This window comes from Echinicola pacifica DSM 19836, from assembly GCF_000373245.1.
Taxonomy (GTDB): Bacteria; Bacteroidota; Bacteroidia; order Cytophagales; family Cyclobacteriaceae; genus Echinicola; species Echinicola pacifica.
Genome location: NZ_KB890742.1, coordinates 1 through 57,671 on the forward strand (window position 1 = coordinate 1; position 57,671 = coordinate 57,671).

Below are 57,671 nucleotides of genomic sequence, written 5' to 3' on the forward strand. Positions count from 1 at the left end.
GCTAAACTTATCCAGGCCCTCACGCTCAGAAAGCGTATCCAGGCCCATTAGCACTTCCTCCAGCTTGCCTATCCGGTTGGCACTGCCTGCCAGGTGCACATAGTCAGAGGTCACTGCCTGCTCATAGCCCACGGTCTTCTCCCACCAGTCATAGGCGGAAGTATAATTGCCCATACGCTCATAGCTTTCGGCTGCTCCTTTGGCGGAGCGGTAGCGCTCCTTCTTATGGTAGGCCTTTACATAGCCATCCGCTGACTCCTCGTAATTGTACAGACCGTACTGTTTATCTGCGTAACGTAAAAGCGCATTCTGCGCGTTAGTCAGAGCAGGAAAGCCGGCAAAAAGCAAGGCTCCCATTAAAAGTATTCTTACAGTTTTCTTCATAATCAAAACCATCTTGAGTTCTGCATTCGTTGTGATGTGGGTTTGTAACCCAGCGATATCTTCTTAGACCCGTTATTTTAACAGTTCTATACATTCAGTGAATGGTCATACACATATCCAGACGTATCAGCAGGCCTAAGGGCTGCTAATGGCTATTTTGAGTAAGCGGCAGCCTACACACAGGGCCAGTCTTTCGCAATATCAACATTTTGGGCCTACAAGCCATAGTTTATTTTGAAATTAAATAATTTATATTCAATATCATTCTTTGATCACCTGGATCCACCCTTTAAATTCATGACTGAGCCCATCCCTATCGATGGTTTCCAAAATATAGTAATACGTACCTGCATCTAAGCCATAAGCCTCCCAGTCGTTTTGATAATTATCAGACTGATACACATGATCTCCATATCTATTAAAGATGACGATTTCACTGTGATCAAATTTGCTTAGCCCAAGGATTTCGAACTGGTCATTGTCTCCATCTCCATTAGGAGTAATTACATTTGGAATTCGGAATTCGAGAATCGTATTCACATCCGTGGATTCATTGTCTGTACGATCCGCATCTTCAGCACTGCTTATGACTGTGGCGGTATTGACTACCTGTCCAGCGCCAATGGCTTTGACTGTCAGAGTAATTGTGAAGCCCGATTTTGCACCCATCACAGGAATAGTCCACAGCAGCTTTTGACCGTCTACCTGAGGTTCCAGGCTGAGTCCGCCAGCAGTCACCTCGGAGCTAATATATTGCAGATTATCTGGCAAGACATCTGTGATCTGCACTTCCGTGGCTTCGGTATCCGAATCATTGAGTAGGGAAACTTGATAGTTAAACACAGCCCCTTCGTAGATTTCCGCTCCTTCAGAAGATTTAGAAATAATAAGATTCACATTTCTAACGATGAGCACCACCTCTGTAGGATCATCTGGATCACCATCACCATTTATATCCTGATCAAGTGGATTTTGAGGATCATCAGAAATATCGGTAACCTGTGTACCTCGTGGATTTTCCCCTATTGCTAAAGCGCTATGGACGACTATTCCGTTTTGGATATCTGCCTGGGTAAGGATATAATATCCAGTAAAGGTATTCTGGTCAGTGGCTCCCGGAGCAAGGCTCGGAATAGGCCCACCCAGCATCACGATATCCGGTGAGTCGATAGTAATATTATTGATGGTCACATTGCCCGTATTGGTAATTGTGAAAGTGTATTGGATGGTTTCTCCCACCTCGGCAAAGCCATCTCCATCATTATCTATCCATGATCCGGTCATAGTGGTGGAGATACTTCCTAATACTGCTGGAGCAGGAAGTAGCGTTTCGGTGACATCTTCCCCATCCCCATCCCCATCTGGGTCGATGTTTTCTGATATATTAGGATCATCTGAGCGATCCTCGACAGCAGCTCCCTGAGGATCCGTGGCGATGGCCATGGCGGAGTTTAGCACCACCTCTGCCAGTATATCTGCTTCTGTCACGGTATAGCTCGCCATAAATGTAGTCAGGTCTGATTCTCCAGGAGCCAAGAGAGCTATTGGGCCACCGCTAACTAGGACCTTCTCATCGGAGAGCGATATATTGCTCAGCGTGACATTACCATTATTGCGAATGGTGAAGGTATAGTTTATGGTTTCACCAAGATCAGCAGTTCCATTTCCATTGGCATCCACCAGAGTTCCTGATTTACTTAGGTCCATGTTTCCTGCAATTGGTGAGGTATGTGTGAGGGTGATATCTTCCTCATCACCATCACCATCCAGGTCTACACTTTCCGAGCTGGCAGGGTCATCCGAAATATCTGTCACTAGACTGTCCCTTGGGTCTATTCCTTTAGCCAGGGCTGAATTTAGAATTCCACCATTTAGAATATCCTGCTCCGTCACGGTATAGCTTGCGGTGAAGGTAGTATTGTCCGATTCTCCAGGCTGAAGACTTTCAATCTCCCCACCCATCATGGACACTTTTTCATCTTCTACGGTTATCGAATGCAAGGTAATATTGCCATTATTCAATACGGAGAAGCTATATTCTATAATCTCTCCAGCATCCGCCAACCCATTATTATTAAGGTCCTTAAGATGAGAGGACTTGGTCAGATCCATATTGCCAAGGGCAGTGCTAGTCGGGAATAGGGTAATATCTTCACCATCCCCATCCCCATCGGTATCAATATCATCAGGATTGGAAGGATCATCGGAGACATCCGTAATCACCTGACCTGTAGGATCCAGGGCTGAGGCGGTCGCACTGTTGCTGACCTCTCCATTGAGAATATCTGCTTCAGTGACTGTGTAGGAAGCACTAAAAGTTATTTCATCCATTATTCCAGGCAGGAGGCTAGAGATCGGGCCTCCACGCATGATCACCTTAGGATCATCAATGGTGATTTCGCTTAAGGTGACATTTCCATTATTCAATACGGTGAATTTATAATCAATAATTTCACCGGCATCGGCCAGTCCATTTTGATTTATATCATCAAGAACGGCAGATTTTGAAACCGCCATATTGCTGATGACCTCTGGGGTAGCAACCATGGTAATATCTTCACCATCCCCATCACCATCTTCATCGATATTGGCAGGGTTATTTGGATCATCGGAGACATCAGTAATGATTTGACCCACTGGATCTAGGCCTGAGGCTAGAGCACTATTGCTCACTGATCCCGCCAAAATATCCTCTTCCGTCACGGTGTAAGTAGCGGTGAAAGTACTAGAGTTGGTTTCTCCAGGAGCTAAGGACTCCAGCTGTTCACCATTTACGATAACTTTAGGGTCCTCAATGGCTACCCCCATCAGACTCACGTTTCCGGTATTGGTTACAGAGAAGGCATAATCGATGGTTTCACCCACATTGGCCAATCCATCACCATTGGTATCATTTAGCGTAGCGGCTTTGGATAAAGCCATATTACCAATTATCTCCGCAGTACGGCTCTCCGTAATATCCTCGCCATCTCCATCACCATCTCCATCCACATTAGTAGGATTATCAGGATCATCGGAGATATCCACTATCACATTGCCCAGAGGGTCTGTAGCGGTGGCGGTGGCGCTATTGCTCGCATTACCCTCAAGGATATCAGTCTCCTGGACGATATAGGTCGCTGCAAATGTGGTATTATCTATTTCGCCAGGGGCAAGACTAAGGATCGGTCCACCCGAAACATCGACTTTGAGGTCAACTACCGTAATTGAAGTGAGGGTGACATTCCCCGTGTTTCTTACCGTGAAGGTATATTCTATAACTTCGTTAAGATCAGCAAGACCATTACCATTGGTATCTAGCAAGTTAGCCTTCTTGGACAGGTCTATATTTCCATCTACAGGGGAGGTTTCCGTATTGGTAAAATCTTCTCCATCTCCATCGCCGTCTTCATCATTGTCCTCCAAATTATCCGGATCGTCTGATCGGTCAGAAACTTCATTTCCCGAAGGTTCTGTGCCTGTTACCAGCGCTGAATTACTCACTCCTCCATTGAGGATATCCAGCTCAGAGACGGTATAAGTCGCTGTGAAGGTGCTAGTGTCTTCTGCTCCCGGTGCGAGGCTGGCGATAGGGCCTCCCAGCACGGTCACCATAGGATCATTTATGCTAATATCACTTAGACTGATATTTCCAGTATTGCTCACGGTAAAGGTATAGTCAATGACCTCACCAGCATCCGCTAGCCCATTTTCATTGAGGTCATTGAGGCTTGCTTTCTTGGTCAAGGCCATATTCCCTTCGTTACATAGCTCATAGACCGTAGCCTCATCATTGTCCGGAGCTGTTCCGGAGAGGTCGCTGACCATCACATTATTGACATCCAGGGCGGTCCCTGTAGCTTGATTGACGAAGTCACCTCCATCAATATCCTCCTGGGTCAGAATATGCATTCCTATAAAGTTCCACGTTTCGGTCACATCCAGTTCTCCGTCCAAATCCTCATCGCCGCTGATCAGGCTCACTGAGTTTGGCGCTAATAATGGATCAGTGATTTCCACGGTGGACAGGCTCACGTTGCCCGTATTGGTCAAGGTAAAGAAGAAGCTGAGAGACTCCTCCGCCTGATCACAGCCATCCGCATTCTCATCATTGGAAGCGGCAGTTTTTACCAGTGCGATTCCTCCTTGCTGGCAAAGGCTAATCAAGGTGGCCACATCGTCCTCCGGACTGAGTCCTGAGAGATCTGTCACTGGGCTGCCTTGAGGGGAGTTTGCAGTGACAGAAGCCTGATTACTCACGATACCAAGGTCAATATCCTGCTGAGTAATGGCATAGTTCACTCCATAAGTCCAGGCCTCAGAAATATCCAATAATCCATCCCCATCAGTATCTCCCTGGATATATACGATTGGTCTTTCTGTGATAAAAGGATCGCTAATGCTCATATCCGAGAGCGTGACGTTTCCGGTATTGGTGAGGGTAAAGATAAAGCCAATGGTTTCGCCCACATCGGAGCAGCCATCTGCATTGGTATCTGAGAAGGTGCCAGTTTTGACCAAAGCAATACTTGGCATCTCAGAAATATCCAGCACGGTCACATCATCCTCCGTATTGCCATCGCTGTCATCCCCATTGTCGGAGACATCTTCCACAGGGGTATTGTTTGGACTAAGTGCCTGGGCGGTCAGGGTATTGCTTATTCCACCAGCATCCATATCTGACTGTGTCAGCGTATAGCTCACGGTATAGCTCGCCGTCTCTCCTGGCAGCAGACTACCTTCTGAGCTTCCTGAATCACTTGATAGAAATATTGGTACCGGCATAGGCTGGATAAGTAGCCCATTATTATCCCTCAGAGAATCGGTGAGGCTGATATTTCGCAGGGTAACATTTCCGGTATTGGTGATCCTGACAGGATATACGACTTGGTCTCCTGCATCCACAGAGGTATTGCCATCCATTTGATTGATTCCTGGCGAAGCCTTGACCGCTTCAAAAGATACTTGTTCAGGAATCCAAAGTTCTGTTCTGTCATTGATGGTATTGCCATCTGTATCATCTCCATCATCGGACAGCTCATTGATGGTCGTCCCTTGCTTAGTCTGGCCTTCCACCAAGACCCCGTTGGAGACGCCACCGGCATCGATATCTGCCTGAGTAAGGGTGTAGAGACCTATATAGCTGGCAGAGGCGCCAACTTCCAGTATGCCTTCCACACTTCCATCCTGCTGCGGTTGATACGTTGGCCCAGAACTTAGGCTTAGTGCATTGCCTCTAGCATCTGCAAATTGATCCGTCATGGAGATATTGGTCAGGGTTACTGAGCCAGTATTAGTGACAGTGATGGTATAGGTAATAATATCCCCAGCAGAGCTGGTACCATCTCCATCCACATCCTCTATAGCCAAGGTCTTTTCGGCTTCCATGCTTGGAGCTTCGATTACAGTCAACACGGTGGGGTCATTGATCAGGTTTCCATCGGTATCATCACCATCATCTGACACATCCGATATTGGGGTTCCTTGAGGGCTGGATACATTGACTTCAGCACTGTTTATCAACCCGCCTAGGTCTATGTCATTTTGACTAAGAGTATAGTTTACCTCATATATGGCGGTTTCCATCGGCAGGATAGTCCCCTCAGGGCTATTCATCGTACTGCTGACAAATGCCAGAGGAACAATAAAGGTCAATGGATCTCCTTGCGCATTGGTAAAGGAATCAACGATGGTCAGGGAGTTAATTGTGACATTCCCCGTATTGGTCACTGATATGGTATAGAAGATTTCATCCCCTTCGGTGATGGAGCCTGAGGCATCGAGGTCCTCAAGCCTCAATACTTTAACGGCCTCCAGCGCTGGCATTTCGGTGATCCAATAGTCTGTTCTATCGTCTGTAGTATTTCCATCTGTATCGTCTCCATTGTCAGATATATCTATGATGAGGGTATCATCTGGAGTCATACCAGATACCTCCACGCTATTACTAACACCACTGGCATCTATTCCCTCCTGAGACACGATATAGGTAGCTGTGTAAACGGCCACTTTCCCAGGATCTATCATTCCTTCTGGATTGTCAGAAGCAGCGGCATTGAAAGCCGGATTGGTGCTCAGGGCTAAAGGTCTACCGTCGACACCTACCAAAGAGTCATCCAAGTCCAAATTCCTTATGGTGACATTTCCGGTATTTTCCACTCGAATGGTATAGGTGATGACATCTCCTACAGACCCTAAGATCCCATCGCCATTGGTGTCGGCGATGGACTGAGTTTTTTCAGCTTCTAATGCTGGTGCAGAAGTCAAGATGGTAATCGTCGCATCATCGCCATCTCCCGCCCCATTATCTGAGGTATCCATGATAGTTTGATCCTTTGGATCAAGGCCTGAGACCGTGGCACTATTCGTGGCTCTTCCATCATTTAGATCTAGCTGACTGATAGGGTAATCGTAGCTTGCAATGGCCACCATTCCTGGCAGCAAAGTCTGCGGCATCAATGCCAAATTACTCACAGGTAAGCCCGCATCGTCTATTACCAATTTCCTCACAGAGACATTTCCACTATTGGTCACGGTGAAGGTATAGGTGATTAAATCGCCCACATCATGCCGTCCATTTGCGTTTCTGTCGATTACCTCCGAGGTTTTGATTAATTCCAGTAAAGGCTCCTGCGTGATATTCACGATGCTTTCGGCCTCCTGACTTACCTCTATGTCTTTAGGGTCGAGTCCTTTTGCCTGAGCAATATTAATCACCTGTCCTGCATCCATATCCAGCTGAGTAAGGGTATAATCCACCTGAGCTATGGCTTCTTCGCCAGGGCCAATAGTGCTGCGGGACAAGGTCAAATCTGCCGCAGCCGGCAGGTAATCATCTTGCAAAGTCAGCTCATCTACTGTTACGTTTCCGGTATTGGTAATCGTGATGGTATAGCGGATGATATCCCCTGCACTATATCTTCCATCCCCATTATCGTCTGCGTAAACACCTACTTTTGTCATGGCAAGAGCCGGGTTTTTAGTCAATCTGGTCAAGGTAGGATTATCTGGTCCGTCTGATGGATCACCATTATCGGAGATATCCGATACAGGCTCCCCATTCACGGCATCCACCCCACTTACGGTGGCGGTATTGCTTACCGAGCCTGCGTCAATATCTGCTTGCGTAAGGATATAATCCTGATCTGCGATGCTCCCAATATCACCTGGATCAAGGGAGGAAAGAGTCACAGGAACGGCCACCAAGCCCAGAGCCGGGTCATCAATGGTAAGGTTATTTATAGTGACAAATCCAGTATTGGTGACTGTAAACTGATAAGTAATCGTCTCCCCTGCTTCTGGTATTCCATCGCCGTCATCGTTCAGGGTGGCAATTTTATCAAACTTCAGCTTGGCCTCTGATGGCAGATAAGTGATGGTCGGGTCATTATCCGGATTGCCATCAAAATCAGTGTCCGCCGCATTTCCATCATCGGAAATATCAAATACTTCCGTTCCTTCCGGATCGATGCCATCGGCTCTAGCCCTATTTATCACCCTGCCATTATTTATATCATCCTGGCTAATGGTATATTCATATTGCGCCAGCGTAAACTCTCCCGGATCCAGACTCGCCACCAATAGCGTGATCGGAGCTAGCTTGGCATCGGTGATGCTGAGGTTATCTACGGTCACATTTCCGGTATTTTCCAGTCGGAAGGTATAGCTTATCAGATCCCCGGCGTCATTTACATCATTTGCATTATTATCGATTACCTCCTCGGTTTTTATTAGGTTTAGCGCTGGCGCGAAAGCTGTTTCCAGTAAAGTAGGATTAACATTTCCATTGAGCTTATTTCCATCATCCGTTTCCGAAGTGAGGCTGGTGCCTCGTGGAGTCATGCCAGTGATAGTGGCGGTATTAGAAAGACCCCCAAGATTAAGTGCCGATTGTTCCATAATATAAGTCGCCCTATAAGTGGCCGTCTCTCCTGGCAAGAGGGTTTGTTCCGGGCTATTTTTGCTCGCCTTCACAAAATCCGGCCCGGAGCTCAAGGTCAATGGATTCCCCTGCATATCACTAAGCTGATCCACTACGCTAATCGCATTAATGGTGACATTTCCTGTATTGGTCACAGTGATAATGAAGGTCACCAGATCGCCTGCAGTATCAGTACCACTGTCATCGGTATCCGCTAGAGAAGCTGTTTTGACCGCTTCCATAGCGGGCATTTCGTCTATCAACCAAATGGTAGGATTGTCATTTCCATTATTTTCATCGCCATCATCAGAGCTATCGGTCACAGCGCTACCGTCAGGAGATACAGCCGTCACGCTAGCCTGATTGCTCAGTCTTCCGAGATCCACATCCGATTGGCTTAGGCTGTACACCGCACTATAGCTTGCTGTTTCGCCTGCCTGCAGAGTTCCCTCAGCACTTCCTAGGTCTGCTTCCACGAAGTTTGGCCCGGCATCCAGGTTCAGAGGATTACCCAAGGCATCGGTAAATGTATCCGTAAGGACCAGCCCTGTCAAGGTCTGATTACCGGTATTATGAATACTAAAGGTGTAGGTAATAAGGTCATCCAATCCGCCGCTGAAGCCATCATTATTAGAATCTTCTACCGACTGTACCTTGATCATTTCAATCCCTGGTATAGCAGTAAATGGTGTTATCGTAGGGCCATTACCCTCACCATCATCAGAAGGGTCGGTGACCAGATCTCCATCAGGATCCGTACCGCTAACGATGGCCGAATTGCTCACTTGTCCGCGATCGAGATCCTCCTGGCTGATGAGGTAGGAGGATTTTACCGTTGCGGATTGATTTGGCAGCAAGGTAGATGGGCTAAAGCCCAGGTTAGTTATTCCCAGAGTTTCATCGGCCAGTTTGAGAATGCTCAGTGTCACATTCCCGGTATTGGTTACGGTAAAGGTATAGACGATATTATCTCCCACATCATCCATCCCTGAGCCATTGGTGTCCTTTATTTCAGCGACCTTGATCAGGTCTAAGGAAGCCTCTTTGGGGAGTTCCACCACCGTAGGACCTGTTCCATTAGGGTTATTAGAGACAGCATCCACCGTTTCTCCTTTTGGATCTGTGCCTTCGGCAAAGGCGGTATTAGCAAATTCTCCCGCATCAATATCCGCTTGGCTGAGTGGGTAGCTCACCTGAAGCTGCGCCGTTTCCTGGGGCAATATGCTGGCAGGAGATAGGGCTGTACCGGGACTGTTGATACCGATTTTCTCATCCGTAACTCTAATAGTATTAAGGGTCACATTCCCGGTATTGGTTATTAGGAAATCATACACAATATGATCCCCGAAGCTGGCTCTTCCATCGGCATTTGCATCCACCAAAGTAGCGGTTTTCATTAGGCTGAGGGAAGGAGCATGGTCCAGGTTGGTAATGGTCGGGTTATTACTTCCATTTCCCACATTGCCATCATCGGAGATATCCGATATGGATGTAGATCCATCCGCTGGGTTGGCAGTGGCGATAGCTGTATTTTCGGCATAGCCAAGGTCAATATCCGCCTGAGTCAAGGTATATATCACCAGAGCGCCGGTTCCCGTCTGGCCAGGCCCGAGATTTGCAGGGCTAATCGGCACTGCTACCAGCCCCAGATCTGGATCGTCAAAAGTGACATTTTCCACCGAAATATTCCCGGTGTTCCTTACACTAAATGCGTAGGTAATGGTTTCATTAACCTCAGGAATCCCATTTTTATTTTCCTCATTGAAGGTGGCTATTTTATCGAGTTTTATAAAGCCTTCGGTAGCCAGGTCAAAGAAGGTAGGATCATTGGTACCGTCCGAGTCGGGGTCTAGAGGGCTATCACTTGCATCTCCATCATCGGAAATATCCGTAACCATCAGCCCATCAGGATCACTGGCCTCAGCATTGGCGGAGTTGACGATCTGACCATTATCGATGTCCTCCTGGGTCAAAGTATATACTACCGAAGCTTCTGCAATTTGCCCTGGCAAAATCACTGTTGGCGCCAGGCTCAGGTCTGTTCCCGCAGGTAGGAAGTCATCCGTTAAGCTCAGATTATCCAAGCTGACATTCCCGGTATTTTCGAGGCTAAACAAGAAGGTAATCTGATCGCCAGCACTGTGATCGCCACTGGCATCTAAGTCCACGATTACTGTGACTGTTTTGGTCAAGGCCATAGAGGCTTCTTTGGGGATATTGAGGACTGTAGGATCATTACCCGTATCTCCGGCGCTGGTATCTCCATCATCGGAGATATCACTCAGAGAAGTACCCTGGATCGTCTCGGCACTTACCGTCACGGTATTGCTCACACCTCCAGCATCCACATCGTCCTGACTTATCAGATAAACAGCAGTATACGTTGCCTTTTCGTAAACAAGCAAGGTTCCTTCCTGGCTTCCCCGGTCTGCGGTGAGGAATTCAGGACCTTTGGTAAGACTGAGTGGCTCCCCATTTCCATTGGTAAGCACATCTGCCAACTGGATATTTCTCAAGGATACATTTCCAGTATTGGAGGCGGTGATCGTATATTTCAGACTATCACCAGCAGATGGGGATCCATTTTTATCCATATCCAATAACCTAAGTGTCTTAATGGATACCAGGCTAGCCGCTTCGGCGATTTCCATCTCCGTGGCATCATCAGTGGTATTGCCATCCGTATCATCTCCATCATCAGAGACATCCTCGATCGTCCCTTCAGGGGTATTTGCAGCAGCCGTAGCCCTATTGGATAGGCCGCCTGCATCCACTACAGATTGGGTAATATAATACTTGGCAAAATATGTGGCTTGCTCCCCAGGAAGTAATATTCCCGGCTCGTTATCAGAGTTAAGGGCATTGAAAGTAGGCCCAGCATCAAATTCCAGCGCATTGCCCAGGGCATCGGTAAAGGCATCTGTGAGGCTCACTCCGGTGAGGGTGACATTTCCTGTATTGACCAATTGAATAGCATACACTATCTCATCTCCTAATCCACCGATGATTCCATCGCCAAATCCACCATTATTCGCCAAGTTATTATTATCGGCGATGGCCTGAGTTTTGGTGGCCTCTAATCCTGGCACTTGGGTGAATAGGCTGACAGTAGGCTCATTTCCATTGCCAGCAGTGGTACCGTCATCGGATACATCTGTGATATTTGCCCCGTTCGGCGACTTCCCGGTTACCACAGCCGTATTAGTGACATTCCCCGCATCAATATCAGCCTGACTAATGTCATAGGTCACGATAGCCTGCCCTTGTTGGCCTGGCTGAAGTGTGGAAGGACTGATCCCTAGGTTCAGCTCATTGATTTCCTCATCATCGATGGATATCAGGTCTATGGTTACATTTCCAGAATTGGTCACGATGAAGGTAAATTCTATTTGGTCCCCTGCATCATCTCTATTATTGGTATTGACATCAATAAAGTTGGCCGTTTTTACCAGGTTTAGCGAGGGCTCGGGGGTGAAATTCACCACAGTTGGCCCAGTACCGCTACCATTTTTGGAGGTAGCATTGATTTCTCCGCCTTTAGGACCGACTCCGAAGGCGATGGCAGAATTAGTGATTTTGCCAGTATTGATATCCTCTTGACTGAGGCTATAATCGATCACAAAGTAGGCTGACTGCTCCGGCACCAGACTGAGAAGCGGGATAGTTCCTGCCAGGTCCTCAAAGAAGCCCTGGTCGGTAAGCCCAATTCTAGGATCATCAAGCAGTAGATTATCCACTGTCACATTACCGGTGTTGGTCACTGTAAAGGTATAGGTAATCTGATCCCCAGCATTGTCGGTATTATCTGCCCCACTATCCATCACCGCTTCCTTGAGGAGGCTGATGGATGGAGACTGAGCATAATCAGTTTGACTAGGATTATCTTTTCCATTTGTCGGATTCCCATCATCAGAGACATCTGTCACAGGGGTACTGTCATCGGCTCGACTTCCATTGACCGTCGCCGTATTGGTATTATTACCCAGGTCAATATCAGCTTGCCGGATGGTGTACACCTGATCTGCAATGGTCCCTACTTCTCCGGGAAGCAAGTTGGCTGGGCTCAGCGCTATCCCGCTCAGTTCTAAAGCAGGATCCTCCACGGCAAGATCGTTGATCGATACCTGACCGGTATTCGTCACCGTAAAGGCATAGGTAATCGTTTCGCCATCCTGTGCTAAGCCATCACCATTCTCATCATTGAAAGTAGCTATTTTGATGAAGGTAAGCTGCGCGTCTGTTTGCAGGTTCATTACGGTCGGATCATTACCCGGATCACCATCGCCATTGCCATCGCCAGGATCGCCATCATCAGAGACATCCGTCACCAGGTTACCGTCGGAGGCAGTGCCTGAGATGGTGGCGGAATTTTGGATTTCGCCCGAGTCAATATCGTCTTGAGTAATATAATAATCGACAGAAATATTCGTCACCTGGCCAGGAACCAGCTCATCTTCCAGCAAGGAAAGGTCCGTACCCACAGGGAAGAATGGATCCGATAGTGTCAGTCCAGACAGGGTAATATTCCCCGTATTCTCCACCCTGAAGGTATAAGTAATTCTATCTCCTTCACTGATATTAGTAGAAGCATCCAAGTCCGCTACCTGGCTATGAGTTTTGATCAAGGTCACTGCTCCAGCTCGCAGCACTCCCGTAATGGTCGGATTATCATCTCCATTGGAATTGTCTCCATCATCGGAGACATCCTGCACAGGATTTCCGCTATTGGTGTCACCAGTTACAGTGGCGGTATTTGCCACTCCGCCGGCATCAATAGCCGCCTGAGAAAGGGTAAAAGTGCCCCTATAGGTCACCACTTCACCCGGGATCAGGGAACTGCCATCTCCATCTTCCACAGAGCTATTCACAAAGGAGATCGGAGAACTTAGGCTCAGTGGATTTCCCTCAGCATCCGTCAGGGCATCTGTAAGAGTGATTCCTGCGATGCTCACGTTTCCCGTATTGGTAAGGGTGAAGGTATAGGTAATCACATCGTTTTTAGATATTTCACCATTATTATCAGGATCTGAGACCACGGCGGTTTTTAGCAGTTCCATCGAGGAGGTTTCAGGCACCAACAGTTCGGTGGCATCATCGCTAGTGTTCCCATCTGAATCATCGCCATCATCCGAAAGGTCCGAAATTGGGGTTTTCCCATCCTGCCCTATTCCGGAGGCAAGGAGCGAATTGATCAGTCCTCCTGTATCTATGTCTTTCTGAAGGAGGGTATAAGAAGCTGAATAAGTAGCAATTTCGCCCGCTTGAAGCGTCCCCACAGCACTTCCAGCAGAAGAAGACACGAAGCTAGGCCCTGCATCTAGGCTTAGAGAAGTTCCTTGGGAATTGGTAAAGGTATCATTCAGGGAGATTCCCGAGATATTCTGGCTTCCTGTATTCTGTAGACTTATAGAATAGTTTACGACATCCCCTTTGGTAGCAGAATTACTATTATCAAGATCGACAAGGGACATGGTCTTAATAGCTTCCAGACAATAGAAATCCACCTGAACCACCAGAGGCGAGGCCATGGAGCAGCCATTTGGATCAATAATCTCTACGGAATATGTCCCTGCGGCAAGTCCGGTAAATTGTCCAGTTGAGTTTTCAGAGGCAAAATTATCTATGCTAAAGCGGTATCCGCTGCCTGCTCCACCTGAAGTCTGAAGAGTAAATGCTCCAGAATTTGGTGCCGAGCAGGTGGTATTTTGGTGCTGTGCTAATAGCTCCTCCGCAGTGATCACTTCAGGCTCTGATAGCGTAATCGAAAGTGGGTTTATACTCAAGCAGCCATTGGCATCGCTAAGGGTGAGGTAATAGGTGCCCGCATTTAATCCTGAGGGGTCTTCCACGGTCTCTTGTCCGGCAGGAATGGTACCATCCTGAGTAGTCCATAAATAGTTATATGGTGCGGTGCCTCCAGTAGGGCTCAGATCAATGGAGCCTGTGCTGGCACCTCCACATAGGAGTTCGCCCACAGTATAAGTAGCCGTCACTGGAGCGGCAGGCTGGCCAATGGTAATATTTTCTATCAACTGCTGACATTGGGTTTCCACTTCGGTCACCAGCACCGAATAGGTACCATCATACAGTTGGCTCTGGCTAGGGCTTCCAGTCTGGAGTCCCCCACCATCCACAGTAGTCCAGGCGAAGGTATAATTTCCGCTGCCTCCTTCCGCAAGTAGGGTGATGGATCCGTTGTTGCCATCAAAACAGCTCACATCATTAAGATCTGTAAGTGTCACCTCCATACCTGAAATATATTCTGGCACCTCCACAGAATTTGGCAGCACCTTGCTACAGATTTCGGGATAGGCGGTGGAAGTGATGGTAATATCTATGTACTCTCCTGAAGCTAGTCCACTGATGATCAGTGTACCATCCGCTTCAGTGCTGATGATTCGGTCAGGAGTCACTGATCCTTCGAAGGTATAGCTAATCGAATAGGAGGTATTGGGAAATAAGCCTCCGCTGGAAAGGGTAATCTGGCCGTCATTAGCTGGTAAGCAGGTCGATGGGGAGCTGGCGGCAGCAGTGAGTGTGACTTCATCTATTTCGCAGCATGCATCATTGATGGATTCATCTATCCAGTCGGTGAGAGCGGGAGCTTCGCAGCCTATTGCTGAGATAGTCCCATCAGGACTGATATCACCTGCCCCGATGGTAGTATAATCTGCGGTATTGACCTGAGTCATATCGTATCCTGCTTCCAATCCATCGGGGCAGGTATCGCCATCACTGTCCAGGTCAAGGAAGTCAGGGTAATTGTCAGGTCTAGTACCTGAAGCAAGATCAGTATTTTGAGGAATAATAAGGCCTCCAAATGATTCGCCCGTTTCGCAACCCGTAAGTGGGTCAATGGTATCGCCAAATTCAAAAGCGCAGCCATTGGCAAGGTTACCATCGGCTTCTATCGCATCCGAGATGCCATCATTATCACTGTCTAGATCCTGACTATTTGGGATGCCATCATTATCAATATCATAGCAATCTGGCAGTCCGTCCTCATTGGCATCCAGGAGGAAGTGCACCTCGTAGGCGACAAATTCGCTACCTGTTTCTCCCGAAGACTGAGTACCATTTCCTTCCACGGGAAGGCGTACATTTCTATTGGTACCGGAGAGGGCTGTATAATCCACGCTAACACTTGCTTTGCCATAAGGCAATTCAATACTCCATTGAGAGCGATTATTATAAACAGCGAATAAGGTAAATGGTTGTCCAGAATACAAGTGGGCTCCATAGCCTTCGATTGCTCCTTCCGCCCCATCAAAACCTGCCGGAACTGCGCCGGTACTGACGGAGTTGGAAGGGCAGTCAGCAGCATACCTGAAGTCGCAAAAATCGGATATGGCGGGGTCGTTGATGCTTGCATAACCACCATTCGCCCAAGAAAAAGCCCATTCACTGCCTTCATTATTGGCGGCAGAAGTAGGATCACCGTGCTGTCTGATGGTGATGACGGGGATATAGCCCGGCGTCACATTAGAAAGTGTCAGGGTATGCCCAAAGGCATCCGGATATTGATTAGTATTGGTGAAATTTGTAACCGTCAGTCCATTGAGATCGGCAGAATACCTCAGGTCGGTATAGCCTTGGAGATTATTTCCTGTGATTTCATAATCTGCGCTGATACTGCCGCTAGTGAATGTCCCTCTTCCTCCTGCACCAATAGAAGGAGTGGCAAAGGTAATTGCTTCACATAATTGATTTTCCAGTACGTCTGAAATGCCATCATTGTCATCATCTACATCAAGATAATCAGGCACACCATCCCCATCAGTATCCAAGGCGGCATCATCAGCACAGTCGCACTGATCGCCGAGTCCATCGCCATCTCCATCGGCAGATTGGGTCTGACTGCTGCCCAATCCTTGGCCTGTGGTGGCTATGATAGGGACTCCAGTGCTTGGACTATTAGGGTCTAAATTCACCTGTAAACCCAAATTGGTATTTATAGGCTCAGCATAACTATTTCCTGCGGCATTCCCACCATCCATTGAGGAGGCAATCAGGTCGGCGGGGAAGAATGATCCTGCCCCTTCTGTGGCATCCGGGCAGCCATCACCATCTGTGTCCAGATCAAGGTGATTGGGAAGACCATCCCCATCCACATCATTATTACAGGTAGGTTTAGGAAACAAAGCAGGCTGATAGTCTTCAATTATTATATATATTTCCCGCACAGCGGCATAATAAACGATCCCCGCCTCGCCGGTAATTCGGTATTTCTCAAAAGGAATTCCAGGCTGCAAGGTATTGGCAAAACTCTCAATGGCATTAGTAGTGGTCCTATTGGAAGCCGTACTTAAATCTATCCACTGGGAACCATTATATCCCTGTAGCTTGACGGTATTGGCATTGCCGGAGGTAAAACCCCATGCATCCATGGAGAAGTCAAGGGAGCTAATGGCAATGGCAGTGGTAGGTCTGATCTCATAAATGCTGCGGCCGACGGCATTTTGATTGGGGCTTAGGGCCGCATACCTGCCGCCAGTATCTACCCCATCAATGGCAACCTGTGGCAACTGGCTATTTGCATTGGGTCTTAAATCAGACTCAATACCCGTGATCACCTTTGCCTCCAGCTCTGTAAAGAAACATCCCGGGCTTTCCACAATATCGAGAATGCCGTCATTGTCGTCATCCAAATCAATCAGATCAGCTATACCATCTTCATCTGAATCGAGGCATTTTACACGTTCAGCATCATAGGCATCAAACGAATAAGTATAATCCGGCAATCCATCGCTATTCGCATCTATACCATCCCCCTCATGTAATCCATCTCCATTGGTATCGGTGATAGTAGTGCCAAAGGTATGGTCTGCGGTCTCGGTACTTATGGCTCCAGCCTCAAAACTATCGCTACATCCATCACCATCACTGTCCAGATCGAAGTGATCCATCACCCCATCCTCATCAGTATCCCTACCTTCGCAGGCGGTAAAAAAGCTTGTGATTGATTTGGGAAGTAATAGCGTTATACGGGAGGAGTTTTCATATTTATTAGAAATATAAGAAATCTGCGTCCCTGAGGCATTGATCAATACCGCTCCGTGTCCTTCCCCACCGATAAGCTTAGTATCGTTAATCACAGAAAGGTAATTATTGGAAGTAAGCACACTAAGGCTGGCGCCGTCCTGGAAGTCAAATTCCAATGAGCCGTTATTTGATGGGTCAACAGTATTGCCGCTACCCATAGAGTAGATCTGGAATACAGGGTTCATGATCGGCTGGGAAAAAGTAAAGGTATGCAGCACGTCCACACCACTGTAAGAGGTAAACATAGTGCTGGCATTGGTCTCTGAGGAAGTCATGCAATACTGGCTCTTATTGGTCAGTACACCTGCATCGGTCAGGCCTCTTACATCCCCTGTATAAGTCACATCAATAGTGCTTCCGTTGATGACTACAGCACCGAAAGCAGTATTAGTATTTTGATCAAAGGACAGCCAGGTGACTGCTTCATAATCCGGCAGAGTCTCGCAGGTGAGTTCCTCGCAGACAAATCCTTCGGAGCGGTCCAGTATCCCATCATTATCATCATCCACATCCTGCATATCCGGCACACCATCTCCATCAAAATCGTTACATAATTCAAGATCGGTATTCAGCGCAAAGTCATTATAAGTTGAGGAATAATCAGGAATACCGTCATTATTGGCATCCACGGCATCCACCAAGCCATCCCTATTGCTATCTGGCCCTGTAAATTGGTGGTTTGCTATCTCCGTGGTAATGGCACCGGCTTCATAACTATCACTACAAGTATCTCCATCACTATTAGGGTCCAAATGGTCCGGAATACCATCTCCATCGGTATCTCTATCGGCGCATTTGCCATCGGCATCCGCCACGCTTCCTATCGCAAGGGTAAGTCCTGACCAGTTTTCTGATTTATTGGAGGTAAATTCGATGACCCTCTGGGTACCAGAAAACAATAAGGAACCATCACCTGTGGCCCCCACTATGGTATAATCATTTACATTAGCGAGGTATCCATTGGATTTTGTTATTGACACGCTGGCAGTAAAGGTATAGGTCACAGCGCTGGCAGAGGAGGGATCCAGGTTACTTCCAGCCCCTAGAGACCATACTTGGAATACAGGGCTTACCACTGGTTTAGAAAATGTAAACCTATGCACCACACCCACCCCGCTGTAAGTCTGAATCATATTGGTGGATCCACTTGCTGCGGCAGTCGGGCAGTACTCACCCGAAAGCTCCAGGGGTCTAGTGGAGCTTGGAAGACTTCGGACATCGCCCTCATAGGTTACGGTCACCACCTCACCTGAGGCCAAGGTTACTGAGCCCTGAGCCGTTTTTGAAGAGGTATTATAAGAAGTCCAGTTTACAGCCTTATAGTTGGCGGTAATGTACCCACAGTCGATCGAATTACCTGGGCAGATCAGCCCCTCATCGGTATCCAATATACCATCATTATCATCATCGATATCGATCAGATCTCCTACCCCATCATTATCCGTATCTATACAGGCATCTATCGTGGCATCATAGGCGTAAGGCAGGAGAGTATAATCTGGAAAACCGTCATTATCAGCATCTACAGCATCTACCAAGCCATCGTTATTGCTATCAGTGCCTGTAAACTGATGATTAGACACTTCTGAGGAGATGGCTCCCGCTTCGTAGCTATCGCTACAAGAATCATCATCGCTATTGAGGTCATGGTGGTTTGGTATTCCATCATTATCCGAGGCTACAAGGCATTCATCCTTGGGATATCTGGAAGCATTAAAATTAACTACATTAGGGACAATCTCATAAACCCTATTATAGTAAGTCGCTCCAGAGACTCCTAAAATTCGGTATTTTGTATAGATGGCACCTGTCTGATTGAAGGTATAAGTATAGGTCTTATTGGTGGTCTCCGGCTCACTAAGCTCCCCAGTCACATCCACCCATTCGGAACCATAATAGCCCTGCCACTTAAACACCGCTGTGCTTCTGAAAACGCTGTATTGGAAAATTATATCAATGGAACTTAGTTCCACAGGGAATATCAATTCTAGCTCATATACTGCCTGTCCTGTGATATCGGTGTTCAGGACTCCATAGCTAGCGATATTATTTTCCACGCCATCATAGAGCTCATCGAAGGAGTAAGCAGCATTAGTATTATAATTGGTCAGGGAGCTGGAGGCCGCATTGAATCTCACCTCTATAGGAGTATAGAAGCATTCAGGGCTTTCTGTGGCATCCAATATCCCATCATTATCATCATCGATATCTATAATATCCGGAACCCCGTCATTGTCCTCATCGGAGCAGAGGTTGATGGAACTGCTAAGAGCATATAGTTTATAGGTGCTTTTATAATCAGGAACGCCATCGCTATTAGCATCCACGGCATCCACTAGCCCATCTCCATTGCTATCAGCTCCACTAAACTGGTGATTGGCCGTCTCCGAAGAAATCGCTCCACCCTCGTAACTATCACTACAGGTATCTCCATCACTATTTAGGTCAAGGTGATTTAAAATAGTATCACCATCGGCATCCTCTGTGCAATTCTCTCGTGGATATTCGGAGCCTTTATAGGACTCATCTGTAAGGACTATCAGTTCTCCATACCCCTGATTACTTGTCAATCCAGATATACCACGGAGACGATAGTAGGTGTATTTTCCCTGGTTTTGGGTAATGACAAATTCATCCTGATCAGGATTTGGGTTACTGATATAGGTGGTTTCGGTATTTAAATCAATCCAATTGTTCCCATCATTGCTGCCTTGCAAAACGATCCTGGCGTTATTAAAGAAGCCATAGGTATTGGCATATTGGAATTTCAAGCCAGAGATTGCCATTGGAAGGGGGAATTGCACCATATATATTACCTTATCGGTTATATTTTGGTTTGCCTCATAGCGCATATTGCTTGCGGTGGTTTCCTGCCCATCGATGGATTGATTGACATTATAGGTAGTATTGAATAGCGACAAGCGGGTACTCACGATGAGTTCGCCGATTCTATCTCCAGCGGTGATACTTTCGGCAGAATAGAAGCAAGATGGACTTTCGTCTTCGTCCAGCACCCCATCATTATCATCATCGATATCTGTATAGTCGGGCACCCCATCTCCATCGGAGTCTATACATAAGTCATAGTTTTTCTTCATCGCAAAAATGAAGTAAGTGTTGGGATAATCAGGAACACCATCATTATCAGCATCCACCGCATCCACCAGCCCATCACCATTGCTGTCAGGTCCCGTGAATTGATTGTCTTTAATTTCGGAGGAGATAGCGCCAGACTCAAAACTATCACTGCAGTCATTGCCATCACTATCTGGGTCCAGTCGATTTGGAATGGTATCTCCATCTGTATCGATATCCTCACATTGGCCACGTATGGAGGCGATGTCCACTGCGGAGGAGCCATTTGCAAAGACTAATTCATGAATATATTTCCCTCCTGTATCCTCGAGGGTGACGATATGTTCACTTCCATCGGGATCCATCCTATCGAGTATCGTATTGCCATATTGGTCACGGGCGATAATCCTTACATTCCCGCTAGGAGCAGGATCACTGAATATCGAAAAATAATCAGTCACCTCCTTGGTCACCCCATCTCTGCGATTGATAAATTTGATGCTTGTCCCTGTGCCATTAAAGATCATTTTGCCATCGGTATCCCCGTAGGCTGTCCAGGTACTATGAGATATAATTCTAAAATAATCAGTATTGCTGGTGTAATTGGTTGTCTCCACATGGTTGATCCTGATTCCATACTCTTGCAACCAATAATCCTGATCATGGTTTCCCGTGGCGAGTCCATCGGTAAGATTGGCATAGCTCGCATCCACACAGTCCATTTCATTCACATCCAATACCCCATCATTATCATCGTCAATATCCTTTACATCTCCTATGCCGTCTCCATCAAAATCCGCGCAAAGATTGGCCTCCGCCTTTGTCGCATAATTCGTATAAGTACTTTCATAATCAGGCAGACCATCATTATTGGCATCTACAGCATCCACCAAGCCATCCCCATTGCTATCGGCACCACTAAATTGGTGCTGAGGAATCTCAGAGGAAATCGCATTTGCCTCATAGCTATCACTACATTCATCCCCATCCGAATCTAAATTCAAATGATTGTAAGCCGTGGCTACATCTCCGGCACAAGCTGCTTTAGTATATTTGGAAGGAACATAGCCGGAGACCTGTGGGATAATTTCATATACCCTATTATAATATGAGGTGCCTGATATTCCTAAAAGCCTGTACTTGGTATAGAGGGCTCCCGTCTGATTTAGGGTATATGTATAGGTTTTATTAGTCGCTTCTGCCTCGCTGAGCTCCCCTGTGACGTCCACCCAACTTGCCCCATCAAAGCCCTGCCACTTGAACACAGCGGAGGTGCGGAAAACATTATATTGGAATAGGATATCGATGGAAGTAAGCTCCACCGGGAAGGCCATTTCCAATTCATAAACGATCTGGCCAGTGATGTCGGTATTGATAACACCGTAAGTGGCCAGATCGGTGGTCACCCCATCATAAAGTTCCTCAAAGGAGTACGCCGCATTAGTATTATAATTAGTAAGGCTACTGGATGCATGAGTGAAAACCATCTCGGATAAAGCGTAAAAACATTCCGGGCTTTCGGTGGCATCCAGCACTCCATCATTATCATCATCGATATCCTCCAGATTGGGGACATTATCTCTGTCAAAATCGAGGCAGAGGTTATAATCTGTACTTCTGGCATATAGCTCATAGGTGCTGATATAATCGGGTATGCCATCATTGTCCGCATCCACGGCATCCACCAAGCCATCCTTATTACTATCTGGCCCTACAAACTGGTGATTGCTTATCTCGGAAGAGATAGCTCCTGCTTCAAAACTATCACTACAAGAATCTCCGTCACTATTTCTATCCAATCGATCCACGACGCCATCCCCGTCAGTGTCCACATCCACGCAGGTCGTGGCTAAAGATCTAAAGCCCGGACTTTCAAGATTTAATGCACCGCCATTCACATAGGTATGCCGAATGGAATATTGGTACATGGCAGGGATGATGGATTTTGATTTTATATTGATCACATAGATTGCAGAACCTTTGGTATAGGATATTCCACTTTCAATATTATCTCCGATATTTAGAGAGATGGTCGTATTGGTAGCGGAAGCCAGGGTGGCGGTAAAAAGCGATTCATCGTATTCGAGGATAAAGCCCGAATGGTCGGTGGTACCATAAGGATTGTCACTGCGGTTGGTAAACTCAAACTCAGCCCCACCAGTATAAAGTTGCGTGAGACTATACTGAATCCAGCCTCCGGGAGCTCCGCCCATATTGGTCACCTGATTGACCTCATCAGAGGTACCAAGCAAAGGATAAGTTTGGTCATCCGAGTCAGGATCTACAGAGACGGCCAAGGCAAATAGATTATTCCCCGCTTCATGGGATAAATTAGCGGTCTTGGTATTATCATTAATATTCGTAACCTTATTCCTTCCTCCGGTGGCGGGCAGACTTTCTGCGCAATCTAATATTCCATCATTGTCATCATCGACATCCACCAAATCCCCAATCCCATCATTGTCCGAATCAATACATAAATCCAGGTATTCATTCAGTGCATATTGAGAATAAGTGGATTGATAATCTGGAACCCCATCATTATTGGCATCCACCTCATCCACCAGACCATCACCGTTGCTATCCGAGCCATTAAATATGAAATTTGAGGATTTGGAATCAGTCGCTCCAGCTTCATAGCTATCGCTGCAATTATCACCATCAGCATCTGCGTCTAGATGATCCGGGATAAGATCACTATCCTTATCACAATATACCTTCCCAAACATCTGAAACAGCGTACTCGCCCCCCCTACAAATCCGGAGGATAAATTGCGAAAAGATATTCTTTTTATGGCTTTAGTCTGGTCAAAATAGATTATGCCTGAGCCTTGGTTCGCATTGCTTTGAGCTCTGGTGATCGCTAAACTATTTCTTGCCGTGATTTTTTTTATCCCATCAGTTGCCCCTGTTCCAAAATATGCAATTTCCTCAGCAGTGTAATCCGCCTTTACCTTAATGGTGAAATTTGCATTGGTAAGCACTGTACCATCTGCATACTCAATTTCAAAATCTCCATAGCGGGTTTCTGTAGCTACTGACTTGAAAGCAAGGGAAAAATTATTAATAGGAATATCAAATACCCATGATTGGCCTCCTCCCTGCAGATCGTTATCGTCATTAACCGTAAAAGTGGTGAAGGTCGGTACATTATTACCATTTACAGTAAATAGATCCTGGCCACCGCAAATGACCGTAGGTATCGTGGCGCTTTCCATTAATGAACGATATACGTTGGCCTCATCTACATCTAATATACCATCATTATCATCATCGACATCATCGCGATTGATGACCCCATCACCGTCATTATCACAATAGATATTATAATTACTATCTGCTAAAGTACAGTCCACCACTGCAAACTGCACATTATCCAGCTGGGGAGAACCGAAATCATCCTCCGAGGCACTGTCTGCACACTGCCCTTTTGCTACCCCAAAAAACTCAATGGTCACAGGGCCGGAGGTTTCTATATAATAACTTTGGGAATAGCTGGACCAATTGCTCGTGCCCGGAAGGATTCCCGAATCAGTCGCCGCCCCGGAAATGGTATAGCCTATGCACTCAGCGCTTTCAAAAACCGCAGAATGATCAAAGGAAAAATTATATACCTTCCCAGCAGTGACCGCTATGGTCTGAGAGATCCGAAAAGGACTCGCTCCTGTGCTGTGCAGTTGGAGTGCTTGAGTTCCATTACTTGGACTGGGACTGGCTGGATCGCATTCCTTCAGCAGCGTGACGCCTGCTCCCTCACAAGTCACCGACCAGCCGGGTAGGCTCGGACAGCCTTCAAAGCGACAGGCTGCGTCCGCCATCACGGTGGACTCAAAACTACCATTGACGACCAAGTTTGATTGTCCAAGTACTTCCTTTGAACAAAAAATAATATTGAGTAAAAGTAAAAATAAAAATAGTCTCATATCATTATAAAATTTTACTAGTTCATTATTGCCAACTCTTTAAAATCCCTACGCTGATAAATGATTAAAACCATCTTGAATTCTGCATTCTACGCTGCTTTGGTGCCAGATAATAGCCCAGAGAAATCTCATGAGAGCCATTCCCATAGTGATTCAGTACATTCAAATTATGATCATAAGCGTAGCCAATGCGCCAGCTGCTCCCCGCAAAAAACTCCATTAAGAAAACCACCGAATTCCTATTGCTCAGGTTATCAGGCAGGTTATCATTCCAGATCTTGGTATTGGAGCGGTAGCTGGAGCCTAGCCAAATTCTTTCGAGAAACAGAAACATTAAGTTGATATCATAATTGGTAGGAGCACCCTTCACTTCTTTCACCAGGAAAGACGGCTTTATTTGCACAGACTTGGAGAGTGGCAGCAGCATCCCGGCAGTCAGGTAATAATGGAAGTCATGGTAGGCCAAAGCGATGTCCTTGCGCTCCAGGGATTTCTTGCCAATAAGATTATAGGCACTTAAGCCTGCATAGAATCTTGGGGTATTAAAGAATATCCCGGTATTGAGGGTTGGGGTAAATAGATTTACCCTTCCCTGAGGGATTTCCGAATCCGGGAAATCATTGGGGTCCAGTACCGAGCCATCGATCACATATTCCGAAACGCCGCCACCTATTCCTAAACCTAGGAAGGACTCCTCTCCTGTCTGCACCCGGTAGGCATAAGTAGCGGTAATATTATTGGTCATGGCAGGCCCCAGCTGGTCATTATAAAGGGACAGACCGAAGCCCATCCGACCTTCATTGGCACTCATATCTACTGAGGCAGAAAATGTCCTTGGAGCTCCTGGAAAATTCACCCATTGGCTCCTGTAGCTGGACTGGAAATAAGGCATGCCCTTATAGCCCGCATAACCGGGATTTATGCTCAATCCATTAAACATGTATTGGCTATATTGCGGCAGCTGCTGGGCTAGGCCCCTACGGGGAGCAATACCTATTGCTCCCATGATAATTACTAGCCAGATTATTTTTTTCATCGCTTTCATGAGTATTAATCTTTTATTACCTGAATCCATCCTTTAAACTCATGCAGGTCACCTGAGGCATCCCATGCTTTGAGAATATAATAGTAAGTGCCTGACACTTGTCCTTTGGCACTCCAGTCATTTTGGTAGTCTTCTGACTGGAAGACATGATCCCCGTACCTGTTAAAAATCACCAATTCATTTTTATCAAATTTGCCCAAACCTAAGACTTCAAACGCATCGTTTTCTCCATCTTCATTAGGAGTGATGACATTCGGTACTCGGAAGGCTTTAATAATATTGATATCAGTCGCTTTATTATCAGAAGGAATGGCATCCTCCCCATCACTGCTTCCCACCGCTGAGTTGATCACCGTACCAGGATCCAGTGCTTTCACGGTCAGACTCAAGGCGATCTCTCCGCCTCCAGCCAACTGAGGAACCGTCCAGCTGATGATCTGTCCATTGATATTGGTTTGGATTCCCTCATTATCTGAGTGCATGATCACAGAATGGTAAGCCACATTATCCGGAAGGGTATCAGTAAAGATTACATTGAAGGCTTCCGCATCTGAATTATTAAACAAGTTCAGCTGATAAGTAAAGAGGTTGCCCTCGTAGATTTCCTGTCCTGCTGAGGACTTCTGTACCTGCAGATCCACATTCCTTACCGGGAATTCGGTCACGGTAGGATCATCAGGATCCCCATCTTCATTGAGGTCATCATCTGTGGCATTTGTCGGATCATCAGAGATATCAGACACCTGTACCCCGCGTGGATTATCTCCGACGGCCAGCGCACTGCGGGTCACACTACCTGCCTTGAGGTCCGCCTCGGTGAGGGTATAGAAACCTATAAATGACCCGGAATCCGCCTGTCTTGGCAGCAATCTATTCAGTCTATCTCCAATGATTTCGATGTCCCCCGCATCAATATAGACCCCATGAAGGGTTACATTTCCGGTATTGTCGATCACGAAACTGTACTGAATGGTCTCTCCTACATCGGCATATCCATCCTCATCATTATCCACCCATACGCCTTCCATGCTGAAGGAGATTTTGCCCACTACTGCTGGTACAGGAAGCGCCGTAGAGGTACGATCTTCCCCATCTCCATCAGCGTCATCATCCCTGTTCGTAGGATCATTAGGATCATCAGAGACATCGGTGATCACCTGGCCATTGAGCGTGGTACCCTCAGCAGTGGCACTATTGATGACTACGCCTGTCAGGATATCCTCCTCTGTGATGATATAGCTGGCCGTAAAGCTGGCTTCATCTATTTGCCCAGGCATCAGATTCGTAATAGGTCCCCCCATCACCGTCACTTTAGGATCAGTGACCATGATATTTGACAAGGCCATATTTCCATTATTTTCCACTGTGAAAGTGTATTGGATCAGCTCATCCAGGTCTGCAAAGCCATTGGCATTAGCGTCGATAAATATTCCTGTTTTGCTCAAAGCAATATTAGGGGCTTGACAAATATCCACCACCGTCGGCTCATCATTCGCATCCATGGTGCCTGAGAGGTCCTGAAGGATATCTCCAGCAGGGTCGGTCGCCTGTACCATGGACTGATTGCTTACGTATCCAGCGTTGATATCCTCCTGCGTCACATTATATTGGCCGGAATAGATCCATTCTTCGCCTACATCGAGGAGCTCATTCATATTAATATCTCCTGATTCATAATTTAAAGCATCCATAGGAACGAGCGGATCGCTGATAGACACCTCCCGAAGGGTCACATTGCCCTCATTGATCACTATATAGTTATAGGTGATCGGATCCCCTGCTCTCATGCAACCATCTGCCGCCAGCCTCAAATTGCTATCCGGCTCCTGGATCAGGGCGATTACCGAGTTTTGACAGATACTGGTGATGGTCACCTCCTCATTGCCAACGGCAGTTCCTGATAGTACTTCCAGTGGCACAGCGGTTGGGCTGAGCGCATTGGCTAGGGCTTGGTTAGAAACCTGACCTAGATCGATATCAGCCTGCGTGATGGTATATTGTGCCTGGTAGTTCCAGATTTCATCCACATCCAATTGTCCATCTCCATCAGTATCCCCACCCATCAGGGTAATAGTAGCCCCATCCAGCAGGGAATCTTCCAGCCTTATTTCAGCAAGGGAGACATTGCCGGTATTGCTAAGCTCGAAGGTATATTGGATGGTTTCATTTTCATCTGCACAGCCATTTCCATTTTCATCCATGGAAACCCCCGTTTTGACCAGGGCCATGCTGGCAGACTCGCAGATGATCACTGCTGTAGGTTCATCGTTATCTTCGCTGGTGCCAGAGAGATCTTTTACTCTTTCGCCTAATGGACTTGCCGCGATAGCGGTGGCATAATTTTCCACTATCCCCTGATCCACATCGGCTTGAGTAAGAGTATAGGTAGCGGAATAAATCCACATCTCGCCTACATCCAATTGCTGATCCCCATCGGTATCACCCGACTCAAGAGCGGGTAGGCTCACCGTAGGAATGGTATCGGTAAGACTGATATTCAGCAGGGAAACATTACCCGTATTTCGCAGCTCAAATCGGAAGGTCACGAGTTGTCCGGCCAAGGCACAGTCCTCGCTGTCGTCATCAGTGACCACCGTTTTCACCAACGTCATCTCTCCCACTTGGCATAAGCCGAGGACGGTCGCGGTATCATTATCCAGCGCGGAGCCTGACAGATCACTTAGTGGTTCACCATTAGGATCTAGGCCTGTTACGCTGGCTTGATTGGTAAGTTCTCCAGTATCTACCTCTGCCTGACTGAGCGTATATAGAGCAGTATAAGCCCATATTTCTCCCACATCCAGGCGCGTATCGCCATCCTCATCACCGGACACATATTCGATCAAGCCCTCGCCGAGCATAGGATCCCTCAGCTGTACCTCTGAGATGGAGGTATTGCCAAGATTATATATTTCAAAGTCATACTGAATAGTCTCCCCTGCATCGGAGCAGCCATCCTCATCACTATCGATAAGCTGTGCTCTTTTGATCAGACCTATTCCGAATTCCTGACACAATTCTATCAGTGTACCCTCATCATTATCGGCATCAGTGCCAGAGATATCCGAGATGGTAATTCCATCAGGGCCCACAGCGCTCACCTCTGCCTGGTTATTCACTGAGCCCAAGTCCAGGTCGTCAGTGCCCAGAATATAGACACCACTGTACACCCAGGTTTCGGTGACGTCCAGCTGATTATCATTATCAGTATCGCCTCCACCAAACACCAGTCCGTCATCGCCCAGGAGTGGGTCATTTAGGAGGATATTGCTTAGGGATACATTTCCGGAATTGGTCAATACCAAGCCATAAGTAATCGACTCACCCGGGTCAGCACATCCATCCTCATTCTCATCGATGAAGGCCGCCGTCTTGACTAAGACGATGCCTGACTGCTGGCATAGAGTCGTGGTGGTCACCTCATCATTATCGGCACTGCTGCCTGATAGGTCACTGACACTTAGCCCTCCAGCCGTGATGGCGCTGGCGGAAGCTTGGTTATTGATAAGTCCAAGGTCAATATCAGTTTGAGGTATGCGGTAGTCTGCTTTATATATCCAGGTTTCATTGACATCCAGGATTCCATCAAAATTGATATCCCCATCGATCAACACGATCGTCTCATCCAGCAGAAGTGGATCAGTAATTTCTGATACTTCGAGAGACACATTGCCCTCATTTGCTAGGGTGAAATTATACTGCACCGTCTCACCGGCATTGGCGCATTCGTCGCCATTTTCATCTAGCAGCAGAGACGTTTTGATGAGGGATATTGCCGGCTGCTGACATAGGGTCAATACGGTCGGATCATCATCCTCTGCGGAAAGTCCCGAGAGATCCCTGATGGTGGCCCCACTTGGTGCGCTGCTCACTATCGTGGCCTGATTCTCCACTGCTCCCTGGTCAATATCTACCTGGCTAAGAATATAAGATCCCTCATAGGTCCATATTTCGGTCACATCCAATTCCGAATCGCCATCCACATCCCCATCGATATATTGAATCTGTCCTGCGGCCAATTTAGGATCTGTCAGATCCAGCCCCCTCAGGGATACGTTTCCTAGGTTATGGACTTCAAATTGATAGAGAATTGATTCATCACTGTCTGCACATCCGTCGGCATTCTCATCCATAAACTGGGCTGTTTTCATCAAGGCCACTGCGGCTTGCTGGCAGAGTGCCAGGCTGGTCGGCTGATCGTTGTCCTCTGCCGTACCTGACATATCCGTAGGCGCACCACCCATAGGGTCGGTGGCGGTGGCGGTGGCTTGATTGACTATTACTCCTGCGTCAATATCCTCCTGACTGATGGTATAAGTAGCCTTATAGGTCCAGCTTTCGGTCACATCCAGCACCCCGTCTGCGTTCAGGTCACCCTGATCCAGTAGGATTGTGCCCTCTGGTAATAGTGGGTCAAGGATCTCCAAATTGGTCAAGGATACATTGCCAGTATTATTAATGATGAAGGTATAGGTCACTGTCTCCTCAGGCTGCACGCATCCATCGGCATTTTCATCCTCAAAGACGGCTTGTTTCACCATAGTCAAGGCCGATTGCTGACATAGGCTGAGCTGCGTCGGTTCGTCATTATCCCCTGCTGTGCCGGAGAGGTCAGTTACTTCTGTAGCATCCGGGGCGGTGGCCGTGATGCTTGCCTGGTTGGTCACCAGACCTTCGTCTATATTTTCCTGGGTCAGGAGATAGACTCCTTCATAAGTCCAAACCTCCGAGACATCCAGAATAGAATTGCGGTTTTCATCCCCACTGATGAGCAGCAGTTGAGCATCTGTAATCAGGGGATCGCTCAGCATGACCTGATGAAGAGACACATTACCCTCATTGCTGGCGGTAAGTGTATAGGTGATGCTTTCGCCTACATCGGTACATCCATCACCATTCTCATCCATAAACACCCCTTCTTTGACCAAAGTAATCGCAGGCAATGGAGGGATAATGGACTCAGTCACATCATCCACCACATTTCCATCGGTATCATCAGCATCATCGGAGATATCCAGAGTCTCTATATTATTCGGGCTCAGCGAAATGACCGAGGCGGAATTATACACGCCGCCAGCATCTATGTCTTGCTGCGTCAGGGTATAAGCCAAGGTATAGGTAGCGGTCTCCAATGGCAGCAGTTTGCCTTCCAGGCTGCTCCCGTCTGTTCCGCTATAGCTTGGGCTCTCTATCTCGATAATTTCATCCAGGTAATTATGGAGTTCATCGGAAAGGACAATATTTCTGAGCGTTACATTTCCGGTATTTTGGACCGTGATAGTATAAACCAATTCATCTCCCGCATCTAGGGTGCTATTTCCATCATTTTGATTGATGACTGGAGATGGTTTGACCACTTCTATTTCAGGTCGTTCTTCTATAAACAGGTCTGTGCGGTCATTTCTAGTATTGCCATCATCGCTGATGCCATCATCCGAGACGTCCATTATCTGGGTACCTTGAGAGCTCGTCGCAGTGGCGGTCACCGCATTAGATACCCCACCTGCATCCACATCTAATTGGCTGAGGGTATAGCTCGCGGTATAGCTGGCCGTCTCATCCAGCTGGAGTTCTCCTTCCGGACTGCCGTCTGAGGAAGAGGCAAATGCCGGTCCGTTGGTTAGGCTAAGTACCTTACCTCTTGCATCCAGCAGTTCGTCCACCAGCTGCAGATTCGCCAAGGTGACATTTCCTGTATTGGTCACGGTGATGGTATAATGGACGATATCGCCCACATTATCTTCCCCATTGGCATCCACATCTTCCACCGAATCCAGGATTTTCTGAGCGATCAGGGAGGCATGCTCCTGGATGAGCAATTCTGTAGGGTCATCCACCCTATTGCCATCCAGATCATCCCCATCATCAGAGATATCAGTGGTGCTGGTACCTGCCGGGCTGAGGGAGCTCACCGTCACGGTATTCGTCAGTCCGCCAAAGTCCACATCAGACTGAAGCAGCGCATAGCTGGCCTCATAGATAGCGACCTGTCCGGGAGCGAGTAGCCCTTCGGTATTATCCGACTGTGCCGCATCAAAATCAGGCCCCGCATCCAAGGACAGCAATTGCCCATCTTTTCTGCTAAACACATCCTCCAGCGTGATGGCGGATAGCGTTACATTTCCAGTATTTGTTACTTCGATCTCATAGCTAATAATATCCCCTGCCGAATACGCCGCATCGGCATCATCATCAGAGATGGACTGCATCTTAGTCACCTCCACAGAAGGGAATTCCTCTATGGTCATTTCGGTCACATCATCCTCGGAATTGCCATCAGTATCGTCCCCATCATCAGAGACATCGGACACCGCTGCTCCAGTAGGATCCACGCCTTCCACCAGCAGGCTATTGCTTAGTCCACCAGCATCCACCGCTTGTTGGTTGATGATGAAGGAAGCCGTATATAGTGCTTTTTGGCCGGGGGCCAATATTCCTTCCACATTATCCGAGCCCGCTGCCATATAGGTCGGCTCGCTGCTCAGGGTGAGTGGTAGGCTGTTTGCATCCAGGAATGTATCGGTAAGGGTCAAGGTCGAAATGGTCACATTTCCGGTATTATGGATGGTCATGGTATAGTTCACCTGATCTCCTATGCCTGTGAGCCCATCGAAATTGACATCCTGGAATACTTGTTTTTTCACTACCTCCAGTGATGGCAGCTGCGCCAGTGGCTGCTCGGTCGGGCTGCTACCATCTCCTGCTCCAAAATCCGAAAGGTCAGACACATCCTCTCCATCTGGATCCTGGCCTGTGGCGGTCGCTGAATTCACCACTTCTCCATCATCGAGGTCTTGCTGAAGCAAGTTATAGATATAGCTGGTGGTCGCCGACTCACCTGGCCCTATGATTTGAGGGAAAAAGCCCTTATTGGACACCTTCAATCGAGCATCCTCAAGGGTCAATGCACTTATGGTCACATTGCCTATATTGGTGACTACAAAACTGTAGGTAATATTATCCCCCACATCTTCCCTGCCTGAGCTATTGGCATCTATCCATTCTGCGGTTTTTATCAGTTCCAGTTCTGGAGATTTAGGTAGATCCACCTGATTGTTATCGCTAGCTGTGACTTTTACCATATCAGGATCTGTACCTTCTGCTGTCGCAATATTAATTACCGTTCCAGCATCGATATCATCCTGATTTAGGCGGTATTCCACAGTGGCAGTAGCCGTCAGACCTGGACCAATAGAGATCGGTGACAAGGTCAGGTCGGTTCCTAAAGGCAAGAAGTCATCTTTCAGTTTGAGTACTTTGATGGTGACATTTCCGGTATTGAGCACGGTGAAGGAATAGTTGATCACATCGCCGGCATTGACCACGCCATCGCCATTATCATCGGCATAGACGCCTGTTTTATCCAGGGAGATTTGAGCATCCTTGGCCAGCTCGGTAAGCGTAGGATCATCTGATCCATCACCTGCATCGCCATTATCAGAGATATCGGAAACCGGATTGCTTTCATTATCCAGCCCATTGACCAGCGCATCATTAGCTACTATGGCTAGGTCAATATCATTTTGGCTAAGGATATAGGTCTGATCGCTGATCGTACCTACCTGTCCTGGATCCAAGATCGCCGGGCTCACTTCCAGACCAGCGATGGCGAGTTTCTCATCATCTATGGTCAAATCGCTAATGGTCACATATCCCACATTGGTCACGGTAAATTGGTAAGTAATGGTCTCTCCAGCATCTGGACGGCCATTGGCATTTTCATCATTGAGGATGAAGGTCTTATCTAGAGCCAGCTCTGGTACAGAAGGTAGCAGGGTAATGGTAGGGTCATTTCCTGGATCGCCATCTCCATCCGTATCGGCGTCATTTCCATCGTCAGACACGTCGGTTATCGGCATAGCATCTGGATCTGTGGCATTTACTCGGGCTCTGTTGGAGACCTTGCCACTATTGATATCCTCCAGTGTCAGGGTATAGTTGACGATGACCTCTTCGATTTCTCCTGGCTGCAAGGTGCTCTGGCTTAGAAGGATTGGAGAAGGGAGTTTGGTATCCACCAATTCAAGATTGTCCACGGTGACATTTCCGATATTCTGGATGCGGAAGGTATAAGCGATTTCATCCCCCTCATCATTGGTCATATTATTATTAATATCAATGATTCTTGAGGTCTTGATTAGCTCCATTGCTGGGCTTTGCACAAAATCGACCTGGGTAGGGGTATCTTCTCCATTAAGCGGATCGCCTTCATCGGAGATGTCCGATAAGTTGGTGCCTTGCAGCGTGAGGGCATTCCCTGTGGCCGAATTGATTATTCCGCCCACATTGATATCCGACTGTGTGGCGGTATATACTGCCTGATAAGTTGCGGACTCACTAGGCTTGAGCGTTCCTTCCGCACTTCCCATACTGGCAGATAGGAAGGCCAGAGGGGCGTCAAGGCTCAGTGTATTATTATCCAAGTCTGTAATATCATCGATAAGAGAGAGGCCTGTCAAGGTGACATTGCCCGTATTGGTGGCGGTAATGGTGAAGGTAATTTGATCTCCTTCATTATCCGTTTGGCTATTATCGCTGTCGGCGAGTACCGCCAGTTTGATCAGTTCAAGTCCTGCAGCCTCAGGGATCTCCCAAACGGTAGGATTATCGGCACCGTTACTGATATCGCCATCGTCTGACAGGTCGGATATTTCCACTCCTGCGGGGCTGTTGGCGGTGGCGGTGATCTGATTGGACAGGCCTCCGGCATCCACATCAGCCTGACTGAGCATATAGGTGGCCGAGTAAGCCGCCGACTCACCAGGCTTGAGAGTTCCTTCCGCGCTGCCTCTGTTGGCGACGATATAATCCAGTCCACTGGTAAGTCCCAATGGTCTATCCATTTCATCCACCAGCAGATCCTCTAGTACTATACTGTTGAGGGTCACATTTCCTGTGTTTTTGACGAGAACGGCATAGGTTATCAGGTCATTCACACCACCTTTTACTCCATCTTCATTGGTATCAGCGGCAGACTGGACTTTCACCACTTCTATTACAGGATCAGGACTCAGAGGTGTAATGGTTGCCCCTGTACCTTCGCCATTATCAGAGCGTTGGGTCAGGGTGATGCCTTGAGGATCTTTGGCGGAAGCCAGGGCCTCATTGAGCACCTGGCCATTGTCCATATCCGTCTGGCTAAGATCATAAGTGGCATAGGCCATGGCGACTTGTCCCGGGTCAATGGAGGATGGGGAGAAGGCCAGATTTTCCACTCCTAATTTCTCATCCGAAACTTTCAAGGAGCTGAGGGTCACATTTCCTGTATTCTCCAGCCTGAAGGTATAATCCACTTCATCGCCCACATCATCTCTATTATTCCCATTGGCATCCACCACCACAGCGGTTTTTACCAAGGCTACAGATGGAGCTTTGGGTAATAATACGGTGGATTCATTGGAAAGGAATGACTGGTTAATAGCCGTTGATTCTGTGCTTCCTGATACGGTCGCCTGATTGATCACTTTGCCATCATTCATGTCCTGCAAGGTCACAGGATAAGTAATGGAGAGGGTCGCCGTCTCGGTAGGTGCTAGAATATCCGGCACCATGGATCGGCCGGGAGTGATCACTCCCACTCTATCGTCTATAAGGGTTATATTCGCAAGGGTAGTATTGCCAATATTGACTGTGGTGAAGGTATAGTTGATCTCATCGCCTACATTGACCACGCCATCCCCATTCGTATCGACATATTCGCCGGTTTTCTGTAGGGATAGTTTTATATTTTGTGCTAAGCTGGATTTGGTAGGGTTATTTCCACCATTTGCCGGATTGCCGTCATCGGAGAGGTCAAATACTTCCCCTTCCCCATCAAGGCGATTCCCTTGGACGGTGGCTTGATTGGAGACAGTTGCCAGATCGATATCAGCCTGACTCAGGGTATAATCCACCTGAGCCCCTGTACCAGTCTGTCCCGGACCGATTTTGGAAGGACTTATCGGCGCATCGGTGATGGCTAGGTTCTGGTCATCATAGCTTAGGTTATCGATGGTGATATTCCCCGTGTTTTTCACTGAGAAGCTATAGCTTATCGTTTCGCCAGCATCAGGGAATCCATTCCCATTTTCATCATTAAACAGGGCTGTTTTGAGGAAATTTAAAGAAGCTTCTGTGCTCAGGTCCACATAAGTAGGGTCATTGTCCCCTAGGGAATCCGGATCGAGATCTGAATCCCCCTCATCTCCATCATCAGAGACATCACTAATTCCGACAGCATCCGGATCCTGGCCAGAAATAAGCGCACTGTTCTGCACAAATCCTGCATCGATGTCCGCCTGAGTAAGAATATAGGTCACCGTAACGTCCACCGTCTCTGCTGGAGCCAGCACCTCAGGGGACACCGTAAGGTCTGTTCCTGCGGGTAAGAACGAATCCGTTAATACCAAATTACTGATAGTGACATTTCCTGTATTGATAATATGGAAAGTATAAGTTATGGCATCGCCGATATTATTATCCCCACTTCCATCGAGGTCCTCCGGACCACTGGCGGTCTTGATAAGCGTCAATTGCGGAGTCTTAGGAATGATCGTCACGGTAGGGTCATCTCCCGTATCTCCCGTACCGGTATCTCCATCATCGGAGATATCAGACACCGGCGTACCGGCAGGACTCTGAGCGGAGGCCGTCAGGGTATTGATGAGGCCCTGGGCATCCATATCCGCCTGGGTCAGGATATAAGTAGCATCATAGGTGGCGGTTTCGCCTGGTGCCAGTTGTCCCTCGGCGCTTCCTTGGTCTGCATTCCTAAAGGTAGGATCAGTGCTAAGGGATAGCCCCTCACCATTCCTATCGGTAAGCACATCGACGAGTGTGATCGCTGATAAGGACACCGTACCCGTATTGCTTACGGTGATGGTATAGTCCACCCGGTCATTGGCATCGGTGGCCCCACTTAGGTTAAGATCATTAATTTTCGCAGTTTTCAGCACCGTCAGCTCAGGAGATTCTGGGATGGCCAGTTCTGTAGGGTCGTCTGTGCTATTGCCATCCTCATCGTCCCCGTCATCTGAGAGGTCAGTAATGAGGCCTGTAGGAGAAGTGGCGGAGAAGGTGACTGAATTGGACAGGCCTCCGGCATCCACCACGGGCTGTACAATGACAAATGAGGCGTTATATACGGCTATTTGCCCCGGAAGCAGGGTTCCTTTGATATTGTCTGACAAAGCAGCATCGAAAGTCGGACCGGCATCCAGGGTCATCGAAACGCCCAAGGCATCTCTGAAGTCATCCACCAGGCTAATGCTTGACAGGCTGGTATTTCCAGTATTGGACAGGCTGATGCTATAGCTCACCAAATCACCAATTCCTCCCGTCAAATTATCCCCATTGGTATCCTCCACCGTCTGCACTTTTACGGCTTTCATGGAAGGCTCATTGGTCAGGAGGGTAACCGTCGGTGTATTTTGATTACCAATCTCAGATCCATCGTCTGACAGGTCTAGCACCTCAAATCCGAAGGGATCGAGTCCCCTGGCTGTGGCGCTATTGGTTATTTTTCCTGCATCGATATCCCCCTGGGTGATGGCATATTCGCCGCTCACCACGGCACTTGCTCCAGGAGCCAGGCTGGCTGGTACTGTACCCTTATTGGACATACCAATGCGTGGATCAGTAACAGTGAGGGTTTTTATAGTGACATTTCCAGTATTGGTAAGGTCAAATGTATAGGTAATGATCTCTCCTGCATCCACTCGACCATTGGCATTGCCGTCATTTACGAGTGCCGTTTTCTCCAATTCTAGCGAAGGTGCTTTGGCTAAGTTTACCACGGTCGCCCCGGTACCCAGCCCATTGTCAGAGGTTTGAGTTACCACAATGGCATTAGGGTCAGTTCCATTTACCTGCGCTGAGTTGACGACTTTCCCAGCATCCATATCTGCCTGGCTGATAGTATAAGGCACTTGGCTATAAGCCTTTGCTTCCGGAGCAAGACTGCTTACTTCCGTTATATTATCATAGGCCGTATAGACTGCTGCATCGGTCAAGCTTAGCTTAGCGTCTGTCAGCGTAGTATTGTCCAAGGTGACATTTCCAGAATTGGTGATTTCAAAGTCATAAATAATTCTGTCGCCGGCATTCACCACATTATCGCCATTGGTATCTTCATATACTCCTGTTTTGACAAGATCATATTGTGCCAACTGAGTCAATACCGTAAGCGTAGGAGTATCCACACCATTGGAGGAAACGCCGTCATCAGAAATATCGGACACCGTGCCGTCACCGTCTGCCCGATCTCCTGTGGCCGTAGCGGTATTACTGACTTCTCCCTGATCTATATCCGCTTGACTGAGGGTATATACGCGATTAGGAATAGATCCATTTTGGTTAGGGTCCAAAGAGGACGGGCTCAGGGCCTCGCCTGTAAATCCAAGCTCACTATCGTCGATCGTGATGGAATTGATGGTCATATGCCCTGTATTGCGCACGGAGAACTTATAGGTGATGGTTTCTGCAGCCTGTGGAAGTCCATCGCCATTGGCATCATTGAAGGTCGCAATTTTATGGAACGAAAGAATGGCATTGGTTTGCAGATCCACCACGGTGGGGTCATCACCAGTATCACCGTCACCGGTCTTGCCATCATCGGAGATATCCGATAGGGTCAGTCCATCGGGATCGGTCCCGGTGATCGTCGCCGAATTAGTAATGCTCGCAATATTCACATCTTCCTGTACCAAGGTATAATCCACCATTAGTGAAGTACCTTTGCCAGGAAGAAGGCTGGTTTCAAATAGGCTGAGATCGGTGCCATCCGGTAAGAAATCATCTGTCAGCACAAGATTGCTAATGGTTACATTACCTGTATTCCTGATGGTAAAAGTGTAAGTCAATCGATCCCCTACATTATTGTCGGAGCTGAAGTCAACATCCTCTATAGTACTGGCGATTTTGACCAGCGTCACTTCTGCCGCTTTGGTAATAAGCGTTTCTGTCGGATCATCCGCACCATTGTCAGGGTTGCCCTCATCAGACCGATCCGAGACATCGGTACCTTGGGCGGTGAGCCCTTCGATCAAGGCGGTATTACTCACGCCTCCGGCATCGATATCTGCCTGGGTAAGAAGGTAGGATGCGGTATAGGTTTTCACCTCAGACGGTCCAATATCCGTCGCATTATTATTCCCTGTAGAAGAACTCACAAAGGTAAATGGACTACTCAGATTTAGTGCCTTACCCTCCACATCCTGAAGTGTATCAGTGGCTTTGAGGCTTGTAATAGTGACATTCCCTTCATTGGTCAGGGTAAAGGAATAGGTGATTTTATCACCTGCGGTGGTCGATAGACTATTATCATTATCGGTCACCGCGGCGGTTTTCACCAATACCAATAGAGGCGATTCCGGGATATTCAATAAGGTAGGATCATCGGAGGTATTGCCGTCATCATCGATACCATTATCGGAGACATCCTCCACAGGGATGCCGTCATTTCCGGTGGCAGTTCCCTTCACTTGGCTGATGAGTCCACCGGCATTGACCACCGCTTGGGTCAAGGTAAATTCTGCCAAATAAATTGCGGATTCTCCCGAGGCAAGCGTTCCTTGTGGAGAAGCCTCAGAAGATTGGCTAAATGCCGGACCACTATCCATGGTTAGAGCCCTGCCTAGGGCATCTGAGAAAGTCTCGGCCAACGCAATGCCTGTAATTGGCTGTTCACCGGAATTAGTAATGGTGATGGTATAGTTTACACGATCCCCAGGATTGGTGGTTCCATCTCCATCGGTGTCCTCCACCGCCTGGCTGTTGACCACATCGATACAGAAGGAGCTAATTACGACCCTAAGTGCGCCGGGGATCACACATCCATTGGCATCCTGAGCCTGTACATTATAAGTTCCACTCGGCAATTCTGCAAAATCACCTGTGGTATTGCTGCTAGCAAAATCATCTATGGAATAAGTATATGGTCCGACACCGCCTGAAGCTACCACCACGAATCCGCCCGAATTAGGATCATCGCAGGTGACATTTTTATGGCTAAGCAGGGTTTCTTTAAGGACGATCTCGGTGGGCTCCGTCAAGGTCACCTCCACAGGAACTGGGTTGGTACAGCCATTTTGGTCGGTGATGGTGACGATATATGTTCCTGCGGTCAGGCCGGTAGGGTCTTGCACGATTTCCTGGCCCGATGGGATATTGCCATTGCTGGTGGTCCAGAGGAAGGTATAAGGAGCTACTCCTCCTTCCGGGATCAAGCTAATACTTCCGGTGTCATGGGCATTACATAGGATATCTACCTGGCTGGTACTTCCTGCTACTGATGCAGCAGGCTGACTAAGGCTAATGGCGAGGGCGGCATCATACACACAGCCATTGGCATCGGTGATTCTAAGGGTATAAGTACCTGCTGTAAGTCCTGATGGATCCTCTACGATCGCTTGGCCCGACGGGATATTGCCATCGCTGGTGGTCCATAGATAAGAATAGGGAGCGGTCCCGCCCACTGGAGAGGCGGTGATGCTTCCAGTAGCTCCGCCAAAACATAGAATGTCAGTTCCTGCACCCGTCACCGTCACTGCCGCCGCAGGTTGGGTAATGATGACCGCTATTGGGTCCGGGTTGGTACAGCCTGAGGCATCAGAAATCACCAGCTCATAGGTACCAGAAACCAATCCAGACAAATCTTGCTGGGTCTCCTGTCCGGCAGGGATGATCCCATCTGTGGTCGTCCATAGATAAGAGTAGGCGGGGCCTGCACCACCTGCCGGGCTGAGGTTTATCGCCCCAGTGGCAGCTCCGAAGCATAGCACATCAGTTTGCACATAGGTTCCAGACACAGGAGCGCTTGGTGAGGTGAGCTCCCATAGTAGCTCTTCAGGATTGGTACATCCATTGGCATCGGTGATCACCACCGAATAGGTTCCTAGAGGCAGATCGGTAAGGTCTTTATCTGTCAGCTGATCAGGGTTTATCACCCCATCCACGGTGGACCACTGATAGGTATAAGGGGCGGTTCCGCCCGAAGGAGTCAGTGTAATGGAGCCAGAGCTATCGCCAAAACAGACAATATCCACAGGCTCTCCTGCGCCGGACAATGGCTCAGCAGGCTCTGTAACCACTATATTATTGAGGCTTATCACGCAGAGGGTGGCTAGATCTGTGACAGTCACATTATAGGTACCTGCGGTCAGTTGGGTCTGATCCTCTATTCCTGGCTGAATCCCTGATCCATCCGCGGTGGTCCAGTCATACTGATAAGTGCCAGTACCACCAGAGATACTAATATATATCCCTCCATCAGCGCCATCGAAGCATTGCACATTGGCTATATCATCATTCTGTAATAGCAGGGTATTTTCAAAAACAGGAAGCAAAAACGGAGATCCTGGCACCGTCCCCATACAGATACTTGGGTATTCCTCAGAGGTGATGTTTATTGCAGTATATTCGCCTGGCGATAAGCCAGTGATGGTCAGTGAGCCATCCTCTCCAGTGCTGATTACGAAAGGAGCTATCGCCGCACTTTCATAGGTATAGGCTATAGCATATTCGGTATTAGCCTTTAAGTTTCCACCGCTGATGATTATACTTCCGTCATTTGCGGGGGAGCAGGTGCTTGGTGCTATTAAGCTTAGGGCTAATGTGCTCTCGTCTATTTCACAGCAGGCATCATTCACATCCTGATTGGTCCAGTCATCCGTGGTGGGCGATAGGCAGCCTAGGGAAGCGATCACTCCTTTAGCATCCACATCGGCAGGGCTTACCGTCAGATAATCTGCCGTATTGACCAGACTGGGGTCATAGCGTCCTTCCAAGCCATCAGGGCAGGTATCACCATCGCTATCCAGATCTATATAATCGGGAAGATCATCAGGATTCATATTCATTATAAAGTCTGTATTATTTGGAGTGATTTCTCCTCCCACAGATTCCCCAGTTTCACAAAGGGTAATCCGATTAATTACATTTCCATCTTCATATTCGCAGATTTCTAAACTATAATCTCCAAGAGCTTCCACCAGGTCAGAAATACCATCATTGTCTGAGTCCAGGTCCAAATAATCGGGCACACCATCCCCATCAGTATCGACAGAATCATCCCCTTCCAGGTAATCAAAAATGCCATCATTATCACTATCCACGTCAATATAATCGGGCACACCGTCCCCATCAGTATCTGGTAACGAATTATCATAGCAGTCACAGGTATCCCCAATACTATCTCCATCCACATCTCCACTCATCTCACGGCCCGTACCATAGCCCTGGCCCGAACCTACTATAGTAGGCACTCCATAAGCGCCGCTACCGGAGTTGGTATTTACAATGTTGCCCAGGTTTCGGACCACAGGACCCGCAAAGCCCAAATAATCCGGACCCGTATTCCCTCCATCAATGGCCGAAACTTCCAATTCTGCATTGGTAATGGAGCCCGATCCCTCTGTGGCATCGGGGCAGCCATCGCCATCACTATCCAGATCAAAAGCATTGAATAATCCATCCAAATCCTTATCCATACAACTGACGGAGGAGAGCATGGAGAATGGGACATCTCTTTCCCCAAGACTGGAGGTGGAATACCTTAGGGTTAATAATTCTCCTCCACTGACATCAAAATAATCGATCTCTATCGGGTATATTCCTGGACTTAAATAAATACTTCCACGCTTGGTGGTAGTTGCTCTAAACCCATCATTATCCACCACCAAAACATCATTGATATATAAGCCCGCTCCATCATCGGAGGTCAGGACAAAATTGTATTTATCACCAGAAAGGATCTCTATAAAGCCTTTATAGCGAATAGAATAGCTATCAGTATTTCCGGGGTCGACAGAATTTTGCAATTGGAATACATTGAAATTAGCGACTGTCCCTGTGCCTAGGGCGCCAGTGGTGGGGATATTTCTAAATGAATTGTCCGCGGGAACCCCATCATAGAACTCATAATCCAGTGATCCATAGCAGCCACTTGATTCTTCTAAATCAGGAACGCCATCGTTATCATCATCACGATCTTCGGTATTATAGATTCCATCACCATCCAGATCCTCGCAGCTGTCTCCTATTCCATTGGAATTATTGTCTGGCGAGATGCTAAGGCTTTCGCCTACAGCCTGCCCAGAACCAGCACTTATCGGTACGCCATAGCTATTACTTTGGGGATCAAGATTTACGGTGATTCCTAGATTTTCGGATACCGGTCCAGCATATCCATTATAAAAATCCCCGGTATTGCCTCCAGCCATGGAGGAGCTGGTAAAGTCGCTGCTCGTAAAGCCACCGCCACCTTCATAAGCGTCACTGCAGCCATCACCATCACTATCCAGGTCGAGGAAATTGAGGATTCCATCCTGATCGGTATCTGTACAGGAGTCGGGATAGAGTATGCTGAAAGGCACATTGGTATAGGCAATGGACGAACTCTGATAATATAAGCTTAGCTCCTGTCCTGCGCCATTTTCAAAATACAACAGTTCAATACGGTGAAATCCTTCTTCCAAATAGATATTACCAGAGGCATTCTGCGCAGGTCTTACCCCGTCATTATTGACGACCAAGACCCCGTCTATGTATAATCCAGTCCCATCATCGGATCGGGTAGTAAATATATAGGTGTTGGAGGATGGTATTTTTATAAATCCAGAATACCGAATGGAGTAAGTATCAGGGTCAGATGGAGAAACCTCATTTTGCAATTTCCATACATCGAAATCGGATACTTCCCCAGTGGAGTAAGGCGTGCCTGTGGGAAAATTAAAGAAGGTATCACCCTCTGGAGCGTCCGAATAAAAGCTAAAGGTCAGGTTGCCTTTGCATAGGTCCATTTCGAGATCATCGAGGATACCATCGTTATCGTCATCCTTATCTTCGTAATCACTGACTCCGTCGCCATCACTATCCTGACAGGAATCTGAGAGGTTATTACTATCCAAGTCCACGCCTCTAAACTGACTGGACCCCGCCTCCTGGCCGGCGCCCACGATAGTAGGAATGCCATTTCCATTTACATCCGTCCCAAAGTTTACCGCTATCGGGGCAGCATATCCAAGATAATTGTCGCCCGTATTTCCGGCATCCATGGTCGACTCGACATAGTCAGCGGCGGTAAATCCACCGTCTCCTTCCAGCATATCCGGGCAGCCATCTCCATCAGAATCCAGGTCGAGGTAATTAGCAAGCCCATCACGGTCTATGTCTATCGCCACGCAGGAGACTTTCTGGCGAATGGCTCCCCGGTTGGAATTAGTATTAGATAGGGGGGATTTCTGGAAACTTAGGGAATAAGAAGTGATATTCGTAGCGGTGATCGTCCAGTTAGAGCTGGCGATAGGCGTATGTCCGGTAGCCCGGGTAGGTACAAAAGATAGATTTGCGGAATTGGCACCGTTGATCTGCTGAAGTTCGCCGTCCGGATCATCCACTCGGAGCAAGCCTGCATTTACCTGAATGCCCCAGCCGTCATTTTGGTCAAAATCCGCTAATCCATTATTTGCTTGGGAAAAAATAATATTCACCGGACTGCTAAAGGTAAAGGTGTAAATCATCACCTGACTGTCTGAGTTATAACCCATTGATAAGTCACCATCGGTGGTCCCTACAATATAATTGGACGAATTCCCTGTTTCCAGTCCATCGAAAGTTCCAAAACTAACTAATTGCTCCTCGGTGATCATGGAGGATCCTACAACAATATCAGAAAGGTCAAGGGTAATATCGGTACAGCTACCTTCCTCCAGGTCAAGAATGCCATCATTATCATCGTCCTGATCCACATCATTGGCCACGCCATCTCCATCCGAATCCTGGCAGGCATCTCCTATACCATCACCATCTCCTATCCACTGTGGGCACCAGGCTGAAATTACTACCCTGGCCACCATTCACGATTGAGGGAACACCCGTGGCATCCACTGGTCCCGGGAAATTCTGAATTACTGGTCCTGAATAGCCCAAATACCCTGGCCCAGAATTACCGCCAGCTAGATTGCTATCCTGAAGATCTGCAAAAGTCACGTCTGCTTCTCCTTCATAAGCGTCCGGGCATCCATCTCCATCACTGTCCAGATCCATACTATTGATCAGACCATCCTTGTCAAGATCATCCAGGATATAGCCATAGCACACCTGAAAACTTCCTGTGAAATTGGAGGGACTTACGCCCACGTATCCCGATGCTAATGGGCTGGTATTGGTTCCAAAATCATAAAAAATCAATGGATTCATGTCCATATCATATATCCTCACCCCTACCACAGTCACATCCTCCCCTGAATAATGAATGATATGATCGGCCTTGGTAGCGGAAACATTTCGTACCGTTAGGAATTCACCTGTGGTACCGGCAAAGTTCACACTCAGCCCATCCACCGTCACTGTACCCGATCGGGCATAATCATTATCTCCAATAATAGACTCGATTATCAAGCCATGAGGAATAGATAGGGAAAGGTTAAACTCCCACTCATCAGTACCCGCACTCGCCTCAAAGATCAAGTCTCTTTTTAAATTGTCATTTGGCTTGGCTCTATCTCTGGATGCTGGGGTAAGTCCGGTAAAACCATGACTAATAATCATGCAATTTTCCAGATTATCCAGAATACCGTCATTATCATCATCGGCATCATCCCCATCTAGGAAGCCATCTCCATCAGTATCCTGACAAGCATCGCCGAGGCCATTCCCATCCGAATCCACCCCTTGCAATAAGCCAGTCCCAACATTCTGGCCACCGGTGACGATGGTGGGAACGCCATTGGCATCCACGGTATTCCCCAGGTTAACGGTGACCCCAGTAGCATAGCCAGTGAAGTCAGGGCCTGTATTACCACCTGCAAGTGAGGAGGAAATAAAATCGGCCTGAGTAATGCCGCCATTTCCCTCCAGAGCGTCAGGACAGCCATCACCGTCACTGTCAAGGTCAAATTCGTTATGAATCCCATCCATATCCGAATCTCCACAATCATCGGTATTCACCGCTGCTCTAACCCATATCCGCATATATTGTGAACTGAGAATCTCACCCGAATTACTGGAGGCCCGCTGCAAGCCCCCAGATGGAATCCAATGCAGTCCAAGAGTATATCCACAGGGGTGAAAAATATTAGCATTGAGAGTCGTGCCATTGGTACTTGTGCAAGTAGCAGTTCCATTGAGGTAAGTCGCATTAGTGCCTACCCAGGATTTATTAAAATTGTTATCCGGTACTCCTCTATTTAGGGTGGAAAAGCTTATGATCTTGTTCAGCAAGGTCGCATTGGTGGATACAGCATCTATGCCTTGCTTATTGGGGGTCTGGGCGGTATTTGAGGAGATTCTTACCTCGGTAAGATTGGTGAATTGGGCAAAAATAGCAGAGGACAGAATACCTCTGCCATCTGTTGCTTTGCTAGTTCCCAGGGCATTCACCTGAGGCAAAGAGCCGGATCCATCCCCATAGTCTATAGTCACCATGACATAGCCATTGGCATCTACAAAAGTGCTAAAAACCTCTCCATTTAAGTTGAAATAATAGATTCCTTCCTTGACCACTTTGGCTCGTGCCTGCCCCAGGCTGGTAAAGGGAACACTTTGGCTGCCGCAGGCTTCGTAATAATCAAGAATGCCATCATTATCATCATCTAAGTCTTCTCCATTACAGATACCATCCCCGTCATAATCATCTGTAGCCAGCGTGCCTCCAACAACTCCGGCACACTGAAGACTATAAGGATAGTCAGGCAAGGATATAACTCCTCTGGAAGTGCCTACCTCCAAGTCCCAATCTCCCCCAGCGCCAGTGATATCCTCTGAGGCGGCAATGCTTATCCCTAAATACCCCTCCAAATACGCTAGAGCCTTTAAGCCTTTACTGCCTTTGGCAAATTCACATCCATAGATATTGAGATGAGTAATCCCCATGGGAAGTAGCTCTTCAAAAAACGCCGCTAGCGCAATGGGATCCTGCCAGCTGCCATCAATAAGCAGCTCCCCAGCTCGACCATGGCTATAAAAGTGGTATAGCCCAGCCTGCTCGGTGGCCATACTAAGGGCAGTCCAAGGGAAATCTCTGACCTCCGAATCGACATAAACAGTGGGTGAACTAAGCTTAATCTTGGGCTCTTCAGCCCTGACGGAACCAGCCACTGTAATCATCCCTAAAACAAATATTTGTAGAAATCTAATCATAAATCGGCTTTATATTTTGTTCAGTCAGAAGAACTAATGAATTAGGCCAAATACCTTATAATGCCTAAAAGACTATTCTGACGATCTATCAGCAATTTTAAAAACTTAGTGGCGGAGAATCGGTTTTTTTAAACAATTCTACGTAAAAACAGCCTTAATTTTTCCTAAGATTAAAGCCTAATTATCCATTCAAAACCTATAAAAAAGAGGTTTATAAATTATTTCAATTTTATAAAATCCGCCCCACCAGGGCTAAGAATCACTATGAAAATCATTATTATTTATTCAAATAATATTAAAAGATAAAAATTACTATAAACGTACCTTTCCCCTTACACCAACTCAAATAGCGTATAATGGACACTTTATTTTTATATAAAACTGATAATTAAGAATCTAGTATCACCAAAAAAAAATAGACTGGTGAAATTGTCTGAACTATATTGATCGTTGGCTTAATTTTCAAACATTATAAAATCAAAAATCTATATCAAAAAGTTGGCTTGTTAGTTTTCTTACTCAATATTATTATTTCAAAGTACATATCACAACTTTTATTCATATTTTTTTCATTATTTATGCAAAAATTAATTTCACTTATGGTTATAAGTTAAACTTTGGCAAAAGAACCATCTTTAAAAATCAAACACTTTTTTTTAAACGTAATTAATACCTGTTATTGATTTGTTAATAACAAACCTTTAACCTTCCTATTACGGCTATCAAAAGCACTCATTTACTATTATACAAAAGCACTAAAAAATCCATTTAGCTAAATACCAAGCTCATTTCTTCTACTGAGATCCCAGTCCTGACACACTCTTTGCCTGTCATAAGGCCGCACCCCATCCATGGTACTGAGCAGGCTCATGAATAGAAAAAAGCCATCTCTAAGCTTAGCAAATTCTCCTTCTTCCCGAAGCTTTGTTTCAATAAAAAACAACCAGCAAACCCACTGATATTGAGTAAGTTTAGACCTATACAAGCTCAAAAAACCTCCTACTTCTAATTTTCATGAAAATAATCTTACTACTGGGTGAAAATGAACGCAATATAGCTTATTAGACCTCGGCTTTAGGACAAAAAAAGTCCCCAAGTCTTCCTCATTGAGAAAGCATTGGGGACTTCCAAAAATCCTCATTTGCTGTAAATCTATACTGAAACTACTTTTTTACAATCCAATAATTGGTGAACCCTGAAGGAGTCTCCAGGACCACCTTAACCAAGCCTGTATATACATCCTGAACAGGCAAAACCGCCTCAGCATCTTCCAGATCCACCTCCCCGATCAAGAAATAATTATCCAAGCCGCTCTTTCCAAAAGCATCCGTGCTACTCATCCAGACCTTTGCCTTGCCCGCTCCATAGGAGGTCCATGATAAACGTAACTCGCCCTCCTGAAGCGAGGCCTTCAGGTCAGCAGCCTCCAGCTTACCGAGGAAAGAAACCCCGTCTAATTCCATTGCATAGCGTTTTGGTAGGTGTAAACCCATAAATTCAGCCATACTGGGAAGAATATCCACCATCTCAGCTTTTGCCGAAAACCTAGCGTTAGTTTCCGGGAGATTGGTCAATATCCATATCTTTCGCTCCCTCTCACTCTGTCCGCCATGACCATATCCATCCATGGTCCTGCCGTGATCCGTGGTCACCACGAGCATCCACTCCTCATGGAAGTGTTGCTCCCGGTACTGAATGGCCTCCCATACCCTCGCGATCTGGACGTCGGCTTTCTTAAGACCGTCCACCATCTGAGGGCTATTACCATACTTATGACCCATATCATCCGAAAACTCTAGGTACATCCATGAAAGGTCCGGCCCCTCTGCTTTGATATGCCTGGCAGCCTCTGTCGACACCTCCTCATCGATATGGAAAATATATTCTCGGCCGGGGTCATGCGGAAATCGTAAGGTATCCAGCTCGAAACCATCATAATAATAATCGAAAACAAAATTATCAGTTTCGGCCAATCCTGCGCCTACCAGCTTCGTCCTATTGTCCAGCCAGGTGGAATAGATAGCTGCTTTCTTATGCGGATAAGCCTCTTTCATATACCTGAAGATGGTCCAATAGTTATAATTTGGGGCCTTGATGCCATTCCCCCAGACATTATGCTTATTTGCCCAGACACCCGTAAGCAGTGAGTTATACCCTACCGCAGAGATGGTGGGCGTCTGGCTGTACTCTCCCACATCGCCCCCCATGCTGGCCGTGGTGATCCCTCCCAGCTTCGCGATCGCATCAATAGCCGGGGTCGCGACACTATCCAGCACATCCGCCGGTATCCCATCCACGATGACAAATAATACTTTCTTTTCCTTCTGCTGCGCAAATACCTGCAAACCGGCCAATAAAAAGCCAAGGAGTAATAGATTGATTTTCATTATTTATGTTTTTTTATTCTTTTACTTATCAATTATGAAGCGTGCGCTGGGCAGTAACTGCCCAGCGCACGCTCACCTTCCTTAATCCCAGCCAAAAATCTGAGTCAAGTTAGGATTTAAAGTGGTCTCCTGAATAGGAACAGGCCTATAATAATACTTTGGCGTCTCAAAAACCCTCTCTCGAGTATCCGTGACCATGGTCCCTCCGGCAGCTCCTCCAGTCAGGTACAGGTCCACATTGTCTCCGACCTCTCCTGCCTTATAATAAATAAGAAATACACCCAATTCATTTTTTTCTTTATTGTCCCCGGTGGGAATGTCCTGGTCCTTACTTACCAATATCACATCCTCCACCCCATCACCAGTCAGGTCATACTTGCCCAGGCCAGGGAAATACATCCCCTGGGGAATATTTTCCAGCAAGTCACCCGCTGCCCATCTCATCAGATCATCGTAACGGAATCCCTCAAGGGCAAATTCCACTCTGCGCTCTCTTCGGATTTCCAGTAGCGCCCCGACATTAGCACCTGACAGCTGCGGATATTTCGCAGCTAGAAAAGGGTCAGGATTTGCATTAGCGACCCCCATACTCATACCCGGCATTCCTGCTCTTTCCCGAAGGGCGTTGATAGTAATATCCAGATCAGACTGCACCAGCTCTCCAAGCTCTGCCCTGGCCTCCGCAAAAGTCAAAAGCACCTCCGCATAGCGATACACTGGAAAATCCACGCTTCCTACTGCTATATTATCCACGGTATTGGCATAGCCTTTTAACTGATGGTAACCGCTGAAATTTTTATTTAACACCTGAATATAAGGTGTAGTATTGGGAGAACGCAGCCATCCTGGATAAGCGAAGGTCTGGGATAAGCGAGGATCGCGGTCCTGAAATTCCTCCACAAAGGTCTTATTTTGATAGGCCTCGGCATCTGTAAAGCGACTTCCATCCACCATCAAATAAGACCATAACAGATCTCTGGACGGAGACTGTTCATAATCCCCAAAAACAGTATAATTGATGTCTCCGCTTCTGTCCTTATTTACGTCATAGGGATTTGCCAGTATCACTTCCTGATTGCCGAGCAAGTCCAAACTAGAGAATAATGTGGCATAATCCTGCTCAGGACGGCCGGTGGTATAAAGCGAGAAATTCCCATTATCCATTATCTGCTGCGCCATATCTCTGGCTAGCTGCAGAAAAGTGGTTGCTGAAGCTTCCAAGGCTAGCTCCGGATGATACTTCCGATAGGTACCCTCATACAAGGCCACTCTGGCTAGAAAAGCTCTGACCGCCCATACATCGGGGGTGCCCGAAGGAACCGACTCCCGGACATGCTCCACTGCAAACTGCAAGTCCGCCACCACATTTTCTATGACCGTGGCTCTAGGGTCACGGGCTTTGTACAGCTGATCATCATCCGGGTTCAAAGAGCTGGAATACCACGGAAGGTCCGAATAGCGCTTGACCATATTGAAGTAAAACATCGCACGATAATAGCGTGCCAAGCCGGCAAAATGATTCCTGGCTTCCTCACTGGCATCGGCCCTTTCATAATTATCCAAAAAATAATTGATATCTCGAAGACGTCCCCAGCTCCAGCCAGAGGTTAAAGTCTGGGAGCTAGGATCTCCTGTCATCATCGTTTTCACCTCCACCGCTCCAGTGGTCGCCATATTATCACTACTTTGATCCGCATGATAGGCATCATAGGAACTCCTAAGGGAAAGAAGGCCATTTACATACAATTCTAAGTCTTCCTCAGACTTAAAAAACTCCTCCGGAGAGACCGAAGTCTGCGGATAGCGATCCAGAAACTCCTCATTACACGCCCCCAAACCCAACAATAATCCTAAGCCTATATATATTATTTTCTTATTCATGATTTTTAACCTTAGTGATTTATAGATCTATATTTAAACCAAAAGCTAGCTTTCTCTGGAAAGGATAAGCCCATCCATAGCCATCATTTACCGCTTCAGGATCCAGAAACTGCTTGATGGGTGAAAATTCAAAGAGGTTTTCACCCGTCACAAATACCCTCACGCGAGACACATTAATGCGCTCTGTCAGGGCACGGGGGAAGGTATAACCCAGGGTCACATTCTTCACTCTCAAATAGGCGGCATTTTGAAGGTATTTCGTTTGAGAGATATCCAGGCCACTTCCGTAATTATTATCAGCTAGCCATGACTGAATGACTGGAAATTCTGAATCCACATTGGCTTCGGCCAAGCCTGCGTCAATATAAGACTGTGAATGCTGGGCCATAAGAGCGGCATCATCACCTTGGGCTCGGTAAAAATCCAGGTTCCATGGATAGACATTGGCATAAGGCTGCTGATAAGGCCCCCAATACAGATAATGCCTCGGATAATAATCCCTCTTACCCACTCCTTGCAAAAACATCGACAGGTCAAACCCCTTCCAAGCTAGGTCCAAATTGAATCCATAGCGGTACCTGGCACTGGTATTCCCGATGATTTTGAGGTCCTTGGGATCATTGGCACTTTGGCCTTGTTCTATTTTCCCATCCCCATTGACATCGATATACTTCGGCCACCCAGGGACCACCTCTAAGGCACCCCAGGGAACAATGGCAGTCTGGTCGAGTGTAGCGATTTCATCTTCTGACTGGAAAAAACCATCATTGGTCAAGCCCCAGATCTCACCTATTTCCTGACCTTCCCTATAGCTCGAAAACACTCCTGTCTCGTTGTCAAACTTGGTAATATGGGAACGGGAATCAGAGACAATCGCTCTGATACCAAAATCTAAAGGACTCGCCGCATCTCCAAATCGGGTGCGATAACCCAGTGAAAGCTCAAAGCCTTTGGTCTGTAAGTCTGCTGCATTCTGCATGGGAGGGCTGGTCCCCAGTACTCCCGGAAGTTGTACCGGATCTGTCAGCATATCCTTGGTATCTCGAATAAAATAATCGAAGGTCGCCGTCAGCTTATCATCAAACAAACCAAGATCCAACCCTATATTCTTGGTAAGAATCCGTTCCCAGGTATAATTATTAGGATCCACCGCCAATCCTGGCGAGGAGGTAATCACCGTCTGTCGGGCTCCTCCTATCAAATAAGGCGATAAGCCTGTAGGAAGCGTCTGAATGTAACCAAAGTTTGACACCTCCTGATTACCCAGACTTCCGTAAGAACCCCTGATTTTGAAGGTCGGCATCACCTCGCTCATACTTTCAAAAAATGACTCCTGGCTAAGAATCCATGAGGCAGAAACAGAAGGGAAAAATCCCCAGCGATCCACCTTAGGAAACCGCGATGACCCATCATATCTCCCATTGACCTCGAGGATATAGCGATCCTTGAGGGTATAATTAAATCGACCAAACACGCTTCGTGTAGCATAAGTGCTATACGTGGGAGTGATAAAGGAATCCCCAGTGGCCAGACCTATATAAGGCAAGGAAGAAGAAATCAGCACCCTTCTCTCCGCCTCCACGGAGGAATTTTCATAGCTTTCCTGATTATATCCCGCTAGGAAGCCGAAATCATGCTCCCCAAGCGACCTATTATACTTGCCAAAAAGATCGATGATGGTATTGAATATGGTCCTATTTCGCTCCACCACGGATCCTTCACCCCCTTCGGATCTGATATCATCCGGACCAAAACCTATCTCATATTTGGTCTGATCCCAGTGATACCTCCACTGCTCCCGCTTGAAACTCCCTCGGGCTGTAAATGTCAGGTCCCCCTTAAGGAAAACGCCGGTAGCACTCAATATATCCTGAAACCCTATCCTGTCATCCCGGTTACTCCCTCCATCTAGGAGCTCGGCCGCAGCTCTGCCCGTACTATTATTTGCCCATGATCCATCCGGATTGGTCACCACATCCGTTGGCTGTAAATAATAAATATCGGTGAGGCTCTTCGTTGGCTCCGATTGCTCTGTTTGGTACACATTGAGGTTATTATCCAGTTTGAGCCACTTGGAAGGAGAAGCGGTGATTCTAGCCCTTAAGGAAAAGCGCTCCCAGTAATCGGGAGCCAACTTATTCATCCCGTTTTCTTTGGTATAATCCCCGGACAAATAATAGCCTATGGGCAGTTCACCGCCACTATTTCCACTAATTGAAATACTCTGGTTGGTAGAAAAACTGGAGGGATTGAAGAAGTAATCGTACCAATTGTTATTCCCCATATAAGCCCAGCGGCTAGGGTCATTGGGATCCAAGCGAGTATCCTCTACCGAGGGATCATTGGACCGCTCCTTAGCCCACTGGTAATGAGCATCAGAATAATTCACATAATCCCATGGGGTATTATTGGTAGAGGTTTCCAATACCCTCGAGAAGATATAGGGATCGGTAATTGGCTCAGGCAAAACACTAGGCTTACCCCAGCTATAATAACTGTTATAGCTTACTTTTTGACTACCCTCCTTTCCTGTTTTGGTGGTGATGAGGATCACACCGAAAGCGGCTCTGGCACCATAAATAGCGGCTGAAGCGGCATCACGCAGCACCGAATAAGAGGCGATATCGGAGGGATTGAGGCGCAAAAGATCATCATTTGACCCTGCCACTCCATCGATCACTATCAGCGGCCCGCCCCCATTGATGGAGGTGAATCCTCGAATATTGATATCCGGAACCGAGCCTGGCTTCCCTCCCTGGTAGGTGATATTCAGCCCGGGACTCATCCCCTGCAATCCCTGCATAACATTGGCCACGGGACGATTGACGATTTCCTCCCCGGACAACTGGTCCACAGCACCCGTGACATTGATTTTCTTCTGGGTCCCGTAGCCCACGACCACCACCTGCTCCAGCAAGGTCTCCTCCTCCTGAAGAGTAATATCCAATACCGTCTTACTTCCTGCCAGCACTTCCTGACTTTCATACCCTATAAATGAAAACACTAAGATATCCTTAGGCGATGAAACCTTAATGGAATACTCCCCATCTAAATCCGTCACTGTGCCTGTCTGGCTTCCTCTGAGCACTACCGAAACACCCGGAATCGACTGTCCCGAATTACCATCAATCACCTTGCCCCTTAACTCCTGCTGAGCCTGAGCCATCAGGGAAGAGCTAGTGAAGAACACTATCAATACCCATGGGATCGATACCGCTCTTCGTACTTGGAAAAACTTTCGTAAAACATGCTTCATAGAATAACTTGTTTTGATGCGTAATCTCAGAATTTTCACCCTTCGACTAGGCCGGTTATAGAATTTTGTTAGGATATTATTTATTGAACATTCATTCAATATTAAATATTGTAAATTACAAATCAAAAGAATACAATATAAATTATGGAATGATTCGACACTATTTAACATCGTATTAACAATGAAACGCAAAAATTCACAATAAGGAAAAGTTAGAGTAATAAGCAGAACTTACGGCCTATGACAGGGGCTGTCACCTGCTGGTACACTAGAGGAAAGCGCGGTATAGAATAAATTAGAGGAGGTGAAAAATGAGACTTCTGGACTTGATAATTTGGCACAATATTGCTAGGCTTCTAACTTTGACGACATGGGCTTCATTTCCTGAGCTATAGGTCAAAATTCCCTTAGCCCACCGGGAAATCCTTAAAATTTCATACTTAAAAAATCGCTATTGACAAGATCTTTATGTCTATAAACCAAGCCTAAAGCCAAAGAGAGGGAAGTATAATCCTGGATCATTAGTATTTGAAAATCAAAATAAATATATTGAACAGCCATTCAAAATTATATACCTTCAATCAGTCCTAACAAAGGTTTACATTAATTTTTTAAGCCAAAAGACAGAATTAACATTAGAAAAACAATGAAAAGTAGCATATCCACAACGAGAAAAAAAGAGATTATTGAGGGATTTTATACCTTGGCGAGGGAACATGGGTTGGAGAATACCTCCATTGCCAAGATCGGGAAACACCTAGAGATTCCTCCCAGCTTAATCATGCATTATTTCCCGACCAAGGATATACTGATCAGTCATCTGATAGACTATATTCTGGATCAATACCTAAAAATATATGAGCCCGCCATTCAGGAGCTGAAAGAAAAAAAACATGCTGATCCCAAGACATTTATCGATAAGCTCTTCTCTCGAGACTGGAATCTTCTCTTTGATGACGGCGTATTTTACAGTTGCTTTGCTTTGATTTTCAGAAACAAGCTGATTCGTAAAGAATACAGAAAACTTCATGACCGGCTGAGGGAGTTCTTGAAGGACCTATTGGACAAGGATGAAAACCTGAAGGATCGGGATACTAAGGTATTGGCTGAGCAGATTTTTGTAGTGGTGGAAGGAGCCTACTATTACCTCTCCATGCTGGATGATGAAGAAACCTACGAGCAGAAGGTATTGCTCTATAAGGAGCAAGTTTACGACTTACTTCGAAAATAAGCCTTCACTGCCTGTACCAAAGCCAGCAATGCAATTCCTGCCCAAACGGTATTCACCAATACATTGGCCTGATCAGAAAAATGAATGGCATTTACCACCAAACAGATGGCTCCTAGTAAGTTTAGTAGATGGTACATCATCCCATGCTGGCTAAGCTTGCCACTGGAGAGAAGAACATAGGAACTAATAAAAAGCACAGCTCCAATCCAACCGAAAACCTCAAATATCATTCTTTCTTATTCATTTTGCTCTGGCCCAAGGTACTAAAAAACAGTTCCAATACACTAAGGATTAACCCAGGACTGAGATGAATCTTTGACAATCACCTTTTTCGGACCATTGACGAAAGGGCGAAGCTGTTGAAGAAAGCGGAGTACTTCAGCGTCATACCTGGCAGTATCCACTTTCTGCTGAACGGAGGAACGCCAGTTGCGCTGCAAGCCCTGATCCGCATAAGCAAATACCAGCTCTCCTACGCTTGATTCTGGCCTTGGTAGCTCATCCACCCATCGGTACAGGGACTTCGAGATCTCCTGCTTGCCACCCTTGGCAAATGATTTCTTAAGCATCTTCCAAAAATAAGCCTCAGACACCAGGTATGCAGCATGGTGCTTCTTCCATTTTCCCCATAAATTTAGGATCAATTTGATCAACATAAAAATGGCAATCGCCAAACCGAGGCAGGCAAAAATCAACTGCTTCCAATTCAGTCCAAACAAGGAAAAAGGCTGATCTTCGGTCACTTCATCAGTGACTGCGGCTGTTGCCTGCAAGGAATCCTTGAGGGTCAGGAGCATGCCCAGATCAGGGTTTTCCCTGACAATCACCTTCCGCTCAGGCAAGGTCCGCTTATAGAGTTTCTCATTCCGAGCATGATAATAATAATAGGTAATCGCTGGAAAAGTGACGGTCCCAGGCTTCTCAAAGAGGTACTGCACCTGATCCAGCCTGGAGGCACTGATGGCCGTCTTACTTTCCTGATCATCCATCTCACTTCGCAGTGGGTATTCACTGATGCCAGGGATAGAATCCCAGATTGTTGGAGGCACCAAAGAAGCCATGGTCCCCTGGACGGATCGATTGATTTTACGCACCCAGACATCACCCACCTTGGCCGAATCGGCATTGGAAGACCAGTTTTGATTTACCTGCAAACCTGTGGCCACCAACCATTCGTCCCTAGGCACCCCATCTGGGATATGCTTTACACGAATAGACTTAGCCTGAGTCTTGAGCTTTATTTCCCTGCCTTTATACTCCCCCTCTGCCGGAGACTCCACCGTAAGGTCCAAAACAGGAAAGGTTATATTTTCCTCCTTAAATGGAAATACATTATAGATCAGTTCCACCCCCGCATAGGTCTGGCTGTCTTTGGTAAAAGATTTACTTACTGGTCTAAAATAGGTGGTAAAAGCGCCATTCACTTTGATATTACCGGGGTCTATTCCACTGGTAAACCAGGTGGAAGTATAGACCACAATCCGCACCTCCACGGGCTGCCCAAGGTACACTGAAGATCTATTAAGACTGACCTCTGACCATACTTTCTGACCATACACAGAGGACTCCATCACTGCTGGTAGGGCGCACCACAACAGCATTATAAGCCATATAAACCTAGTTTTTTTCATCCTGAAGGTTTTTTGTTTGACTGGACTTCACCTGAAATTCAAATTTCCTTTTCAAGAATAAAGCAGGGTCATCATCTACTTTTCTCATCATCACCTTAGTGGCCATACTTTGTTTCTCCACCCCAATATCCTCGGGCACCTCATCTAATTCCTCTGCCTTATGAATATCAGAATTAACGGTTTCCGACTTCCGCTCCTTTTTCATATCTTCCTCTGTCGCCTCCTGACCTCCACCACCCAGGTCTTCCATATCATTATTTTCGACGGTATTATCCTGACCAGACTCATCACCTGGGGGATCCTCTGCCGAATCGGTGGACATCTTATCGGTATTAGCGAGCATCTTACTTAGTCCTTCCCCTTGCTGCACGGCCTCCTCCATGGAGGGATCCAGTTTTGCTGCCAGGCCAAAGGCTCGTAGGGCTTCATCCAACTGCCCTTCCTGAAAATAAGCTAATCCCAAATTATATTTCCCCAAAGCGGAAGAATCCTCCGTATAGGCATTTATGGCTGCGTTAAAATCGCCAGCCTTGAAATAGGCATTGCCCTTCAGGAGCGGATCCTCATACCTCGCGGCAGCCTCTTCATATTTCCCATCTTTGGCTAATCGCTGCCCCTGATAATCCCGAGTAAACCAAAGGTCATCAAATCGCTCCACCTGTCCACAGGAGGTAAATATCATCAGGATAAGGCCATAGATTACCCATCCTTTTCTGAACCATAGTAAAAAGATAATCATCAGCGGGATGATCAGCCACCAGCCTTGGTCTTGCCATTCATCTGAGCTTTCCTCGGGTTT

11 protein-coding genes and 1 pseudogene (1 of these 12 running past the window's edge) are annotated in these 57,671 nt (G+C 47.0%); 1 reads left to right on the forward strand and 11 read right to left on the reverse strand.

Features of this window, described 5'->3' with window-relative positions:
- The 8 genes and pseudogenes from B050_RS22215 to B050_RS0109930 all read right to left on the reverse strand — a co-directional run.
- Positions 1 to 384, reverse strand: a pseudogene (locus B050_RS22215) (OmpA family protein); the annotation flags it as partial.
- Between the two features lie 261 nt (positions 385 to 645).
- Positions 646 to 24,324, reverse strand: coding sequence for a DUF7507 domain-containing protein (locus B050_RS23420; protein ID WP_157492690.1), 23,679 nt, complete (start codon positions 24,322 to 24,324; stop codon positions 646 to 648).
- A gap of 64 nt (positions 24,325 to 24,388) precedes the next feature.
- Positions 24,389 to 25,369: a PorP/SprF family type IX secretion system membrane protein gene (locus B050_RS0109900; RefSeq protein ID WP_026235776.1), complete on the reverse strand. Its 981-nt coding sequence runs from the start codon at positions 25,367 to 25,369 to the stop codon at positions 24,389 to 24,391.
- 5 nt (positions 25,370 to 25,374) lie between these two features.
- On the reverse strand, positions 25,375 to 44,202 hold the full coding sequence (locus B050_RS23425; protein WP_018473760.1) for a T9SS C-terminal target domain-containing protein: 18,828 nt from the start codon (positions 44,200 to 44,202) through the stop codon (positions 25,375 to 25,377).
- The gene (locus B050_RS0109910; RefSeq protein WP_083923261.1) at positions 44,147 to 46,486 is read right to left on the reverse strand and encodes a DUF4347 domain-containing protein; all 2,340 of its coding nucleotides are present in this window, start codon (positions 46,484 to 46,486) and stop codon (positions 44,147 to 44,149) included. Before B050_RS0109910 ends, B050_RS23425 begins: the two co-directional genes overlap by 56 nt.
- Positions 46,487 to 47,649: 1,163 nt before the next feature.
- Positions 47,650 to 48,873 carry an alkaline phosphatase family protein gene (locus tag B050_RS0109920; protein WP_018473763.1) on the reverse strand — a complete coding sequence of 408 codons (1,224 nt, stop codon included), beginning with the start codon at positions 48,871 to 48,873 and terminating at the stop codon, positions 47,650 to 47,652.
- Positions 48,874 to 48,954: 81 nt separating this feature from the next.
- The gene (locus tag B050_RS0109925; protein ID WP_018473764.1) at positions 48,955 to 50,754 is read right to left on the reverse strand and encodes a RagB/SusD family nutrient uptake outer membrane protein; all 1,800 of its coding nucleotides are present in this window, start codon (positions 50,752 to 50,754) and stop codon (positions 48,955 to 48,957) included.
- A gap of 19 nt (positions 50,755 to 50,773) precedes the next feature.
- The gene (locus B050_RS0109930; protein WP_044202222.1) at positions 50,774 to 54,010 is read right to left on the reverse strand and encodes a SusC/RagA family TonB-linked outer membrane protein; all 3,237 of its coding nucleotides are present in this window, start codon (positions 54,008 to 54,010) and stop codon (positions 50,774 to 50,776) included.
- A 646-nt stretch (positions 54,011 to 54,656) separates the two neighbouring features.
- Here B050_RS0109930 and B050_RS0109940 point away from each other — a divergent pair.
- Complete coding sequence (locus tag B050_RS0109940) at positions 54,657 to 55,241, forward strand: TetR family transcriptional regulator (RefSeq protein WP_018473767.1); 585 nt, start codon at positions 54,657 to 54,659, stop codon at positions 55,239 to 55,241.
- Here the strand turns inward: B050_RS0109940 and B050_RS0109945 are convergent.
- The 3 genes in view from B050_RS0109945 to B050_RS0109955 are tightly spaced (at most 54 nt apart) and all read right to left on the reverse strand, a layout consistent with a single transcriptional unit that may run on beyond the window.
- Positions 55,220 to 55,471, reverse strand: a complete 252-nt coding sequence (locus B050_RS0109945; RefSeq protein WP_018473768.1) for a CBU_0592 family membrane protein — start codon at positions 55,469 to 55,471, stop codon at positions 55,220 to 55,222. The two genes, B050_RS0109940 and B050_RS0109945, sit on opposite strands and share 22 nt — an antisense overlap.
- 54 nt (positions 55,472 to 55,525) lie before the next feature.
- Complete coding sequence (locus tag B050_RS22220) at positions 55,526 to 56,872, reverse strand: BatD family protein (protein WP_083923262.1); 1,347 nt, start codon at positions 56,870 to 56,872, stop codon at positions 55,526 to 55,528.
- Positions 56,859 to 57,671, reverse strand: the end of a protein-coding gene (locus B050_RS0109955) for a vWA domain-containing protein (RefSeq protein WP_018473770.1). It continues 882 nt past the right edge of the window; only the last 813 of its 1,695 coding nucleotides appear in the window; its start codon lies beyond the right edge, outside the window; the stop codon is at positions 56,859 to 56,861. Before B050_RS0109955 ends, B050_RS22220 begins: the two co-directional genes overlap by 14 nt.

What these genes read in the sequence shown, in the direction of transcription:
- B050_RS23420 (WP_157492690.1), bottom strand. Translation starts at nt 24,324, where the DNA reads ATGAGACTATTTTTATTTTTACTTTTACTCAATATTATTTTTTGTTCA.
- B050_RS0109900 (WP_026235776.1), bottom strand. Translation starts at nt 25,369, where the DNA reads ATGAAAGCGATGAAAAAAATAATCTGGCTAGTAATTATCATGGGAGCA.
- B050_RS23425 (WP_018473760.1), bottom strand. Translation starts at nt 44,202, where the DNA reads ATGGTGGCCAGGGTAGTAATTTCAGCCTGGTGCCCACAGTGGATAGGA.
- B050_RS0109910 (WP_083923261.1), bottom strand. Translation starts at nt 46,486, where the DNA reads ATGATTAGATTTCTACAAATATTTGTTTTAGGGATGATTACAGTGGCT.
- B050_RS0109920 (WP_018473763.1), bottom strand. Translation starts at nt 48,873, where the DNA reads ATGAAAATCAATCTATTACTCCTTGGCTTTTTATTGGCCGGTTTGCAG.
- B050_RS0109925 (WP_018473764.1), bottom strand. Translation starts at nt 50,754, where the DNA reads ATGAATAAGAAAATAATATATATAGGCTTAGGATTATTGTTGGGTTTG.
- B050_RS0109930 (WP_044202222.1), bottom strand. Translation starts at nt 54,010, where the DNA reads ATGAAGCATGTTTTACGAAAGTTTTTCCAAGTACGAAGAGCGGTATCG.
- B050_RS0109940 (WP_018473767.1), top strand. Translation starts at nt 54,657, where the DNA reads ATGAAAAGTAGCATATCCACAACGAGAAAAAAAGAGATTATTGAGGGA.
- B050_RS0109945 (WP_018473768.1), bottom strand. Translation starts at nt 55,471, where the DNA reads ATGATATTTGAGGTTTTCGGTTGGATTGGAGCTGTGCTTTTTATTAGT.
- B050_RS22220 (WP_083923262.1), bottom strand. Translation starts at nt 56,872, where the DNA reads ATGAAAAAAACTAGGTTTATATGGCTTATAATGCTGTTGTGGTGCGCC.